Raw genomic sequence first — 48,049 nt, 5'->3', positions numbered from 1 at the left:
TCCATCGCGGGCCGGGGGATTCCGGCCCCTCTGGGGTTGCCTACCCGGATTCGCGCCTCAGGACTCAGCGCAACGCGTTGCGCTGAGTCCTGAGGCTGTTGCAATGAAAATGAGAATCAAGGCAGCGCCAAGCACGGCCAAGCGTTTTAAAAAATGCCAACTTTTCTGTTTGCACTTTGCGATTCCTCGTGTATACTGACTTTCGCATTTAACGGAGAGTTGTCCGAGTGGCCGAAGGAGCACGATTGGAAATCGTGTAGGCGTCAAAAGCGTCTCCAGGGTTCAAATCCCTGACTCTCCGCCAGTTAATTCCAAAGCAGGCCTTCGAGCCTGCTTTGTTTTTACCCCACGCGGAGGGGTGGCAGAGTGGTTGAATGCGGCGGTCTCGAAAACCGTTTGGCCTGTATAAGGTCACGAGGGTTCGAATCCCTCCTCCTCCGCCATTTTGGTTGAGAAAGCTCCCGAAAACGGGGGCTTTTTTGTTTAGAGTCCCTTACAAGCAAATACGGCGGAGGAGGAGGGATTCGAACCCGCCAGGGCGCGGAGCGTAAAGAAAACGCGCCACTGGCGCGTTTTTAGCGCAGCGCGGTCGGTGCAAGCCGACCGAATAAATTTTGAGCTCCGCTCAAAATTTGGACATCCCTCCTATTCAGCCACATCCCCCATTGCTTTCGATTTCACCTTGAATCTCAAACATGTACGTCACCCTCCAAAACCGACATTTTTCGACATCTTTGAAGGCTGATGTACATGTTTGGTACCCATGACCGTTCCCAGTCCCGACCGTTTACCGAGCAATAGGGTCACCACGCCCGCCAACCATGTACTATGTACGGGCATTGTCTAAACCCGCAACCAAAAGGACCCCATCTTGCCCGTCGTCGCCGCTATGACTGTTACTTCACACGCCTCGGATGCCATGGTCGCTATCCCATTTTGGCTCGAGATGTTCGCCGTTGTCGCGGCATCGATCTCGGGCGTGCTGGTCGCTCGCGAGCACAAGCTCGACCTGGTGGGCGCGGTCGCGCTCGCGGTGGTCTGCGGTCTGGGCGGCGGTCTCTTGCGCGACATGACGCTGCAGGTGGGCAACGTCTACATCCTCAACCAGCCGATGGCGCTCCCGCTTTCCATTGCCACGGCAGCCATCATCTACATTTTCCCGGCAATCGTCGACAAGCCCGAAAAACTCATTCCCCTGCTCGACATCATCTCAGTCGGCATCTATGCAGCAACCGGCGCGGACAAGGCGTTGGTGTACGGATTTGCGCCCGCCGTATGTATCATGATGGGCTTCTTTACCGCCGTGGGCGGCGGCATGCTGCGCGACGGCTTTATGGGCGTGGTCCCGGGCATTTTCCAACGCACCAACTTCTATGCCATCGCGGCCATCGCCGGATCGGCAAGCTATGTAGCCCTCGTCATGAGCGGCCTCATGAGCAATGTTGCCGCGCTGGTCGTATGCGTTGTGGTGACCATGGGGCTGCGCTGGCTATCACTGCGCTTTGACATCAAAAGCCCTACCGAGGAAGACATCGCGCGCTTTTTGCACCGTAAAAAGTAGGTAGCACAGCACAACCCCTCGAAATGCAACCGAGAGATTCTTTTAGAGCGCCCGCGCGTTGGGTACCCTGTTAGATACCTGTCGAGTATCTAACGAAGGATTCACTATGCCTTGCAACCAAGTACCGTCGATCCGGCGCCACAAAGCGCAGGCCCGCATCACCATCCTATTCGCGCTGATTGCGCTCGCGCTCACCGCACTTCCCACGGTGTCGTTCGCCGGCACCGACACCGCGGGAAACGTGCTCGCAACCGAAGTTGACTCAACTCCGTCCGGTATCGAAGGCGACCTGTACTGGGCCGGCCAAAGTCTCAACCTAGACGACGCCTCCATCGGCCGCGATATTATCGCGGCGGGTGAGAGCCTGTCGATTCGCGATTGCACCGTAGGCGGCGCCATTCGTCTGGCGGCACGCACCATCGATATCGCCAAAACCGCAATCGATGGCAGCGTCACGGTGGCCGGCCAGCACGTCGTGCTCAACACCGGCAGCACCGCCAACTGTTTTTACGCGGCGGGCGAAACGGTCGCCCTGCGCGGCTCCGCCAAATCGGCGGCGCTTGCCGGCGACACCGTTACCATCGACGGCACCGTCGATGGCAATGTTGAAGTCTGGGCCGACAAGCTCATCCTGGGTAAAAACGCCCGCATCACCGGCACGGTGAACGCCCACGTCTCACAGGACCCCGAGCGGGCCGAGGGCGCCCAGGTCGGAGCTCTCAAGATCGACCGGACCGAGAACGAGAACACCTCTACGGCCAACGACATTATCGGCGGCATCGTTGCCGCGGCGCTTTCCACCTGCTTTGTCGCCATCCTGCTTGAGCTTGTCTTTCCACGCGCAACCGCCAGCGCTGCCGGCATGCTCCATCAGCGACCCATGCCGCTGTGGGTAAGTGGTCTTCTGGGCACGGTCGCCGTCGCTCCCGCCGTGCTGCTGCTCATCATCTCGATTGCAGGCCTGTCGCTCGCCGCCGCCCTCATGTGCGGCGTCATCGGCATCGCTTTGGTCTCGGCGGCATTTACGGGCACCGCGGTCGCGCGCATGGTCGGACACAACCAAAACCGCTACGCCATGGCCGCCGTGGGCGGTATCGTCGCGGGCGCACTCACGGCACTTCCTCTTATGGGCAACTTTGTCAGCGGTGTAGCCTTCGTCTTCACGCTCGGCTACGCCATCCAGATCATCTGGCGCAACGCCCACCTCAAGCCGCAGCAGCCGGCTAACACGCCAGGACTCCCCACCGCCTAGCCGCCAACCACCACAAAAGGGCCAGGCACCTTTGTGGTGGCGCAAAGCAACCTGATCCCATTGCACCAAAAAGGGCGCCGACCATTGCGGTCGACGCCCTTTCTTATTGGCAGTTATAAGCCCCAGCGCTTATTTGTTGACCTGGCCGGCGCGGACGGCTGCCTTCTTACGGTCGGTGGCGTTGAGCAGACGCTTGCGCAGGCGGATGTTCTTGGGAGTGATCTCCACCAGCTCGTCGTCGGCGATGTACTCCAGCGCCTCCTCCAGAGAGAAGGTGCGAGGCGGCACCAGCTGCACGGAGATGTCGGAGGTCGAGGAACGCTGGTTACCCAGGTTCTTGGTGCGGGCGATGTTGACGACCATGTCGCCGGCCTTGCTGCGCTCGCCCACGATCATGCCCTCGTAGCACTCGGTACCCGGCTCAACAAACAGCTGACCGCGCTCCTGCAGCGTACCCAGGGCGTAGGCAACGGCCTTCTCGGTGGTCATGGAGATCATGGCGCCGTTCTGGCGGTTGCCGATCTCGCCGGCGTAGGGGCCATACTCCAGGAAGGTGTGGTAGAACACGCCCTCGCCGTGGGTGACGTTCATGATGCGGTTCTTAAGACCCATGATGCCGCGGGTCGGGATCTTAAACTCGAGGTGCGTCACGATGCCCGAGGTATCCATGCTCGTCATGATGCCGCCGGAGGTACCGAAGACCTCAACGACCTTGCCCGAGTACTCGTCCGGGCACTCGACAACAGCCTGCTCGACGGGCTCCATCTTGTTGCCGTTCTCGTCCTTCTTAAACAGAACGCGAGGACGGCCAACCTGGAACTCAAAGCCCTCGCGACGCATGGACTCCATCAGAACGGACAGGTGCAGGATGCCGCGACCCGAGACCTCGACGCCGCTCTTGTCCTCGAGCTCCTCGATCTTCATGGTCACGTTGTTCTCGGCCTCGTTGAACAGGCGCTCCTTGAGCTGACGGGCGCCCACGATGTCGCCGTCGCGACCGACGAGCGGGGAGGTCGAAGCCTCAAAGACGATGGACAGGGTCGGCGGGTCAATCTCGATGGGCTCGAGCTCGACGGGATTCTCGGGGTCGGTGTAGACATCGCCGATATCGGTGCGGTCGATGCCCACAACGGCGGCAATGTCGCCGGCGCCGACTTCCTGGCACTCGGTACGGCCCAGGTAGTCGAAGGTAAAGAGTTGCTTGACGGTAGCGGTGGCGCTGGAGCCGTCGTTCTTGACGACCAAGATCTGGTCGCCCTGGTGGATGGTGCCGGAGTACACGCGGCCGATGCCGATACGGCCGACGAAGTTGGAGTGATCGATGGTCACGCACTGCATGGCCAGCGGAGCGGTCTCGTCAACCTCGGGTGCGGGCATGTCGTCGATGATCATATCGAGCAGCGGGTACATGTCCATGTTGCCGTCCTCGGGATCATGACGGGCAAAGCCGTTGACGCCGCTGGCGTAGATGACATGCTCCATGGCAAACTCAAGCTGGTCGTCGGTAGCGCCCAGGTCGGCCATAAGGTCCAGGCAGTCGTTGTAGGCCTTCTCGGGGTTGGCACCCGGACGGTCGATCTTGTTGATGACGATCATGATCTTAAGGCCGGTGTCGATAGCGTGACGCAGCACGAAGCGGGTCTGGGGCATGGGACCCTCAAAAGCGTCGACCAGCAACAGGGCGCCGTCGGCCATACGCAGCACGCGCTCGACCTCGCCGCCGAAGTCGGCGTGGCCCGGGGTGTCGATGACGTTGATCTTAACGTCCTTGTACTCGATAGAGATGTTCTTGGCGAGAATCGTAATGCCGCGCTCGCGCTCCTGGTCGTTAGAGTCCAGGACGCGGTCCTCGACCTGCTGGTTGGCACGGAAGGCGTCCGTGGCACGCAGGAGCTTGTCGACCATCGTCGTCTTGCCGTGGTCGACGTGGGCGATGATGGCGATGTTCCTCAGATTGTCTACGCGCATGTAGTTCCCCTATCTTCTATCCATATACAAACGGCACGCGTATGCGACCCGCCCAGCGATACAACGCTCAGCGGGAATATTGAGCCTTTTACCGAAAACTCGTTTATTTTAGCGATTTTAGATAAGAGGGGTTTCCTCACCTGCAGGTTCAGGGTCGCTCCACATAAAACCATCGCCGGCACCCATGCCCTCATACAGCACGTATGCCGAAAAACCGCTCTCGAGCGTGGTTTCGAAGAAGCTCACGAGCAGGGCGTCGTGATAGCCGCCGTCAATTTCGACACAACCGGTGTAGCCGATGGCGTAACGGGCGATGCGGCCCAGCCCCTCGTCCTTAAGACCCATCTTGTGCTCGGAGATAAAGTTGGTGGCAGCCTCGAGGCACGCCTCTTCGCCATCCTCATCGAGCGCCGCCAGATATCGGTTGGAAGCAGCGTCCTCGATCGCCACAACTACGCCCGGATTCTCGCCGGCGGCAAGGTCGTCCAAGAACGCACCAATCAGGTCACACACCATGGCGTCGAGCTCGGCGGAGACGTTACCGGCGTCCTGCATATCCTGTGCCATCTTTAGACCTTCCCATCGAGTCCGGCGTCGTTACAGTTCTTGTGCCTCGGCAGCAATCTTGGCGGCAGCGTCGCGGGCGCGCATCATATCCATCGCGCGCTTGTCGAGTACCTTGATCTGGTTGGTCAGCATTACTGCATCGACCACGCCCCAGATTACCAAGCCTGTTGAAATCGAAAACCCAAGCGCACCAACTGTACCACGAAGGCGCGAGCAGATTGCCGCGACAAGGACGGAGACGACAACCATCTTGACAAACGAGCCGCGGCGCTCGCGAAGCGTGCGGGCCTGCATCACATAGGCGATGCGTGCCGCCTCGGATGCCTCCAAGCGCATCTGGGCCTCGCGCGCAATGACCGCCGCCTCAGCCGACATACCGCTGGCCATCAGCGAACACTCCGCAACCCTGCCGCCCCGCATTTAGAAATCATCGGGGGAGAGCGTATGGACGAACTTGTCGAACTTCTCGAACTCCTGCTCGTCGTCGACATCCTCGGCGTGGGTGGAAACAGTGCCCAGGCGATTCATGATGTCGTCCTCCACAAACATGGGGGCATTGCTGCGCACGGCAAGGGCAATGGCATCACTGGGGCGGGCGTCGATCTTGCGCTCCTCGCCATCGGCCAGTACGACGATCGTCGCGTAGAACACCGGCGGCTCGGCGCGAACGATCTCGATGCGCTCGAGCTTGGCGCCCAGGGCGTCAACGGTATCGAGCAGCAGGTCATGGGTGATCGGGCGCTCGGCGCGGCCGCTATCGATGCCGCGGCTGATGGCAGCAGCTTCAAACGAACCAGTCTGAATGGAAAGGGAACGCAGCGGCGCGGGCGAGTCCGATTTGCTGCTGCGCTCACGAAGTACGATAAGCGATGGCACGGGACCGGCGGCCATGACGATGGTCTCTATGTCGACGCGAACCATGGAACACCTCCGGTACGTAGCGGTTAACACGCGGCAGCGCGCCGCATTGAATAGCTATACTACCCAATCTTTCGCACAGCACACAAAATCAAAGTAGTTAATTTGGGACGGGTTTTTTGACTACTTTCAGTAGGTAAGAAAAAAGCCCCGAGGCAACGCCCCAGGGCTCTTCACAGTTTTGATGGTGGACCTGACAAGATTCGAACTTGTGACCTCCCGGTTATCAGCCGGACGCTCTAACCAACTGAGCTACAGGTCCATCATGGTGGAGGTTAGGGGGATCGAACCCCTGACCTCAGGCTTGCAAAGCCCGCGCTCTCCCAGCTGAGCTAAACCCCCACGGAGACAGTAATAAACACCCCAGCGGCGACTCGGCTCTCGCTGGGGTGTTTATTGCGAAAGAAAATGGTGGACCTGACAAGATTCGAACTTGTGACCTCCCGGTTATCAGCCGGACGCTCTAACCAACTGAGCTACAGGTCCATCGCGCAAGGGATATATTAGACGAGTCGTTACGCGCGCGTCAACAACTTTTTTGAAAATCTTTGGGGGGCGTGTCTGGCGGGCGGGCGAGATGGGCTAGGTTTGCTGCTCGGGCAGTCCTGCGCAAGACGAAGGCCACATTAAGTGGCCTTCTTTGCGTGCGGAACTCGCGACAAACCTAGCCCATCTCGCCCGCCCACCAGACACAGGTTCCAAGGTTGTCAAAAAAGCGGTCGGCGCGCAGGTGCGCCGACCGCCGATATATGGGGTCTGATGATTTTTACCGGCTAGGGCCTCTTACTCGTCGAGGAGATCCTCTGGCATGTCGTTACCGTCGCCTAGGTCGACTGGGGCCTCTTCGGTGTCGGCTGCGGCCTCGGCGCCTTCGCCTTCGGGCTTTTCCTTGGCTGCCGTCATGCGAGCGACAGCGCATACGCGGTCGTTGTCGTCGACGGTCATCATCTTGACGCCCTGGGTGGCGCGACCGGTTTGGCTGATCTCGTCGGTCTTGACGCGAATGACCGTCGCGCCCTCCGTCACGATGAACAGCTCGTGCTGCGGGCCCACCGTCTTCATGGCCGCGAGGTTGCCCTTGCGCTCGGTCATTTGGATGGTGTAGACGCCCTGGCCGCCGCGATTCTGCTCTGGGTAGTCCGCGACCGGCGTGCGCTTGCCGTAGCCGCGCTCGGTGATGACGAACAGATCGCCGTTGCCGTTAGTGACTTCCATGCCCAGAACGCTCACGCCGTCCTTCATACCGATACCGCGAACGCCGCTGGTATCGCGGCCGGTGGCGCGCACCTGCTCCTCGGAGAACATGATCGCCTTGCCCGCGGTGGTGGCTAGGATAATCTTGTCACCCTCGCGCACGCGGCGCACGTTCAGCAGTGCGTCGTCGTCGCGCAGGTTGATAGCGATCAGGCCATCACGGCGGCTACGATCGTAAGCGCTCATCACGGTCTTCTTGACCATGCCGCTCTTGGTGGCAAACATCAGATACTCGTCGGCAGGGAACTCGCGGCAGCTGATGACGCTCGCGATCTTCTCGCCCTCCTCGAAGGGCAGCAGGTTGACGATCGCGGTACCGCGCGCCTGGCGCGTACCCACCGGCAGCTCGTGCACCTTCAGGCGATAGACCTTGCCCTTGCTCGAGAAGAACAGCACATACTCGTGCGTGGACGCGATGAACATCTCGTCGATAACATCGTCCTCTTTGAGGTTGACGCCCGACACGCCCTTGCCACCGCGTTTCTGGGCACGGTAGGCAGCCACCGGGATACGCTTAACGTAGCCGGTGTGGGTGATGGTCACGACCATATCCTCGTCGGCAATGAGGTCCTCGACGTCCAAGTCCTTCTCAACCTGGCTGATCTCGGTGCGGCGCTTGTCGCCAAACTTCTTGGAGATCTCGCGCATCTCTTCCTTGATGACGCCCAGAATCTTCTCCTCGTGCGCCAGCAGGTCCTCGTAGTAGGCGATGGCGCGGCGCAGGCCGTCCAACTCTTCTTGGATCTTGTCGCGCTCCAGGCCGGTCAGGCGGCGCAGCTTCATCTCGAGGATGGCCGTGGTCTGCTCGGGCGTAAAGCCAAAGCGTTCGATCAGTCGGCTGCTGGCCTCGGAGTCGGTCTGCGAGGAGCGGATGATGCTGATGACCTCGTCGATATGGTCAAGGGCCATCAGGTAGCCCTCGAGGATATGCGCGCGGGCCTGGGCCTTCTTAAGGTCGAAGCGGGTGCGGCGGGTGACGACGTCGACCTGGTGGTCGATGTAGTGCTGCAGCATCTCGCGCAGGCTCAGGCATTTGGGAACGCCGTTGACGAGTGCCAGGTTGTTGGCGCCAAAGGTCGTCTGCAGCGAGGTGTACTTATACAGATTGTTGAGCACGACCTGCGGAATGACGCCCTTCTTGAGCTCGATGACCAGACGGATGCCCTTCTGGTTGGACTCATCGCGCATATCCGAGATGCCCTCGATGCGCTTGTCGTTGACGAGCTGGGCGATCTTCTCCTGCAGGGTGCCCTTGTTGACCATGTAGGGAATCTCGGTAAAGACCAGGCGGCTGCGGCCGGTCTTGGTGGACTCCACGTGTGCCTTGGCACGCACGGTAATGGAGCCGCGGCCGGTCTCGTAGCTCTGCTTAATGCCGGCGCTGCCCATGATGATGGCGCCGGTGGGGAAGTCCGGACCGGGCATGATCTGCATGAGCTCGTCGACGGTGGCGTCGGGGTTGTCGATCAGGTAGCAGGTGGCCTCGATCGCCTCGGTGAGGTTATGCGGAGCGATGTTGGTGGCCATGCCGACGGCGATGCCCTGGCTGCCGTTGACCAGCAGGTTGGGGAAGCGCGCAGGCAGCGCCACGGGCTCGGCGAGCGATTCGTCGTAGTTGGGCTGCCAGTCGACGGTATCCTTCTGCAAGTCACGCAGCAGTTCCATGGCGGGCTTTGCCAAGCGGCTCTCGGTGTAACGCATGGCCGCCGCGCCGTCGCCGTCGATGTTACCGAAGTTACCGTGACCGTCGATGAGCGGCGTGCGCATGGAGAACCACTGCGCCAGGCGGACCATGGCCTCGTAGACCGCGAAATCGCCATGCGGGTGGTACTTACCGATAACTTCGCCGACCGTCCAAGCTGACTTCTTGTGCGGGCGGTTGGGGTAGATGCCGCTCTCGTTCATCGCGTACAGGATGCGGCGGTGCACCGGCTTTAAGCCGTCGCGCACGTCCGGCAGGGCGCGCGCCGTGATGACCGACATCGAATACTCGATGAACGACTGCTTCATCTCGCGGCCAAACTCCGAAATCTGGAGCTGGCCGCCGTTGATATCCTCGCCGGCCGAGGCGCCACGGTCGACTTCGCCAAAGCTCTCCTCGAGCTCGGCGTCGTCTTCTTCCTCATCATCATCGGCATCGGGGTTATAGGCGTCCGGGTCGCCGTCCTCGCCCTGCTCAGCACGGGCAAGCAGGCGCTTCAGATCGTCGGGCATACCGGCATCGCCGGCCTCGTCCATACCCTCGTTATTGTTGATATCGTCTGCCACGTTACCTCCTCATGGTTTGCGTGGTCTAATTAGTTCCCTACCACGGAGACGGCTTTTCCAGGTGCCGCAGATTCGCCCGAAAGAGGAGGGAAACGTACTTGGGTACGCGACCGACGATTGAGGGCGAAGGTGCGGTGGCTGGGAAAGCCGAACAGGTTAGGCATCTAAGAATCGTGCATCATGTGCATGCTTCTCGATGTACTCGCGGCGATAGCCGACCTCGGAACCCATCAGCTCGCGCACGGCGCGGTCCGCCACCACGGCGTCCTCGATCGACACACGCTGCAGGATGCGGGTCTTGGGGTCCATCGTCGTCGAGGCAAGCTGCTTGGGGTCCATCTCGCCCAGGCCCTTGTAGCGCTGGACGGTATAGCCCTTGCGCTTTTTGGTGATCTTGCCGTCCTTGGCCTTGCCGTCCTCGTCGTTATCGTCGGGGTTCAGGCCCAGACTCTGGATGGTGTCGCGCAGGATCTCGTCTTCGGGCTGGCGGCCGTTGGGATACACGTAGTGGATCTTGTTGCGCACCTTAATGCCAAAGATGGGCGGGCAGGCAACATAGACGTAGCCGGCATCGATCAGCGGACGCATGTACTTGTAGAAGAACGTCAGCAGCAGGATGCGGATATGCGCACCGTCGACGTCTGCATCGGTCATGATGATGATCTTGTGGTAGCGCGCCTTGGTGATATCGAAGTCGCCGCCGTCGCCGGCACTCGTCGTGACGCCGCAGCCGATCGCGGTAATCAGCGACTGGATGGTGTCACTCGAGAACGCTCGATGGTCACCAACGCGTTCGACGTTCAAAATCTTGCCGCGCAGGGGCAGAATCGCCTGGATGTCTCGGCGACGGCCGTCCTTGGCCGAACCGCCTGCCGAGTCGCCCTCTACGATGAAGAGCTCGGTCAGCTCGGCATCGCGCACCGAGCAGTCAGCGAGCTTACCGGGCAGGGACGCCGTCTCGAGCAGGCTCTTGCGGCGGGTCGCCTCGCGCGCCTTGCGGGCGGCATTGCGCGCCTTGCAGGCCTGCTGCGCCTTCTTGACGATCTCGCGAGCGGGCTTGGGATGCTCCTCCAAGTAATCGGCGAGGCCGTCGGTCACAATCTTGAGCGTGAGCGCTCGCATATAGGAGCTGCCGAGCTTTGCCTTGGTCTGGCCCTCAAACTGCGGATCGGGCAGCTTGACCGAGATAACGGCCGAAAGGCCCTCGCGCACATCGTCGCCGGTCAGGTTGGCGTCTTTTTCCTTGAGCAGGTTCTGCTTGCGCGCGTAATCGTTGATCACGCGGGTGAGCGCGGTACGGAAGCCCTCAAGGTGCATGCCGCCTTCGGGGGTGTAGATGTCGTTGGCAAACGACATGACGTTCTCGCCGTAGCCGCTATTCCACTGCAGGGAAACCTCGACCTCGCCCATCTTGGCCACAGGCGCGTCCGGGTCCGATTTGCCCTCGATGTAGATGGGCTCCTTAAAGGCCTCGGGGACGTCCTTGCCCTCGTTGAGGAACTTGACGAAGTCGATGATGCCGCCCTCGTAGCAAAACTCCTCCACGTGGGGAGTCGCTTCGCGCTCGTCGGTCAGCACGATTTTGAGGTTCTTATTGAGGAACGCCGTCTCCTGCAGACGGTTATGCAGCGTATCGAAATCGTAGATGCAGGTCTCGAAGATCTCGTCGTCGGGCCAGAAGGTGACGGTGGTGCCCGTCGAATCCGAGGTGCCCACGACCTCCATCTTCTTGACGGTCTTGCCGCGCGAGAACTCCATCTCGTAGGTGTTGCCATCGCGACGAACCTGAACGACCACACGCTTGGACAGTGCGTTGACGACGGAGATGCCCACGCCGTGCAGGCCGCCCGAGACCTTATAGGCCGAGTTATCGAACTTACCGCCGGCGTGCAAGATCGTCATGACGACCTCGAGCGTCGGGATCTTTTTAACAGGGTGCTCGTCGACGGGGATGCCGCGCCCGTTGTCGACGACCGTGATGGAGTTGTCGGCGTGGACCGTCACCTGGATCTCGGTGCAGAAACCGGCCATGGCCTCGTCGACAGAGTTGTCAACGATCTCCCACACCAGGTGATGCAGACCGCTGGCGCTCGTCGAGCCGATATACATGCCCGGGCGCTTACGAACGGCCTCGAGACCTTCGAGAATCTTAATCTCGCCGCCATCGTAATCGTTTTCGTTTGCCACACGTCCTCCTTCAGTCAAGAAAATGTGTACAGCCTTACTAGTTTATCGTAAAAAAATACCCTCGGGAACGAGGGTATTTGGCTCTACAAGGCCACCAGATGCGATTTAAGGCTCTTTTTTGCTTTGCACGCCCTTGGCCCACTCGGCACTGGCTCTCATGGCGTTCTCGAGGGCCTCGCGCAGTTTTTGGTCTTCGATGGGCGCCACTTGGCGCTCAATCTCGGTGCGCTCGGCATCGCTGAGGTCGGCGTGTGGGGCCGGCGGGCGCTCGGTCGTCGCTGGGCGAAGGCGCTCCTTGGCGGCGGGCGGCATGTGACCGGGCGCGGTGGTTTTGAACACCAGGCCGTCCACATGCGCACCGGCGCGCTCCATGCGCGCGCGGATGATCTCGCGCAACAACGTCATTTCCTGCGTCCACGAGGGCGAGTCGAGATATACCAGCAGCTCATTGGACTCGGACAGGTAGCGCAGGCCCGTCACATGCCGCCCCTCGCGCGTGCCCGAGCACACCGCGTTCCACGCGCGATAGACCGCGCGCGACTCCTCGGCGGCCTCCATCTGCGCACGGCGCTCAGGGGTCGCAGCCGCCAGGATGCGCTGGCGCTCTGCGTTCAAAAAGCCACTGAAGGCGACCGTTTCGCTCTCGCGCTCGTAATTAGCACGTCTCACCCATGCTCACCACCTTGGCTCGATCAAGCAGGTCATCGGTAAAGTACCCCAGGTTGGTCGTGGTTATGACCGTCTGGATATCATCGCCGATCAGCCGCAGGAAAGCGCCGCGACGCTCGCCGTCGAGCTCGCTCATCACGTCGTCCAGAAGCAACAGCGGAGCAGTACCCAGAACATCGCGAGCCACGGCCACCTCGGCCACCTTCCAGGACAGTACCAACGTTCGCTGCTGTCCTTGGCTGGCAAATGAACGGGCGGAGCGACCCGCCACGGTAAATTCAATCTCGTCGCGATGCGGCCCCACCAACGTCACGCCGCGGCGAATTTCCTCGCCGGCGTGCTCATCAAGGGCGGCCAGCATGCGCTCGTACGCCCAGCCCTTCAGCTCTTCGCGATCCTCGACCTGGGGCAAATCCCCCAGCGTGGACGCATAGGACACGTTGGCGGCTTCACCGGACGCCACTTGCCCGTAGGCAGTACGCACATGGCCCGCCAGCCGGTCGAGCAGGGCCAACCGGTGCACGAGCAGAGCCGCGCCCGCGCGGGCAATCGAATCGTTCCACGCGCCGAGCATCTCACGGCAGCACCAGGTCTCCTTGAGCAAGGCGTTGCGCTGGGTCACGCAGCGCCCATAGGCGCTCGCAAGATCGGCATAGCGTGCGCTCAGTTGCATGCCAAAGTCATCGAGGGCGGCGCGGCGCACACTGGCGCCCCGCTTAACCATGTCCAGATGGTCGGGGCAAAACAGCACGCTCGGCAGAACCCCGCGCACACCGGCGGCAGAGCATCTCTTGCCGTTGCGGCTAAACGAGCGCTTACCGTCCTCCGCGCTCAATCCCATATCAAGCACGCGGCCGTCGCCCTCGAGCCTCAGCTCGACCCTGCACGAGCCCACGCCGTCATGAACGAGCTCGGCTGCGGTCGGATGCCTAAACGAGGCGCCGCTCGTCAGCAGCTGCAGCGCCTCTATGAGATTGGTCTTTCCCGCCGCGTTGGGTCCTGCAAGTATCGTCACGCCCTCGTCCAGGGCAAGGCGATAGCTATCGAAGCTGCGGTAGTGCGCGACGGAAAGATCGCGGGCGAACATGGTCATGGCGCAACGCTAGATGCGGACCGGCATGACCAGGTACAGGTAGTTGATCTTGTCGTAGGACTTGAAGATGCCCGCCTGCGAGTAGCTCTTGAGCTCCAGCGTGATCTCCTTCTCCTTGGATAGGGCATTGAGGCAGCCGAAGATGTAGTGGTAGTTGAAGGCGATGGTGCCCGACTCGCCCTCGGCCTCGACATCGATCGTCTCCTGCGCAAGGTCCTGGTCATTGGAGATGGAGGACAGGCCCATCTGCCCGTTCTCGACATCGATCTCGAACTTGACGGCGGGGTTGGCGCTCGCGATAACAGCCACGCGCTTGAGGGCGGCGTTAAGGGCGGCGACGTCGATCTTGACGCTCGTCACGCACGAATCGGGGATGAGCTGCTTGTAGTTGGGGTACACGCCCTCGATACGACGCGACACGTAGGTGGTGTTGCCGGCCTCGAAGACGACTTGGGTGTCGGTAGCCCCGATCATGATGGTCGCCTGGCTGGCCATGATGTTCAGCGCGTCGTTAAAGGCGTCAGCCGGAACGTTGAGTTCAAAGGAACCCTCGAGGGTCGAGGTCTCGACCTGCGTATCGCACACGGCCAAACGGAAGGAATCGGTCGCCACCAGGCGAACGGTGTTGTTCTCGACCTTCATGTGCACGCCGCCCAGGATGGGGCGGGCCTTGTCGGTCGAGGTGACGCGCCACACGCGGCCGACCATCTCGGACAAGATATCGGTCGGCAGCTCCACGGCACTCTCGATGGCATAGGCCGGAAACTCGGGGAAGTCATTAGCATCAAGCGTGTTCAGGCGGAACGAGCTCTTCTCGCAACCAATCAGCACCTGGCGCTCGGACAGCTCAAAGGTGACCGGGGCATCGGGGAGGGTCTTGGTGATATTGGAGAGCATCTTACAGGGGATAACCATCTCGCCCTCTTCTTCGACATGCGCCGCGATGCGATGACGGATCGAGATGGTGTAGTTAGAGGTCTGGAATTCCAAGATGCCGTCTTGCGCCTTGACGAGCACGCCCGACAGGATGGGAAGGGTGGATGCCGAAGCGACACCCTTCATAACGACGCCGATGGCTTGTGTGAGCGAGCTCTGGCTGACGGTGAACTTCATCTTTTAATACCTTTCTATAGATATAAATATCTTAATAATAGTAATAGCACTGACGAAACTGTTGATTATTCCCAAAGACGCAGGTCAGACCCAGAAAGAGAATCGACAGCAACCTGTGTGCAACAGGGGTGGTTTTCCACGTTCAAAATCTGCGCAAAACTTTTCATCACCGCGGGTTGGGTTTTAGACACCTTATGCCCGTGGTTTCGACAAGTTTTCAACAGGTGTCTCTATTTCCCTACGAGCGCAGTGTAATTTTATCGCGCAGCGACTTGAGGTCTTCGGTGACGGTGCGGTCTTCCTGGATCATCTTCTGGACCTTTTTGTAGCTCGTGCTGACGGTCGAGTGGTTGCGGTTGCCAAATTCGGCGCCCACCGCCGTGGTCGTCATTTCGCACATCTCGATGGCCAGGTAGATAGCGATATGGCGTGCTTTGGCGATATTGGCGTTGCGACGCGGGCCGATGAGCTCCTCGTGTGTCACGCCGTACTGCTCTTCGATGACGGACTGAACCGTCTGGACGTTGATCTTTTTGGCCGATGTGTCGAAGTACTGGCTGGCGATGGCGTCGATATCGTCAAAGGTGAGCTCTCCGCCCTCGCGCTCGCGGTCGCCCGCCTCGCCGGCGCAGCGCTCGCAAAAGCTCTCGAGTTCGCGGATGTTGGTGCCCGAGACCTCGGCCATGTGTTTAAAGTGCTCGTCGGTCAGGTGCCCGCCGTCGCCCCCATAGGCCGCCAGCAGTGAGTCGTCGCCCGCCTCGGGAGCGGCGACGATGGTGTTCTCGTAATAGCGCTGCAAGATCTTGTATTTCATCTCGTAGCTGGGCTCTGCGACCAGGCAGAGCATTCCGGCGTTGAAGCGGCTGGTCAGACGCTCGTCCATGCTCAGGTCCTTGGGGGCGCGGTCTGCCGCGATGACGACCTTCTTGTTGTTGCGGATGAACTCGTCCATGAGCTGGAAAAAGTAGTCCACACTCGCGCGCTTGCCGATGATGTTTTGGATGTCATCGATGATGAGCACGTCCACGCCGTGGTACGCCTGCATGATGGGGGCGTTGCTCTTCTTTTGACGGTCGAACTCGGTCATCAGGTCGTCCAGATATGCCTGGGAGTTGGCATACTTGACCTTGATCTCGGGCGACTTCTCGGCGAGCTCGTTTTTGATGGCGAGCAGCAGATGGGTCTTGCCCAGCCCCGATTTGCCATAGATGAACAGGGATGTGCATGTGCCGCGCTCGTCCGCGAGGGCGGCAAACTTGAGTGCCGAGCGATAGGCATGGCTGTTCTCGGGGCCGTAGACAAAGTTCTCAAAGGTAAATTTTGAGTTCGCGGCGAGCGGGGCTCCATCCGTATTCTGCTCGGCCGGCACGGTCGGTGCTGGCATGGGTGAAGCGGGGGCCGCAGCTTGCGTGGATTTAGTCGGCGCTCCGCCCTTCATCTGGTTCATCATGCGACGAAAATCGTCGGCCGAGAGCGTGTTCTTGATTGCAATGCCCGAATCCGCGCCCGCCGCTGCGTCGTGAGCGATGGGCATGTGCGTGACGGGTGCGTTCGTTGACGTCGCCGCCGCGCTCGTCAACGGTGCCATTGTTTCACGGGAAACATCGCTGTGCTGGTGCTCGATTGTCGGCACATCGCCTGCGGAGGCCGGCACCGCCGGGGAAGCAGCGGGAGCCGTGGCGGGCGCCGTGGCGGCAGCGGATTCCGTCGCGGCGCCTTGCGGTGCCACGATGTCGAGAGCAATCGGTGCAAAGGCGATTTCTTCCAGATAGGCCTCAATAGTCGGCTGATGCTTTTTGAGCTGCGCGATGGCAAAGCGCGAGGGGGCCTCGATCGTGAGCGTATCTTCGGTCAGGCTTATGGCGCGCGATTGCCCCAGCATGTTGATGAGGCGTGCATCTTGGCCGTCGCGCTGGCAAAAGGCGATGGCATCCCCCAGGATGATGCTTGCTTCCTCGTCCACTGTCTCTCCCGTTCTTTAGCTCTGAGCTCGTACGCGAGCGGCGCCGAGTTCGGTCAGATGGTATTTCTGGCCATGCTTGATGACCAAGCCGGCCTGCGCCAAGTCATTGAGCGTGCGTGACCAAGTGGGGGCCGAGTTTCCAAACGCCCTCGCAAGATCGGTTGCGCCGCACGCTTGATTTTGCGCCAGATAGCCCAGCGCGGCGTTGCCGCGATCGCTTACGAACACGTCCGGTTGTGGCTGTGCATACTGATTTACTGCATTAGGATACATCATTTGAGCTGCTGGTTGTTGAGAACTCTGCGTCGGCGGCATTTGCTGTTGAAAACTTTGAGGCCACTGTTGGTAAGGCTGCGGAGGCGTCTGCTGGGCCCAGGGGTTGTACTGCTGCTGCGGCATCTGCTGGTACGGCTGCTGATATCCCTGCTGGTACTGCTGCGGGAACTGCTGGCCATACCCCAGTGGCGGCATCTGCTGATATGGATATCCCTGTTGGTACGGCTGATAGCCCATTTGCTGGCCACCCGGCGCCCCCGTCGCCTGCTGCATTGCTGCTGCATCCTGATCAGCCAGCGGCATGGCCTCTGGCATGTTTGGCGGCATCGACATAGATGCCGCCTGGGGTTCTTGTGTGGGAAGCATTCCGGGCTGCTGCATCTGTCCCACGGGGGGCTGCATCTGCTGCGTTGCCACGGGCTGCTGCGCAAAAGCTCCCGGCAGGGGATATGTGGGCTGCTCCGTCTCGGGCCGCACGGCAGCGCCGCGTCCGCCGGCACGCTCGATTTCCTGCACGCGTTTAGGGTTCAGGCTTACCGTAACCACGGTGCCGTTGCCCATGTTGTCCTCGATGGATACGGCACCGCCGGCGTTTTCCAAATACTCCTGCACCATGGGAAACCCTGCTCCGGTTCCACGGATATAGCGCTTCATCTTGCTGTTTGCGCTGGTAACGCCAAAGTCGAAAGCACGTTCCTTGTCGTCGATGCCGGGTCCTTGGTCAGCAAAGCGGATGGTGTCTCCGCCGTCCAGAATCGAGATGATGGGCTCGGCAAAGTGTGCGTGGATAAAGTTTTCGACAATCTCGCGGATGACCATGAGCGAGATATGGCCACCTTGTTCTTTCATGCACTGGTAGACGGTGTTGGTCGTCTCTTCCAAATACGTGCGGACATCTTGCGGATCAATGACGATCACCCGCGGTGTCGACAGCATGTCGTCATAGACGGCGATGCGCGCGGCGTACATGGCTTTTGGCGCCTGCGTGGTCGTCTGCTCGCCTTCCGCACGCTCTTCGCGCACGCCGGTGATGTGCTCGTTGTCGGGTGCCGGGTCTCCGGAATCGACCATGGTGTAAAAGTCGTCAGACATGCCGCTCGCAATCTTTCAAAAGGTTTCGAACAAATAGTAGCTCACCGTGCAACGTTTCTCATCTTTCGACAACTTTTCAAAACTTGTTGAAAACTTTGGAAAACGGGTGAAAAGTTCTCAACATTGCCAACATGACCTGTTGAAAACTCGATGAAATATCGTGAAAGGTTGCCATGAGGCGCAAATTTCGGTTGTGCTTATGGGGGAACCGTGTGAACTGCGCAACCTTTTACCTTTGATTTCTTGACATTTGAACATTGATTTCCCTACAATCTTCAAGCTCACGTGTCTATATCTGCGTCCGCGTCCCCGCGGACACTCGAAATGCAGCAGGAGGAACTTAAGATGAAGCGTACGTATCAGCCTAATAAGCGTAAGCGTGCCAAGACCCATGGCTTCCGTGCCCGTATGGCCACTAAGGGTGGTCGTGCCGTGCTCGCCCGTCGTCGCGCCAAGGGCCGCAAGCGTCTCACTGTCTAGCAGCGATACACACATCTCGCATGAAGACTATTAAGTCTCGGCAAGATTTCGAGCATGTGTTCAGTCAGGGGCGTCGTTTCAATCACCCTCTGATTCGAATGACCATATGTGAATCGGTTGGCGAAGGCGACTCCGGAAGGGTCGCCTTCGTTGGTGCTAAGCGACTCGGTTGTGCCGTCGTGCGCAACCGATCTAAGCGTGTGATGCGTGAGGCCGCCCGCAGCTGCGGATTTCCCGTTGCGGGTTATGACATCATCTTGTTTGCAACTCCCAAGACGAGGGTTTCCTCGCCGCAGGAGATGGACAAGGCGTTGCGTTCGCTTATGAAGCGCGCCGGCGTTGCCGGGGAGGAGCGATGAGCAATCACGTTTTGCGACGTGTTGCCATCGCTCCTATTCGCATATATCAACAGGTTATTTCGCCCTTATTGCCTGACGCCTGCATTTATTACCCAACGTGCTCGCAATACGCCATCCAGGCGATTGAGAAGCACGGTGTTTTGAGAGGCTGCTGGCTTGCCGTGAGGCGCATCGCTCGTTGCAATCCCCTGCACGTCGGCGGTTATGACCCTGTGCCCTAGCGGGCACTCGCTATCGGAGGAAAACTTACATGTGGGATTGGATCGTTAACATCCTTTTCGAGCTGCTCAAGCTCATCCAGACCTTTGCGGTCGACTGGGGCCTGTCCATCATCATCCTGGTGGTCATCATCCGTCTGCTGCTGACGCCGCTTATGCTCAAGTCGACCAAGTCGACGGCTCGCATGCAGGTGCTGCAGCCCAAGATGCTCGAGATCCAGGAGCGCTATGCCGACGATCCCCAGCGTCAGGCCGAGGAGATGCAGAAGTTCTACAGCGAGAACAAGTTCAACCCCATGGCTGGCTGTCTGCCGCTGCTGATTCAGATGCCTATCCTGTTCGCCCTGTTTACATTGCTGCGCAACCTGCCGCAGTACTTTAACGACGGCACGTTCTCGTTCTTCAACATCCTGCCCGACCTGACCACCACGCCGAGCGCTTCCTTTGCCGAAGGCTTTATGGTTGCACTGCCTGCGCTGGTTTGCCTGATCCTGTTTGCCGTCCTGACCCTGATTCCGCAGCTCTATATGTCGCGCAACCAGACCGGCCAGCAGGCTCAGAGCATGCGTATGATGGCCGTTGTCATGACGGTCATGATGCTTTGGATGGGCTGGAGCCTTCCCGTTGGTGTTCTGCTGTACTACGACGTCTCGTCTGCTTGGCAGGTTATCCAGCAGATTTTTGTGACGCAGAAGGTCATCGACAAGGCGAAGGCCGATGAGGAGGAGCGTCTTAAGAACGCTCCGCTGCAGGTTGAGGTCACTCGTCGCGAGAAGAAGCCGCGCCCGCACAAGAAGAAGTAGTGGGATATCAATCTTATTTAGGTACCTAACTTTTGGAGTACGTTATGTCTGAAGAGATCATCGAGGATATGCTTGAGGAGGTTGCCCCGCAGGTCGCGGGCGATTATCCCGAGATTGCACAGCGCTACAAGGCTGGTGAAGAGCTGACCGATGAGGAGCTCGACACCATTGCCGATGTTGCGATTTCCATCCTGCGTTCCATCCTTTCGCACTTCGATGCCGCCAACTCTCCTATCGATGAGTATGAGGGCGACGAGGGTGAGCTGATTTTGGATGTAACGGCTCCCGACCTTGCTGTTCTCATTGGCCGTCATGGTCGCACTCTTGATGCTCTTCAGGTTATGTTCTCTTTGCTGGTGAGCCGCAAGCTTGGCTTTAGGTATCCGGTTGTAGTGGACGTCGAGGGATACAAGAGTCGCCGTCAGGATAAGGTCGCCTCCATGGCTCAGTCTGCTGCCGAGCGTGCCATCCGCACTCATAAGAGTGTTTCGCTTCCGCCCATGAATGCCTACGAGCGCCGACTGGTTCACATTGCACTTCGTGGCAACGATGCAGTCGATACTCATTCTGAGGGTTCTGACCCTGATCGCCATGTGGTGATTGTTGCTCGATAATCTACTCGAGCTTATGCTAGGGGGACGTGGTTTCCACGTCCCCTTTTTTTGTCAAAAGTTCTCGATACGCTGATTTTTGTCAGAAAGGAGCTTCTGTTGTTTGTACTTACCGATCAGCAGGCTGACGAGATGTTGAGTCGCCTAACTTCCTATTGCAAAGAATATTCCTTGAGCGTAACTGATATTGAGCTGAGGAAATGTATCCAGCATTTGGATTTGGTTCTAGAAACAAATAAGACAACCAATCTCACCCGTATTCTTAACGTAGAAGATGCTGCCGTACTTCATATCCTCGACTCACTTGTTTTGCTCCCCTATATCAATAAGGCTCCTGAGGGAGCTTTGCTCGATATGGGAACAGGTGCGGGCTTCCCTGGTATTCCATTAACCATAACCACGCTTCGTAAAGCTACTTATATTGACTCTGTTGGCAAGAAGGTTGATGCGGTTAATTCCTTTGTCCATGCTCTTGGATTGAAACATGCTCATGCGGTTCATGATCGTCTTGAAGAATATGCTCGAAGCCATAAGAAGCAGTTCTCCGTTGTAACCGCCCGCGCACTGGCCCCTCTACCGATTCTTGTTGAGTATGCGGCTCCGTACCTGAAGGATGGAGGGCTATTTGTTATCACCAAGGGCAATCCTTCGGATGAGGAGCTTGCTTCCGGCATGTCAGCAGCTAAGATTTGCGGCTTCACTTTGCTTCTGAATGACGCAATTGATTTGCCTGAAGGCTTGGGTCACAGGGAGTTCATTGTTCTTAAGAAGAGTCATTCAGCATCCGTTTCATTGCCTCGTGCAAATGGCATGGCAAAGAAGAATCCGCTTGCCTAGATGTTTCACGTGAAACATAATGGATACTAACAGCTTGCAGTGTTTCACGTGAAACATAGCAGTTGCTATCGATTCGGAATGTTTCACGTGAAACATCCTCCGTTTGACAGCTTTAATACACACCAGGAGGGACCGTGGGATTTCGCGACGTTAAGCGTTCTAAGAGCGCAAAAGACACGCGTATCATTGCAATCATCAATCAAAAAGGCGGCGTCGGTAAGTCAACGACGGCTGTAAACCTTGCAGCAGCACTGGGTGAGCAGGGTCGTAAGACACTGATTGTCGATTTTGATCCGCAGGGAAACAGCACCAGTGGATTCGGAATTGAAAAAGAAGACCTTGATCACTGCATCTATGATGCATTGTTGAATGATGTGCCGGCAGAATCGCTTGTTCTTGATACAAATTGCAAAAAGGTATTCGTAATTCCGGCTACAATTCAGCTTGCAGGCGCGGAAATTGAACTCGTAAGCGCAATTGCTCGTGAAACCCGCCTCAAAGATTTGCTTGAGCCGATTCAGGACGAGTTCGATTTTATTTTCATTGACTGCCCTCCTTCGCTCGGCCTGCTTACTATCAACGCTTTGACCGCAGCAGACAGCGTTTTGATTCCGATCCAGTGCGAGTATTACGCACTCGAGGGCGTTACGAAACTGCTTGAGTCAATGAAGATGGTCAAATCTCGTCTGAACAAGGGCTTAGACACCTACGGTGTGCTTATGACCATGTATGACTCGCGTACTTCTCTATCGAATCAGGTTGTTGAGGAGGTTCAATCGTACTTTGGTGATAAGGCATTTAAGACGTTGATCCCCCGTACGGTTAAAATCTCCGAAGCTCCGTCTTTTGGGGAACCGGTAATTACCTATGCACCTCAAAATAAGGGTGCAAAAGCATATATGAACCTTGCAAAAGAGGTGATCAAGCGTGCCTAGTGTAAAGAAACGTGGCGGATTGGGACGTGGACTCAATGCTTTGGTCTCAGAGGCCGAGTATGAGACCGGTGGTTCGGCTGCATCGGCTTCGAATGCCGCATCTGAAACAAAACTACCTATTGAGGATATCGTTCCCAACCCTAATCAGCCGCGAATTCACTTTAACGAAACTGAACTTCGTGAGTTGAGCGAATCAATCCAAGAACATGGCGTCTTGCAGCCGCTTTTGGTTCGCAAACATGGAAACGGCTATGAGATCATCGCTGGTGAGCGTCGTTACCAAGCGTCAAAGCTTGCTGGTCTTGAGGAGCTGCCTGTCATCATTAAAGATGTTAATGATGAAGAGATGCTGGCTCTTGCTCTGATCGAAAACCTTCAGCGTTCTGATCTGAATCCCGTCGAAGAGGCTAAGGGCTATCGCCAGCTTATCGATGCCAGCGGTATGACCCAGGAGGCATTGTCGAAGGCAGTCAGCAAGTCACGCTCTGCAATTACAAACTCGCTGCGCCTTCTCGATCTCCCTGAAGTTGTTCAGCAGATGATTTTTGAGGGCAAACTTACTGCTGGTCATGCACGTGCGATTCTTGCAGTTCCCTATGAGGACGCTCGAATTCGACTTGCAGAGAAGGTTGTTGCAGAGGGCCTTTCCGTAAGAGCGACAGAAAATCTTGCTCCGTTGTTTTCTGCCGGAGAGACACCTAAGACGCCGAGGCCTGCAACGCCTCAGTCTTTTAAAAAGGCTGCCCGCGTGCTTCGTCAGGTTTTTAATACCAACGTGCGTGTTAAGAGCTCGCGTGGAAAGAATAAGATTGAGATTGAGTTTAAAGACGAGGAAGAGCTCTCTCGTATTCTTGGCGAAATGATTCAGTTTGATCAAGGAGGCCAAGATGAAGAATAGGATTATAACTGCGATTGCATTGGCGACGACTGTCGCGGCTGGTGCCTTTGCTGGCTATAAGATCGCGACAGACGATGAACTTCGAGGTCGTTTGCTTCGTAGTGCGCAAGATATTGTCGATACATCCAAGAAGAAAATGGATGTTATGACAGAAGATGTTGCCATGCGTACGGCTCAGGTAACGAAGAATCCCAAGATTAATCAAGGTTGGGTTAGTAACCAATGGGAAAATGTAGGCTATTAGGTACCTAACAATTACTTAGCATATTTTGAGGGGTCCTTGTCTGATTCACGAGGCAAGGACCCCTTATTTTGGCCGTAAAAAATGGGACAGGTAGCAGCTGATTCAAAATTAAGGTCAATAAATAAAACGGCCCCGGTTGCATCTCCTGTAACCGGGGCCGTTCGATGTTTCACATGAAACGTTTTGGGGTGCGACTCCCCTATGCGTTCTTCTGAACTTTGAAGCGCTGCTTCAGCTGTCCGCAAGCGGCGTCAATATCGTTACCACGGGAGTTACGAATCGTGGTCTCGATGCCACGGGACTCAAGACGACGCTGAAGATCCTCAACCTTATGAATCGGCGACGGCTTGAGCGGGCTGCCCTCGATGTCGTTAAGCTGAATCAGGTTAACGTGGCACAGCGTTCCCTCGCAGAAGTCGCAGAGCGCCTGCATCTCGGGATTCGTATCGTTGACGCCTTCGATCATGGCATACTCATAGGTCGGGCGGCGGCCAGTCTTCTCGGTGTAGAGCTGAAGCGCCTCGTGAAGGCGAAGCAACGTGTACTTCTTAACACCGGGCATAAGCTTATTGCGCGTCGACTGGATGGCGGAATGCAGTGAAACAGCAAGCGTGAACTGCTCGGGGATGTCGGCAAATTTGCGAATACCGGGAATAACGCCACTGGTAGAGACGGTGAGGTGACGAGCACCGATACCAATGCCATCGGGGTCGTTGAGGATTCGCAGCGCCTTGAGAACCTCGTCGTAGTTGGCAAATGGTTCGCCCTGGCCCATGAAGACGACGCTCGTGGCGCGCTCGCCAAAGTCGTTGGATACATGAAGTACCTGGTCGACGATCTCTTGAGCGGTCAGAGAGCGCTTGAGGCCGTTGAGACCGGTAGCGCAAAAGGCGCAGCCCATGCCACAGCCAGCTTGGGTGGAAACGCAGACGGAAAGCTTGTTACGACGGGGCATGCCGACAGTCTCGACGGAAACGCCGTCGTGGTACTCGAGCAGATACTTGCGCGAGCCATCTTTGGAAACCTGCTTGGTTAGTTCAGTCGGCGTGTCAAAGGCAAAAGCCTCTTTAAGCTGCTCGCGGAAAGCCTTAGGAAGGTTTGTCATATCGTTAAACGAACAAACGTTCTTCTCAAAGACCCATTCGATGAGCTGCTTCGCGCGGAAGGCGGGCTGGCCAAGCTCGGCCACGAGCTCGCGAATATCGTTTTGGCTCAAGTCGCGAATGTCCTGAGATTTAGTCCTGGGATTCATGGAAGCCTTTCGATTTTGGGGAAACGTAGAGGGTATCGCTACAATATGGTATCAGCTGCAGAAATTATAGAGGAGGAGTCTGCCCATGCCGGGTAAAAGCCTAGAGAACATGCACGTAGCGGTCTTGGCGGGCGGTCATTCCGCTGAGCGCGAGATCTCGCTCAATTCGGGAAAGAACGTCGTGGTTGCCTTGAAGGAGGCCGGCTACACTTCGGTGGAGCTGCTCGACACGGCTGCCGATGATTTTATGGTAACCATGGCGACCGGCGGCTTTGACGTGGCGTTTATCGCCATGCACGGTGCCGGCGGCGAGGATGGCGCCATGCAAGGCGCCATGGAGACCCTGGGTATCCCCTACACGGCTTCGGGCGTGCTTGCCAGCGCCTGCGGTGCCGACAAGGAGGTCTCTAAGCTCCTGTACGCCAAGGCGGGCATTCCCATTGCCCCCGGCCTTGCGCTCGAGGTGGGCGATGAAGTCGATATCGATCATATCGTCGAGGTTTGTGGCGAGCGCTGCTTTGTGAAGCCGGCCGTCAACGGTTCCAGCTATGGCATTTCCCTGGTCCATGAGCCCTCCGAGCTGCCCGCGGCAATCGCCAAGGCGTTTGAGTACGGCGACAAAGTGCTGGTCGAGAAGTGCATCGAGGGTACCGAGATCACCGTCGGCGTATACGGCGAAGATGACGTGCGCGCTCTGCCGATTGTCGAGATTCGTAAGCCCGAGGACTGCGAGTTCTACGATCTGGACGTGAAGTATGTCGACCCTACGGACATCCATCGCATTCCGGCGCAGATTTCACCCGAGAATTACGCTCGTGCCCAGGAGCTTGCCTGTGCTGCTCACAAGGCCCTCGGTTGCCTGGGTATCTCGCGCAGCGACTTTATCGTGAGTGAGGACGGCCCCGTTATCCTCGAGACCAATACCATTCCCGGCATGACCGATACGTCGCTGTATCCGGACGAGATACGCCACACCGACGACATGACGTTCCCGCAGGTCTGTGACAGCCTGATCCGTATGGGCCTTCGTCGAGCGGGCATTGCATGCTAATCGAGGACGCGGTTTCGTCAGGAACGCCGCAGTTTGTCATCGACTCCTATGCCACGCTTGCCGAACGCGCCAAAACGCAGTCCTTCGGCCTTATCGAGGAAGATGTGATCGTCCTCGATACCGAGACCACAGGTCTTTCGGTGCAGGACAATGAGCTGATCGAGATCTCGGCGGCCCGTCTTTCGGGCCGCGAGGTCGTCGACCGCTTCGATACCTTCGTGCATCCCAAACAGCTGATTCCCGCCGAGATTACCGAGCTCACGAGCATTACAAACGCCGATGTGGCAGATGCCCCGTCGGCCGTCGAGGCCGTGGCCGCTCTCGCCGATTTTGTCGGCGGCTGCCCGGTGATTGCGCATAACGCCACCTTCGACCGTTCGTTTATCGAGTCGGTCAAGGGCGGTGTCAACGTCAGCGACATCTGGATCGATTCGCTGGCGCTGTCGCGCATCGCGCTTCCGCGCCTGGCCTCGCATAAGCTCTCTTTCATGGCCGACCTGTTTGGCTGCGACTCGGTGTCGCACCGCGCCAACGCCGATGTCGACGCCCTGTGTGGCGTATGGCGCGTGTTGCTCGTGGCGCTCACCGACTTGCCCCAGGGCTTAATGGCGCGCTTGGCCGACATGCATCCCGACGTACCCTGGTCCTATCGTCCCATCTTCTCCTTCTTGGCGGGGCAGAACCCCGGTTCCATCTTCTCTCTCAGTGCCGCCCGCGCCGACGTACTCAAGGCCGATCGGGCCGATGATCGCGTTGATGCGGACGAGCTACCGGTCCTTAGGATGCCGAGCCGCGAGGAAATCGAGGCGGACTATGCCCCGGGCGGCCTGGTTAATCGTATGTACCCCACGTACGAGCCGCGCGATGAGCAGATCGCGATGGCGCTCGAGGTCCGCGATGCGCTGGTCACGGGCACTCATCGTGTAATTGAGGCGGGCACAGGCGTCGGCAAATCGATGGCCTATCTGGTGCCTTTTGCCGAGGCAGCGCGCCGTAACAACATCACGGTTGGTATTGCGACCAAATCGAACAATCTTGCCGACCAGCTCATGTACCATGAGCTGCCAAAACTTGCCGAGCAACTGGACGGTGGTCTGTCATTTTGCGCTCTCAAGGGGTATGACCACTATCCGTGCCTGCGCAAGCTTGAGCGCATGAGCCGCGGCCAGGTCGAGATTACCACCAAGCGCGATCCGGCGGACACGCTCACGGCGGTCGCGGTCATTATGGCGTACGTCTGCCAATCAGCCGATGGCGACCTCGACTCGCTTGGCATTCGGTGGCGCAGCGTCAACCGCCCCGACTTTACGACGGCCTCGCGCGAGTGTGCTCGTCGCCTCTGTCCGTTTTTCCCTGATAAATGTTTGGTCCACGGCGCTCGCCGTCGTGCGGCGCACGCCGATGTGGTGGTCACCAACCATTCCCTGCTGTTCCGCAATGTTGCGGCCGAGGGCAGGATTTTGCCTCCGATTCGTCATTGGGTAATCGACGAGGCCCATTCCATCGAGCGCGAGGCGCGCCGTCAGTGGGCGCGCGTGGTGTCGGCGGACGAATCACGCGTTCTGTTTGAGCGCCTGGGTGGCTCGAGCACCGGCGCGCTAAGCCAGGTTTCCCGTGATTTGGCAACCTCCGAGGGCTCTACGCTCTATCTGGGCCTTACTGCCAAGGCGACGTCGACAGTTGCACGCGCGAGCATGGCAATCGCCGACGTGTTCGATGGCGTTCGCGAGCTCGGTCGCCGTGCCCGTGGGGGTTATGATAATGCCAATCTATGGATTGGCCCCGAGTTGCGCGAATCTGACGACTGGCATGATTTCTTACCGTCGGCCTACACTGCCATCGACGCATTGGAACAGGCTGACAAGAGCGTCGACGCGCTGGTGCAAGCCGTCGCCGCCGACAAGCCCGAGGTTGTTGTCGACCTGGGTGATATCTCGCGCCGCCTGCACGAGCTGGCCGAGAACCTCAAACTCATCATTGAGGGCACCGATGAACACTACGTGTATTCGCTGCAGGTCAATCGCAGGTTGCGTGCCGGCGGAGAATCAATGACCGCAGAGCGCATCGACATTGGCGAGGCCTTGGCAACCGAGTGGCTGCCCGAGGTCCACACGGCTATCTTTGCATCGGCGACCATGACGGTTTCCAAGAGCTTTGAGCACTTTAACCACGCCGTCGGCCTCGATCGCATCGGTGCCTCGACATCATCGTCGCTGCACTTGGATTCGAGCTACGACTTCGATTCGAATATGGCTGTAGTCGTTGCGGGCGATATCCCCGATCCGCGCGACCGTGAAGGCTATCTTTCGGCGCTCGAGCGTGTGCTGGTCGACGCTCATCTTGCCATGGGCGGCTCGGTGCTTACGCTGTTCACCAACAGGCGTGACATGGAGGAGCTGTACGCTCGCGTCGAGCCCAAGATGGCTCGTGCGGGTCTGGAACTCAACTGCCAGCAGCGCAACTCGTCTCCTCGTCGTTTGCGCGATCGCTTTATCAACGAACCGACCTCGTCGCTCTTTGCACTTAAGGCCTTTTGGGAAGGGTTTGATGCCAGCGGCGAGACGCTGCGCTGCGTCATCATCCCCAAGCTGCCGTTCTCGAGCCCCACAGACCCGCTCTCATGCGAGCGCAATCTGCGCGAAGACCGCGCTTGGGCGCGCTATTCGCTGCCCGAGGCCGTGCTCGAGGTCAAGCAGGCAGCCGGTCGCCTCATTCGCTCATCGACCGATTGTGGCGTACTCATCTTGGCCGACCCGCGCCTGGTGACGAAGGGCTACGGCAAGAAATTCTTAACGTCGCTGCCCACGAGTTCCTATCAGCGCATCGAGTCGGCACAAATCGGGCACTATCTACAGCTGTGGCGCGCACGCCACGAGCGGTGCCGCTAAAGCGGACAGGCGAGGGATTTTGCCATATCGCACAGACGCTCTGACAGGGTGGGGTCATCCAAGATGCGGATGGCTCCGCCCGCTGCGATTATCTGGCTCAGCAGCCAACGCTCGGAGCCGTAATGCACGGTTAACGTTGCCGTGTCTGCCCCGCTGCGCTCGATTAGGGTGATGCCGGCCCAGTCCAGATGTTCCGCCATATCGAATGGCATCAGGAGCTTTGCGCTGCGCTGCGTCCGGGCAAGGGAATCGTGGAGGGATGCGACGTCCGGTGCGTGAGGCACGACGGAGTCTTCCGTCAAGGCGAGTCCCTCGATTTTATCCATGCGATAGGTGCGCTGCTCATCGACCGCGATGTCCCAGGCAATCAGGTATGTTTGGTCGCCGTTTGCCGTAATGCGCAAGGGGTCGACCAGACGATCGCGTGGCCGTGCATCGTCCATCGAGCGATACGAGATGCGGCAGCGAACGCCGTCCTGAATGGCACAGCTCAGCTGCTGCCAGTGCGACCCGTGGTTGACGGTGTCAAAGACGCGCTGGTTATAGCCAAGCTCTTCGGGTAGAAGGGCATGTCGAATCCGAGCTGCCGCCTGGGGATCGATCCCCAACGATTCAAGTTCGTGGTTGAGCACAGCGCCCTCGGCGGCACTCAGGCGCAGCGGTAGCATACGACCGGCGTCACCGGTGAGGACCACACGCTCGCCGCGGCATTTGCAGATGATGCGCGCGCCCGATTCTCGGTCCGCGAGCGTCGAGACGATCTCGAGAATCTCGTCGAGCGACACCCCCGTGATGTCAAATCGACTGCAAATCTCGGTTCGTGTCATGCCGCTCTCGCCGGCGGCGTAGAGGGCCTCCATGATGTCGATGGCGCGCGAGAGCCTCTGCTCGCTGGTGAGTTTACGCACGGGCATGCTCGTGCACCGTCCTTTCAATGAGGTGGTTCCACGCCTGTTTGAGCGATTTGGGGGCCACGGGCCTCATGCCGTCCATGGCGTGGGCCATGCAAAATGAGGCGCCGGCTTCAAGATCGCGCACGTCAACGGTCCAGGTCCATCCCACATCGGTGTGTACGAGCTCACCTCGCCCACGCGTGAGACCGTTGATCATATCGATCTGCGTCTGAGGGGCGAATGAGAACGTGGCTGCAACGGGCGGTCGGTCGGCAAAATCGAATTCAAAGAACAGGTAGTCGCTGAGGTTGAAGTCCGCGGGGATGACGTAGGCCTTCGAAGGACGCCAAGCGCGTACGATGCGGTCGCAGCGGAATGTCCTGATGTCGTCGGTGACGTTGTCGAGGCCGCAGAAGTAAGCCACGCCCTCGCGCTCGAACATGCCGTAGACGCAGACGGTACGTTCTCTCTGCTCGCCGCGTCCGTTCTGATATAAAAATCGCAGCGCGCATCGCTCGGCAAAGGCGCTCCAAACCGCATCGACGGTGGGAGAGCGGCTGATCGGCGCCTCGTCTACCGTCGTCCTGCCGGTGAGATAGGCAATCTTGGAGCGAATATCGGCAAGCGGTGCGGCAAAAGTGGATGAGCCGGCCGCTAGTGTCTGGTCGATGGCGTTGAGCAGGATATCGGCGTCGTCTGCGGTAATGAGGCCGCCTGCCGCAAACGTGTGCTCGCGGTCGATTGTCCACGAGCTTTCCTCGGTCTCCTGCGCGCCGGTGGGGCGAACCTCCTTGATTAAGATGCCGCGTTCGAGCAGCTTGTCACGATCGCGTCGAAACTTGCGCTTATCCGAGTCGATATTGCCCGAGCCATATCCCAGGTCAGAATCCAAGACGATCTGCTCGGTCGTCAGCGGTTCGGGGGAGCTATTGAGCACAAAGAAAAGATTGAGGATGCGCTGAGCCGTTTTATCGAAACTGGGCTCCGAATTCCCCTTTTTAATTGTCTCGGTCGTGTCGCTTGCCGTCATAGGGTCCTCGCATGAGAAGGTGGTTTGCTGCCATGATTTTAGTCCGATATGGAGATTAGGCTATATCCTTGTCCGCTCGGGGCGTTAAGATGGCCCGAATTCGGTCGTTTGCGCTCGCTCGGGGTATACTTTCGACTATATACGGTTCTAATGTGCATGCATTGGGCCTATTTGTCGGATTATGGATGTGGAGCGCACATGGCGAACACCCAGAACTATATTAACCACCTGCTGCAGAACACCGGCATTACGCCGGCGTGCAGCGAAGAAGAGCGCTTGGCTGCCGAGGATATCGCTCAGATCTTCCGCAACCACGGCTTTGATCCCGAGGTTCAGGAGTTCAATGCCCCGGCGCCCAGTAGGTTGGCATTTGCCGTTACCGGTATTCTTGCGTTTGCCGGTGCCCTGCTGATGGGCATCGGCGGCGGTATCGGCTTGGTCGGCACCTTGCTGGCCATTGTCGGCGCCGTTCTTTACGTGCTCGAGCGCACAGGGCACCCCGTGGTTTCGCGCCTGGGCAAGACAAGCGTGAGCCAAAATGTCATCGCCTATCACAAGGCCTCGGGCCCGCTCGCGTCCCCGCGTAACCGCCCGGTGGTCGTTGTCGCACACTACGACTCTCCCCGTGCTGAGCTGCTCGCCCGCGAGCCCTATGCTTCGTATCGTGCGCTCATCGCCAAGCTGCTGCCTGTTGCCACGGTTGCCCCTGCTGCCGTTGCCATCCTGCGTATCCTGCCGCTCCCCGGCGCGCTCAAGGTTCTGCTGTGGATTGTCGCGATCCTCGCTTCCCTCGTTGCACTTGCCAACGCGGCAAACATCATCTCTAACCGCCACATTCTTCCCTATACGTCCGGCGCGGTGTGCAACAAGTCTTCTGTCGCCGCTATGCTCGGCGTTATGGACAACGTTGCTCCCTTCCAGGGCGAAAACGAGTTTCCCGACGATGTTCCGTTCGATACCTATTTTGGGGAGCAAAAGCGTCGTGCCGAGGAAATGGCGCGTGCAGCGGCGGAGTATGCCGCGGCCCAGCAGCAAAACGACTACGGCAACACCATCGAGTACGAAGAGCCTACCTACGCCGAGGACGAGTTCGGTCAGCCGATTGCTCCCGACACTCAGACCGAGCCCGAACAGGGTGAGGCTTTCGACGAGCAGATCGAGGGCTTTGAGGGTGCGTCTGCCGACGAGACGCTGATTGGCGCCATCGTGCCCGAGGATCAGGATCAGGCTGTCCAGGCTGAAGAGTTCAATGACGAGGTTTCCGCTGCCGAGCCGGTGGAGGAGCCTGTCGCGGCCGAGCCCGAGCCCAAGCTCTATCGCAATGCCGCCGGCAACATCCGCTTTGGTTCGGATGCCATCCGTGCGCTCGGAATGCTTCCCGAGTCCTGCACGCTCGATTACGAGGAGGGCGAGGAGCCGACGTTTGAGCCCGAGCCTGCCCCCGTCGTGACTGCACCTGCGCCCGCTGTCACCGTGGATGATGAGTCTGCCGCGGTTGCCGCTGCCGTTGCCGAGCCCGAGGCAGTGTCCGCGATCGATCCCGCGGCAGGACTGGACGTTTTGGCTCCCGCCGCGCCGGCGCAAGACGTTGCGGACGAGTCTGACGACGATTACGTTGAACAGCCGAGGCGCGTGTCTTACGAGAGCGATACTGATTTCTCGGCCGAGATTCCCGCGGCAACGCCCCATGCCGACATTGCATCCGCGTTCTCGTCGATTGGCGCCAGCGCTTCCAACTTCTTTAAGGGTGCGCTTGCAAAGGGCAAGAAATTTGTCGACGATTTCGAGGAGAAGCGCGCTGCCGCACGCGAGGCTGCCGAGCAGGAGGCTATCGCTCAGCAGCAGGCAGCCGAGGCGGCACGTGAGCACGCGGCGCAAGAGTTCGAGCAGAACGAGGCTATGCAGTCCGCGCCCGTCGACGCCGCCGAAGCTACAACGTCCTTTGAGTCCCAGCAACCGGCGTCCGCGGATGTTGTTGAGGCGACGACGTCTTTCGAGGCCCAGCAGCACGTCGATAGCACCATGTCGTTTGATGCCGCGCAGTTCGATTCCACGATAACGTTTGAAAAGCAAGGCACCGCGATTGCCGAGCCCCTTCCTGTTTCCGATGAACAGGGCGACGCGGCAGACGATGACGAGCCTATTGATGCTGCCGAAATCCAAGATGCCGCCGAGGACGAGTCCGTCGAGGCCAACTCTGACGAAGAGCAATACGCGGCAGCCGAGCAAGATGATTCGACCGAGGCCGAGCAGGAGGAAGTGTCTGTGGTTTCCGAGACTCTCGAAACGGATGAGTCGAGACCTTACTCCACGCAGATTTTCACCATGCCGACCCCGAGTGGTTCCGGTGCCACGGTTGCCAATGTCGCTCCCACCCAGGACGAAACGGTCGATTCCCTTATGGCCCAGATTTCCTCCCAAGCATCGCCGCGTCCGCAGATGAATGTTCCCGATCCGGCGTCGGCACCGTCGCCTGCACCCTCCTCGTCTCCGCTGGCTTCGGTCCCCGATCCGTCGCTGCCGTCTATGAAGCAGGCAAACGTTGCGTCTCGCACGTCGCTGTTCGACCTTCCCGATCCCTCTGCCCAGGTCAACGACCCCTTTGCTACCGCCCAAGGTCCCGAACCCACATCGGCACCCGTTGCGCCTCCCGTGCCCGTTGCGTCGGGCGCGCAGCCGATCGAGACCATTTCGGCTCCCGCCCCGGCGGCACCCAAGTCTCGTAAGCGCGGCCTGGGTGGCCTGTTCGGTCGTAAAAAGAAAAACGAGCAGGACAGCATGAGTGACTGGCTGGGCGTCGAAGACGATTACGATGCCAAGAAGTCCGGTCGCGGTATCGGTTCGTGGGATAACTTCGAGGACGATAACGATGGCTGGAAGGGTGGCGCTACGTCTTCCGATGGCGCTTCTTCCGAAGATATGCTCTCGGCTGTCGCCTCTATGGGCGATGATGAGCTGCTCGGTCACGATATCTGGTTTGTGGCAACGGGCGCCTCGGATTGTGATGGCGCCGGCATGAAGGCCTTCTTGGCTTCGCATCGCGATAAGCTCCGCGGCGTATTCTTCATCAATCTTGAATCCGTCGGCGCCGGTAGGCTTTCGGTTGTGACGGTCGAGGGCGAACAACAACTGCTCAAGGGCGATCGCCGCATCATGAACCTGGTCAGCAAGGTCTGCAAGTCGTTCCATGTCGATTGTGGCGCGCTCGAGATGCCCTATGCCAAGACCGATGCCTATGCCGCGCTCGAGGCGAGCCGCCGAGCCCTCACCATCGCCGGCGTGGACGGCACGCGCCTGGCTTGCGCTCGTACCGAGGACGACCTGCCCCACAATGTCAACCCGACGAACATTGCCACGGTATCCGAGGTTGTGACCGAGGTTATCCGCCGTTCGTAGACGGAGCTCTAAGGAGTCAACGTGTTTTCGTATATTAAGCGCCATTGGCCTGTCTACGTGATTTTGACCTTGATTGCCATTGCGTTAGGATTTGGGGCCGCCTACATCGTGGGTGCGAAGGGCTCGACCCCCGCCTCCGCAATCAGCGAAGAGGTGGAGCAAGAACAGAGCACGGGTGCCGATGGGATTCCTGAGTCCGAGCAGGCAATCGTTGATGGTGGATCTTCGTCTGCAGAGTAGATACGGCGATTTACATGATTGAAAGCGGGCGAGCCAGGGGACTGGCTCGCCCGCTTTTTCATCGCGCTAGCGCTTCTTTGGGATCGACCTAAGGCGAGCGAACCATAGGGCTGCGGCACCCGAGGTCAGGAGCGCGGTGATGCAAGCGGCGATGGGAACTGATCCTGTTGCCGGTAGGTCCTGCGGTAGGGTACAGCGTTGAATGACGCTGTCCTCGTCATGTGACTCAAGTTTATCGCCGCCACCGTTGCGGCAAAGATCGACGCGCGCGCTGTTGGTGAGTGCGGTTTGGGGCGTATAAGCCGACGTTGCCTGCATGTGTACGACTGCGCCCCGAGCGTCTGTGCCAAGGATTGCTTTGGCATCGTCAAGGTCGTCGTGCTCATCTTTGAGATCATCGCGGGTCCAAGAATCCGCATCGCTTCGAGTCGTAAAGTCGGCGGCTACCGCACCGTATTCAATTCGAATGCCCGTTACGACGGTATTGGATGCAAGGTCGAGTTCTTTCGCCTCGAGTGTGGTGGATTCCGTGGTCGAGATATCCGCCTTCCAGAGGTGCCAACCGTCGTAATCGACGAGGCGACAGTCCTCACCCAGGCTCTCTTTTACTTCGTCGGACTCAAGCCAAGGATTTTCGTGCCCATCGTCAAGTGTCGCGTTTGCCGGCTCATCGACGTCTGTCGAGTCCAACGGCGTCGTGCGATACCATACGTTGCACAGGCCGTTGAGGTCGCCGATGGCGACGGGGGTTTCGATTGAGATGAATCTCGCTGTGCCGTCTTTGGCGCACTCAAGATCATCGGTAATCGTAAACTCATCAACCCAAGTAGCGGAATCGTTTCGAGCATCGATGGTATAGGAGAAAAGCCCATCACTATTGGTTTGCGTCGCGGCGCGGTTTTTACCATCGCCGTTAGCCAACAGGCCCTTTTCGATAGGTTGGACAAGTTCCTGACGCTTGTCGACCTGCCCCTTGATCTCGATGGGTGCATCCTTCATCGCGACGGATTGGACTTCTCCCGTATCCTTTATTTCAAACGTTATCTCCTCGGCAAGGTCATAGGTCCGCGGAGACATCATTTCGCGCAACGAGTAGGTGCCAGGTGCAAGATGTTCGACGCGGTGCGGCTTGTCGGATGAGGTCCAGGAGTCTATTTCGGTTTTATCGGGACCATATAAGGTGAGCTGTGCGCCTTCCACTTCCTGCTCACCGCTTGCATCGACCTTGGAGATATCAACCTTGGTGTAATCGTCGGATACGTTAAGCCGTGCTTCTACAACGGGCGTTTTCTGGTCGGCATAAGCGAGGTCTACGATATGGGGCGTCCGGTCGAGTAAGAAGCCGGTCGGCGCTTGAGTCTCGACAACCTCGTAGCGCGCGGTACCAGATCCCAGCGGCAGGTTGTCTGCGCGTGCTTCGCCAGTTTCATCCGTCGCGACGGTCGCGACGGTCTCACCGTCGATCGCGGCAATGCTACCATCGGGGCGCACGATATCACCCGAGGCACGGATCTCAAAGATGGCGCCCGCGAGCCTGCTGCCGTCTACGGCATCGGTTTTAACGATCCTGATGTTTCCGGTCGCGGCGTGGTCATAATACGAGGCGATTGCAACGGGCGTTAGGTTCATGTCGGCGGGTATGTTTACCTCGATCTCCTCGCCGACAAGATAGGGCTCTTTGGCCGAGGTTTCGCGTACATAATAAGTGCCCGGCACGAGCGATTCGGGCAGTGTGACGGTCCCGGTCGCGTCAGTCGTAAAGGTGTCCATTACGTTATGTGCTGGATACCAGCAAGTTTGTGAGACGGGTTCGTGTTTGCTGTCGAGGAGTTGGAAGGTGAATCCGGCTAGTGGAACAGAAGCGCCTGTTTGGGCATCGCGTTTTACAATCTGGAGATGCGTCGACAGCGCGTGGTTGTCCACGATATATTGAAGCTCGGCGCCGTTGGAAATCTGATTGGCCCCGACGGTCCATTCCCCTGCACGTTTAAAACCCTCGGGGACGGTTTCCGGAACCTCGCGAATCGTGTAGCCGGCACGGTCGTATGGGACAGCTCCGTGGACACCGGCGGGTCGCTTGCCTGTGCCGAACCATGCTTCGGGCTGATCTTTGGTGGAGGCAAAGCCATAGATGTTTGTGGTCAGTGTGCCAACAACCTGCTGAGAACTGTTGCTGACAACCTCAAAGACAACACCACCCGCCGGTTGCTCCAGGCCGGATTGGTCGCTATTGCCGTAATCCTTGAATTTGGAAATCTCAAGGTCAAACGCAATGGGGATATCGGAAATGCGAGATTCGATCTCGACTACGCCTGAATCGCCGAGCTGGTCGGCTCCAACGGTATAGGTCCAGCTGTCGTTGGATGGCAGGTAGCCCTTGGGGGCTTTTGATTCGTAGATGGTAAAGGTTCCTAAGGGGACATCGACGAGGGTAGCCCGACCGCTTTCGTCGGTCGTGAGGATCTGCGCCCATCCAGGGGTTGATTGCGACACACACGTGAACTCTGCTCCTGCGAGTGAAGATCCCACCTGGGGGCCGGCATTCGTCGCGGCATCGAGTTTTACGATACGCAGGTTGATGGTGCCGGGCTGTTCATCAATGGCGACCTGTCCACCGTCATTCCCCGTGGTAAAGGCGATGCGATCACGACGGGGGACATAGCCGGCCGGCGCCTTCGTTTCAACTAGGTAGTATGCCGTGTTGGGCAGAAGTGTTGCTTGCGCCCGACCGTTGCTGTCCATCTGGATGGTGCCGACATGCGCGCCGCTGGCGCTCTCAAAAATATCGAATGTTGCCCCGTCAAACTGATAAGTATTGTTTCCGCTGGTAATGGCGGCGTTTGCAGACTGTTTTTTGAAGGAAACAGAGACCGCCGGCAGTACATAGAGCATGTCCTGACGTTTGCTGCCGCCCGATACGGCTCCTAGATAGCGTCGCGCGCGGTGCGGAGCGGCTTTGATGCTTCCTGATTTTGCGCTGTCGTGGAGCCACCGCGCCGCCGCCACGACTTCATTGTCAGTGGTAAAGTGCCCACTCTTGGTTTTGCCCTGAGCGGTCGTGTAAGAGTAAGTACCGTCGACATGGGTAGTGCCGTTGAGCATCCATACGGCAAGCTGGGTTGCGGCGCGGGCGCGATCGGGTGAAAGATGGTAACCGCCAAACGACGTGGCGGTAGGATATCCGTGACAAACGATTGCCGCGAACTCGTCGTCGAGCCACACCCAGCCTTGATCAAAGTTGAGCCATGGGCCGCCCGGCTTGGTGGGGCCGGGGCGCTCCTGGTTCATGCAGTAGGCAATCGAGGCGTCTTGAGCTTCATACTTGCCGATGAAGAAGGGCCCACAATCATCGCTAATAGTGCGGAAGCCGAGCTGATCGTAGCCATCGACGGCAAATGCGGCTCCCGGTGTCAGGCAGCCGAAAAGCAGGAAGAGGAGCAGGAGCAGCGGACCTGTTGCGATTGCGCTGTGGACAGAGTGCGTGGGTGCGTTGGACATGGCTGCTCCTTATCCCTCGTGCGCCGCATGGGGAGGTTGCGACGCGTAGGATGAGGCTACCCCCGAGGTTCATGCGGGTAAGTACCGGAGCCTGACCAAAAGCTTGCCCGATTTCTGACAAATCGAGCTCAAATACAACAATCAGATAAAAATGCAGGTAGAAGATGGTAAGAAAAGAAAGACAAAGGTCCTCATCTCCACAATTGGCGCGGTTTTCAAACGATTCTCCACAGCTAAAACAAGCATCGACACCCTTGTATCGAACAAGACAACCGCGTTATACTATCCCCCACATATGCGGGCATCGCCAAGTGGTAAGGCATCAGCTTCCCAAGCTGACACTCGCGGGTTCGAGTCCCGTTGCCCGCTCCAGCCAGAAGCACAAGCACGGCACCATTACGGTGCCGTGCTTTTTTCAATAAAGCGCCGGGACTCGAACCCGACAGGGTGCGAGCGTAAAGCAAACGCGAAGCGTTTGTAGCGAGCAGGCGAAGGCGCCGACAGGCGCCTGAAGCCGGTGCGGATTTGCGAAGCAAATACGCGGACGTCCCGTTGCCCGCTCCATGGAGCAAGGAAGATTTTGGGAATGGTAGATTCAGCCTGCTTTGCCCCCGCACTTCCTCGGGTCTCGGTATGCCACTGAAGCCGGTGCGGATTTGCGAAGCAAATAACGCGGACGTCCCGTTGCTCGCTCCAATTCCAAAATGTTAGGTTAATGCCTGCTGCCCATACTTGCACCTGCGCACGGTACAATGGATGGGTTACGACCAACGTGCCAATAACCAAAAAGGAGCCGCTATGATCGATCGCTATACCCGCCCGGAGATGGGACACATTTTCTCCCTCGAGAACAAGTACGCCATTTGGCAGGAGATCGAGGTCTTGGCCTGCGAGGCCCAGGCGGAGCTCGGCAAGATCGGTATTTCCAAAGACGAGGCCCAGTGGATCCGCGACCATGCCAACTTTGAGAAGGCGAAGGTCGATGAGATCGAGGAAGTCACGCGCCACGACGTCATTGCCTTCCTGACCAACATGAAGGAGTACATCGATGCCGATGTTCCCGAGGACGACCCCAAGCCCAGCCGCTGGGTTCACTATGGCATGACCAGCTCCGATCTGGGCGACACGGCCCTGTGCTACCAGCTCACCCAGGCCTGCGACCTGATCATCGAGGACGTCAAAAAACTCGGCGAGATCTGCAAGCGTCGCGCCTTTGAGGAGCGCAACACGCTCTGCGCCGGCCGTACTCATGGCATCCATGCCGAGCCGATGACCTTTGGCATGAAGTTTGGCTCTTGGGCCTGGGAGCTCAAGCGCGATCTGGACCGTCTTGAGGATGCCCGCAAGAACGTTGCCTTTGGTGCCATCTCGGGCGCTGTCGGCACGTACAGCTCCATCGAGCCGTTCGTCGAGGAGTACGTCTGCGAGCACCTGGGCCTGGTTCACGACCCGCTGTCCACGCAGGTTATCAGCCGCGACCATCACGCCTATCTCGCCGGCGTTCTTGCCACCACTGCGGCCACCTGCGAGCGCATCGCTACCGAGGTTCGCAATCTGCAGAAGACTGATACGCTCGAGGCCGAGGAGCCGTTCCGTAAGGGCCAAAAGGGCAGCTCAGCCATGCCACACAAGCGCAACCCCATCACCATGGAGAAGGTCTGCGGCCTGTCGCGCGTCGTGAAGGCCAACGCGCAGGTTGCCTTCGACAACGTCGCCCTGTGGCACGAGCGTGACATTTCGCACTCCTCTGCCGAGCGCGTCGCCCAGGCCGATAGCTTCATCGCGCTCGACCACATGTTCCAGTGCCTCATTCGCGTTATCGACGGCCTGCAGCTGTACCCTGCCCGCATGATGGCCAACCTCAATAAGACCCGCGGCCTCATCTTCTCCTCCAAGGTGCTGCTCGCCCTCGTCGACACGGGCATCACCCGCGAGGACGCGTACGCCATTGTGCAGGAGAACGCCATGGCAACCTGGCACGAGGTACAGGATTGTGTCTCCGGCCCTACCTTTAAGGAGCGTCTCGAGGCTGACCCGCGCTGCACCGTCAGCAAGGAAAAGCTCGACGAGATCTTTGATCCGTGGGACTTCCTCACCCGTATCGACACGGTCTTTGATCGTCTGGAGCAGCTGAGCTTCGAGTAGGTTCGGGCATAACGTTAGCTTTTTAGGGCGCTTTGCTGGTAATGTGTGTTGCCGGCGAAGCGCCTCGTTGCATTTAGGGAAAGACGGGGATAATAGTCGTCTCGAATAACATTCTGAGAGGGGATCGCATGATTTCGTTTGATTACAAGCCTCAGGGCGTGTGTGCTCGCAATATTCACCTTGACCTTTCCGATGACGGCAACAAGGTGATGGGCGTTGAGTTTACCGGTGGCTGCGACGGCAATCTCAAGGCAATCTCTAAGCTGGTCGAGGGCGCTCCTGCCGATCGCGTAATCGAGGTTCTCGCCGGTAATACCTGCGGTATGAAAAAGACCTCCTGCGCCGACCAGCTTACGCGCGCTATCGAGGCCGCTCGCGCCGAGATCGCCTAATGGGTATCGCCGATCACATCAAGAACGGAATATCGCGTCGCGGCTTTGTACTCGGTGGGGCTGCCGCGGGCGCTGCCACGGTGCTTGCCGGATGCTCGAAAAAACCGGGTACCAGCGATGATGCTGCCGGCGAGCCGCAGGTTATCAAGGACGATTCCAAAATCATCTCGATTACGGATGAGTACGAGGCAGTCGACATCGATCTTGAGCCGGCGGCGTCGTGGACGCTGCCTCTGGGTACGCTGCTGTACTACTGCGACGGCGATTACGCCGCGGCGATGATGGCGCCCGCATCGGCACTGCACGCCAACACGCTCGGTGTGCTCAACCTGGGCGATGGCTCGCTTACCACATTAATCGAGGATCCTGTCGAGGGCACGGGATATGCATTCTACGATGTCCGCGCCGGCGACGGCGTATTCGCGTGGGTTGAGATGAACTTTGCCAATTCATCGTGGAAGCTCTACGCTCAAAATCTGTCGGGCGCTTCGCTCTCTGGCGATGCGGTTGAGCTCGATCGAGGTGGCAAGGACTATGATCCGCCCCTGTTTACGGCGTTCGGGTCATCAGTCATCTGGTATAAAATGCCTTCGGCAGGCGGCAATAAAACGAGTAGTGATTCGTTTTGCTATCGTCGCTCGCTTGATGAATCCAAGGCCGAGACAATTTGGAAATCGACGGGCCGCTTTGCATCGGCCCCGCGCGCGAGCGACGGCATTTTGACCATCTCGCCGCGTGTCCGCAACGACGAGGGCGTCTACTACGGCATAACGGCAATCGATCTGACCGACGGCAACAACACCAAGCGTGCCCAGCTAGTCCTTCCCTCGTCAGTCTCGCCTTTCGAGGCCGTGTATATGGGCGATACCTTCGTGTTTTCTATCGAGGCGGCCTATAGTGGCGTGGGCAGCCTGGGCAATATGGGCACGTATATCGGTAATGAGGGAGGGCCGTACCTCTTTCTGTCACGCGAGCCGCTCGCATGTGCGGCTGGCAAGAAGAATAAATACCTTGTTAAGGTACAGGCGTCGCATTTCCTGATCGACACCTCTGCCAAGACCTATGGCTCACTGCTGTCGCCCGACCGCGCTTTGGAGTATGGCGATTATCCAGCTACGGCGGGAAAATCGGACTCATTCCTTACGTACGCCACGGTGCGCAACAGCCAGGGTATACCAGAGACGGTCACTGCACGCCTGTTCTCTCTTTAAGCTTAGAGGGGTTAAAAAGGCGCCAACAGGGGAATAAACGCGTTGTAATTGTGAGTACCGCCCGCCGAGCTGCCGCGTCATAGCGGCATCCGGCGGGTTCAGGTGCGTTAAAATGGGCTTGTTCTTAGCTAATTGAGACAGGGGGGCCGTGTTATGGCTTCAGATGCAAAAAAGATTCTGCTGGTCGAGGATGAGAAGGCAATCCGTGACGCCGTCGCTGCCTATCTCGAGCGCGAAGGCTACTGGGTTGTGGGCGTCGGCGACGGCCAGTCCGCGATCGAGGAGTTCGAGAAGCATCAGTTCGACCTGGTCGTGCTCGACCTTATGCTCCCCAAGATTCCCGGCGAGCGCGTTTGCCGCACCATTCGCGATACCTCGGATGTCCCCATCATCATGCTGACGGCTAAGGGCGAGATCGAGGACCGTATTATCGGTCTTGAGCTCGGCGCCGACGACTATCTGATTAAGCCGTTCTCGCCGCGCGAGCTCGTCGCCCGCGTTCGCGCTCTGTTCCGCCGTGCCCATCAGGCCGACGAGCCCGCCGTCGAGGTGCTCGACTTCGGCGATCTGGTCATCGATATCTCGGGCCACAAGATCTTGGTCGAGGGCAAGGAAGTCGATCTGACGGCTTCCGAGTTCAAGCTGCTCACCACGCTCGCCCGCCATCCCGGCCGTGTGTATAACCGCATGGAGCTGGTCGAGAAAGTGCTCGGGTATGACTTTGAGGGCTATGAGCGCACCATCGATAGCCACGTGAAGAATCTTCGCGCCAAGCTGGGCGATGATCCCAAGAAGCCCAAGTGGCTCTACACCGTCCATGGTGTCGGCTATCGCTTCGAGGCTCCGGCCAAGATCGATAAGTCGGACGAGAAATAGGGAAATCACATATGACACCTGCGCGCTTTGAAATCGGACAAAAGCACAAGCAGGAGAGCGAGGCGGGTTCCAAGGCTAGTTGGAACACGCCTCGTTCCGATTCACGGCCAACGATGAGCTATCCCTCGCGCATGGCACTTGCTTTTGCTCTGACATCGCTCATGACAGTATTGGTGCTGGTGGGCGTTGTCTCTGTTGTGTGGGGCACGGTCTTTTCGGATTACACACGCTCCAATATCGTCGAAATCGCAAATTCCGCTGCCGAGAAGTTGGCAACCTCATATGAGGAAAACGGCTCTTGGACCGCGGGGGAACTGCGCACGGTCGCAACGTCGAGTTTGGTTTCCGACGATCTGGGTATGCAGGTCGTCAATAAAAAGGGCGTGATCGTTTATGACGATTCCTGGCCCTCGGCAAGCGCCACCGCCGATGTACGCGAAAACCAGGCTACGACCGACGACACGAGCGGCAAGAGGGCATCGCATAGCCCGGTCTCGTCTGCTCCAACCGACTCCGATAGCGTTGCTAACGTCGAGATTGTAACGTCTTCCGGCGAGCATGTCGGACAGGTAAAGCTGTGGGCCATCGGCTCCGACGCGCTGCTCACCAAGGCGGACTCTGCGTTTAGGGAGAAGACCTTTAACGCCATGGCCCTCGCCGCGGTTGTTGCAATCTGCATTTCGGTCGTTATCGGATCGCTCGTGTCGCGCATGCTCACCAAGCCGATTCATCGCATCACCAGTACCGCAAAGCAAATCCGTGACGGCGACCTGTCGGCTCGCACGGGACTGCGCGGTGATGACGAGATCGATCAGCTGGGAGAGACCTTCGACGAGATGGCCACCTCACTCGAGAAAGATATGAAGCACGAGAAGCGCCTGACTTCAGACGTTGCACACGAGCTGCGCACGCCGCTCATGGCCATGCTTGCAACGGTCGAGGCCATGCAAGACGGTGTGTATCCCACCGACGACGAACACCTGGAGACGGTCGCTTCCGAGACGCGTCGCCTGGCTCGTCTGGTGCAGCAGATGCTCGACCTATCGCGTATGGAAAACAGCACGGCTCCGCTCAATCTAGAACCGGTGGACATGGTTCCGTTCGTGCGATCGATTGTGAACGGCCAGGAGCGTCTGTTTGCCGACCGTGACCTTCGTCTTCGCTTTGCAGATGAAACCCAGGGGCACGACGATGTCGTCGAAGCCGATCCCGACATGATCACGCAATGCGTCATCAACCTCATGAGCAACGCCATGCGCTACACCCCCGAGGGCGGTTGGGTCGTGGTGTCGGTGCTCAGTGACCGCAAGCATGTCAGTATTGCCGTTTCGGATACCGGTATCGGTATTGCCAAGGACGATCTGTCGCGCATCTTCGGGCGGTTTTGGCGCGCCGATGCCAGCCGCGCCCGCGAAGCTGGCGGCCTGGGCGTTGGCCTCGCCGTGACCAAGCAGATCGTCGAGCGTCACCATGGCTACATATCCGTGGAGTCGGAGCTTGGAAAGGGTACGACTTTTACAATTCATCTGCCCCGCGAGCACACGGCGGACGCGGCATCTACTACAATGGAGCACTAGCTTTTCGCTATTCGGTGAAGGAGGGGCCGCGTCCCTGCCGCTCCGAGTTTGCGAAAACATGCGGGAAAGAACCCGCATTTCTGTCGTATTTAGGTAAGGAGTGACTCACGTGACAACGATGGAGCGTCGTCCGGATTCCCGTGGCAAGGTTCGTGATATCTACGATGCCGGCGAAAACCTGCTGATGGTCGCCACCGACCGCATTTCTGCGTTCGACTTCATTCTTCCCGACGAGATTCCGTTTAAGGGAGAGGTGCTCAACCGCATCTCGGCATTCTGGTTCGATAAGTTTGCCGATATCGTTCCCAACCACCTCGTTTCCATCGATCCGGCGGATTTCCCCGAGGAGTTTGCCGAGTATCGTGACTACCTCGCAGGCCGCGCCATGCTGGTCAAGAAGGCCCAGACGATTCCTATCGAGTGCATCGTCCGCGGCTATCTGACCGGTTCGGGCAAGAAGACCTATGACGAGAACGGCACCGTCTGCGGCATTCAGCTGCCCGAGGGTCTGACCGAGGCCTCCAAGCTTCCCGAGCCGCTGTTCACGCCGTCCACGAAGGCCGAGATCGGCGACCACGACGAGAACATTTCGTTCGAGCGTTGCTGCGAGATCGTGGGTGAGGACATCGCCGCGCAGATTCGCGACCTTTCCCTCAAGATCTACAAGGCCGCTGCCGAGTACGCCGCGACCCGTGGCATCATCATTGCCGACACCAAGTTCGAGTTTGGTGTTATTGATGGCAAGGTCACGCTGATCGACGAGTGCCTCACGCCCGACTCCAGCCGTTTCTGGCCTGCTGCCAGCTACGAGGAGGGCAAGATCCAGCCTAGCTACGACAAGCAATTCGTCCGCAATTGGCTCAAGGCCAACTGGGATATGACGGGGGAGACCCCGCACCTGCCCGCCGAGGTCATCGATGGCACGTCCGAGCGCTATCGCGAGGCCTTCCAGATCATCACGGGCTCCCAGTTCACAAGCATGAAGGAGAACGCATAAGTGAGTACCCGTAGCGCCACGAACAAGCGCACGCAATCCCACGAAGTTACCGGGGTTGCGCGCAAGTCTGCCGCATCTGCTAAGCCCGCCCGCCAAGCAGCGAGCTCCGTTCGCGTCGTGCCGGCTTCGTCTAAGGCACGCCGCAAAGAGCTCGAGAAGGGCGAGAACCTCGAGGGCCTCTCTAAAGAGGAGAAGCGCGCCCGCAAGGCTAAGCAGCGCGCCAAGGAGGACCGCATCTATACGGTGTCGAATATCCTCCTCAAGCAGGACGAGGACTACACCAAGCGCCGTCGCATCTGGTGGATTGTGCTCGCCATTGGCATGGTACTCGTCGTGGCAATTTGGGCTTCGCTCTACTTCGCTCCCGGCGGCACGGTGTCCAGTCCCGTCCAGATGGTCGGCATTGTTTTGTCCTATGTCATCATCTTAGGTGACTTTATCTACGACTTCGCTCGTATTCGTCCCTTGCGCAACATGTACCGCGCGCAGGCCGAGGGCATGTCCGAGAACAAGCTCAACGCTCTTATCGAGCGCGCAGCTGCCGAGGAGGACAAGAAGGACTCCAAGAAGAAGTAGCGTTTGCATACATACTTATCGCTAAGATATAAGGCGCGTCGTTTTTGCGGCGCGCCTTTTTACTGTTCTATAGATAGATGGAGTGGCACATGATTCGAGCTGCCCTGACGGTCGAAGAGGCTCTGGAGGGCATGAAGTCCCTGGAGCCCAAGATTAAAAACTATGCGCGTCTCGTTGTCCGCAAAGGTGTAAACGTTAAGCCCGGCCAGGAGGTCGTCGTTCAGTCTCCCGTCGAGTGCGCGTCATTTGCGCGCGTGGTGGTTGCCGAGGCTTATGACGCTGGTGCTGGCCACGTGACGGTCATTTGGGCCGATGATGCTGTGACAAGGCTTACGTACGAGCATGTCGAGAAAAGCTATTTTGAGCAGACACCCGAGTGGAAGCGCATGCAGCTGGATTCCTTGGCCCAGGATGGTGCCTGCTTTGTCTTTATTGAGGGTGCGGATCCTGCGGCCCTCAAGGGCATCGATCCCGCTAAGCCCGCTGCAGCTTCTAAGGCAAGGAACACGCAGTGCAAAGTTTTCCGCCGTGGACTGGACTACAACATCAATCCGTGGTGCATCGCCGGCGCTCCGGTCGTGGCTTGGGCGCGCGAGGTGTTCCCAGGAGACGCCGATGAGGTTGCAATCTATAAGCTGTGGAATGCGATTCTGCACACCGCGCGCGCCGATGGCCAGGACCCAGAGAGCGACTGGGAACTCCATGACGCCGCATTCGAAAAGAACCTGCGTTTCCTGAACGACAATCGTTTCGACTACCTGCATTACACCGCGGCAAATGGAACCGATCTGACGATTGGCATGACGAAAGGTCACGAGTGGGCCGGCGGCAAGGGCAAGACGCCCGAAGGGCATCCCTTCTTCCCCAACATTCCCACCGAGGAAGTCTTCACTTCGCCCGATCGCATGCGCGCCGACGGTATCGTGTACTCGGCCATGCCGCTCATCCACCACGGCAATAAAGTCGACGATTTTTGGATTAAGTTCGAGGGCGGCCGCGTGGTGGACTACGACGCCCGCGTGGGCAAGGCAACGCTCGCAAGTATCATCGAGACTGACGAGGGCGCTGCTCACCTGGGAGAGGTCGCGCTCATTTCCAAGAACACGCCGATCCGCGAAAGTGGTGTTCTGTTCTACGATACGCTCTATGACGAGAACGCTAGCTGCCATCTCGCGCTAGGTGTCGGTTTCCCCGAATGCATCGAGGGTGGGTATGACATGTCCAAGGAGGAGCTCCTGGTGCATGGCGTTAACGTCTCGAGCACGCACGTCGATTTTATGATCGGCACGGACGACATCGATATTACGGGCATTACGCCTGATGGACGTGAAGTTGTGATTTTCCAGAACGGCCAATGGAGTTGGGAATAGTCCCAGACCGTGGTACAATGCCACCCGCGGGCCGTTAGCTCAGCTGGCAGAGCAGGGGACTTTTAATCCCAAGGTCCAGGGTTCGAACCCCTGACGGCCCACCATAGAATAGAAAAGCGACTGGCGGATGCCGGCCGCTTTTTTGTTACCGCGGCACGGGTTCGAACCCGAAAGGGCGCGGAGCTGAGTAAACGCGTGAGCGTTTGCCAGCGCAGCGCGCAAGGCGCGAAAGCGCCGCAGCGGCCGCCTGCGAAGCAGGCTGAACCCCTGACGGCCCACCCAAAGATTGTTGAGACGGTCAACTTCGGTTGGCCGTCTTTTTTGTTGCCGGTGCACGGGTTCGAACCCGTATCTATCTATATATAAGAACGCTTGGCGAACAAAACCCGCCTTTTACCGATGGGTAACAAATAGCTGATGCCTTTGGAGTAAAGTAGCGCTCCAGAGATGACCGATGTCTCAATACTCATAAAACAGCTGGTCATCGCCAATATCAGAAGCCAATGCTTCAGTTTTAACCTCAGTGACGCGACTGAGGGATCTATTCATTTGTGAACAAAATATGGAGTGCGCGATTCCCGCCCACGGGGGCCCTCCGGTCTGGCAATATATCTCCTTGCCGCGCGGCCCGGTGCAACCGGGAACCAGCGCAGGCGTGCACCTTGAGAACCGGATACTGCGAGGATGGACACTAACTTCAGTGTCGCATCCGGGCAGACATCGAACCATTTGAAATGGTCTAACTTGGATTTGTTTTTCGCAAGGCCGCCGAGAGGCGGCCCCGAGAAATTCCTTTTCCTATACTAAAACCATATGAATCGAACGGAACCGATCAGCTAATAGTTGTGAGGACCGGACGGGCTCGAAGCCCAAATATTTTGGACGGAGAGTTCGATCCTGGCTCAGGATGAACGCTGGCGGCGCGCCTAACACATGCAAGTCGAACGGCACCCACCTCCGGGTGGAAGCGAGTGGCGAACGGCTGAGTAACACGTGGAGAACCTGCCCCCTCCCCCGGGATAGCCGCCCGAAAGGACGGGTAATACCGGATACCCCGGGGTGCCGCATGGCACCCCGGCTAAAGCCCCGAC

At 58.4% G+C, this 48,049-nt stretch carries 38 protein-coding genes, 7 tRNA genes and 1 rRNA gene; 28 read left to right on the top strand and 18 right to left on the bottom strand.

All coding sequences use genetic code 11. From position 1 onward, the window contains the following. The first annotated feature begins 213 nt into the window (after nt 1-213). From AAAX31_RS08400 to AAAX31_RS08385, 4 genes are all read left to right on the top strand, one after another. Nucleotides 214-304, top strand: a tRNA-Ser gene (locus tag AAAX31_RS08400). Nucleotides 305-352: 48 nt separating this feature from the next. Further along, nucleotides 353-443 (top strand) — tRNA-Ser (locus tag AAAX31_RS08395). 428 nt (nt 444-871) lie between these two features. Further along, on the top strand, nt 872-1,561 hold the full coding sequence (locus AAAX31_RS08390) for a TRIC cation channel family protein (RefSeq protein WP_233539158.1): 690 nt from the start codon (nt 872-874) through the stop codon (nt 1,559-1,561). 106 nt (nt 1,562-1,667) lie between these two features. Further along, nucleotides 1,668-2,813, top strand: coding sequence for a polymer-forming cytoskeletal protein (locus AAAX31_RS08385; RefSeq protein ID WP_349076868.1), 1,146 nt, complete (start codon nt 1,668-1,670; stop codon nt 2,811-2,813). Between the two features lie 129 nt (nt 2,814-2,942). Here AAAX31_RS08385 and typA read toward each other — a convergent pair whose 3' ends face one another. The 14 genes from typA to AAAX31_RS08315 form a co-directional block, all read right to left on the bottom strand. After that, nucleotides 2,943-4,781: a translational GTPase TypA gene (gene typA, locus AAAX31_RS08380; RefSeq protein WP_117584035.1), complete on the bottom strand. Its 1,839-nt coding sequence runs from the start codon at nt 4,779-4,781 to the stop codon at nt 2,943-2,945. Nucleotides 4,782-4,898: 117 nt separating this feature from the next. Next, a complete protein-coding gene (locus tag AAAX31_RS08375) occupies nt 4,899-5,348 on the bottom strand; it encodes a hypothetical protein (RefSeq protein ID WP_089572580.1) in 450 nt (149 codons plus the stop codon). A gap of 30 nt (nt 5,349-5,378) precedes the next feature. Beyond that, nucleotides 5,379-5,735: a hypothetical protein gene (locus tag AAAX31_RS08370; protein ID WP_349076866.1), complete on the bottom strand. Its 357-nt coding sequence runs from the start codon at nt 5,733-5,735 to the stop codon at nt 5,379-5,381. Nucleotides 5,736-5,768: 33 nt separating this feature from the next. Continuing rightward, nucleotides 5,769-6,269, bottom strand: coding sequence for a bifunctional nuclease family protein (locus AAAX31_RS08365; protein WP_349076864.1), 501 nt, complete (start codon nt 6,267-6,269; stop codon nt 5,769-5,771). A 182-nt stretch (nt 6,270-6,451) separates the two neighbouring features. Next, nucleotides 6,452-6,528, bottom strand: a tRNA-Ile gene (locus AAAX31_RS08360). Nucleotides 6,529-6,532: 4 nt separating this feature from the next. Then, a tRNA-Ala gene (locus tag AAAX31_RS08355) sits at nt 6,533-6,608 on the bottom strand. A gap of 67 nt (nt 6,609-6,675) precedes the next feature. Next, nucleotides 6,676-6,752 (bottom strand) — tRNA-Ile (locus tag AAAX31_RS08350). A gap of 297 nt (nt 6,753-7,049) precedes the next feature. Beyond that, nucleotides 7,050-9,758, bottom strand: a complete 2,709-nt coding sequence (gene gyrA / locus AAAX31_RS08345) for a DNA gyrase subunit A (protein WP_349076871.1) — start codon at nt 9,756-9,758, stop codon at nt 7,050-7,052. A 186-nt stretch (nt 9,759-9,944) separates the two neighbouring features. Next, nucleotides 9,945-11,975 (bottom strand): DNA topoisomerase (ATP-hydrolyzing) subunit B, encoded by a 2,031-nt coding sequence (gene gyrB, locus AAAX31_RS08340; RefSeq protein ID WP_117769723.1) that lies wholly within the window; start codon nt 11,973-11,975, stop codon nt 9,945-9,947. Nucleotides 11,976-12,080: 105 nt separating this feature from the next. Beyond that, complete coding sequence (locus AAAX31_RS08335; RefSeq protein WP_349076863.1) at nt 12,081-12,644, bottom strand: DciA family protein; 564 nt, start codon at nt 12,642-12,644, stop codon at nt 12,081-12,083. Next, nucleotides 12,631-13,737: a DNA replication and repair protein RecF gene (recF, locus tag AAAX31_RS08330; RefSeq protein WP_117848453.1), complete on the bottom strand. Its 1,107-nt coding sequence runs from the start codon at nt 13,735-13,737 to the stop codon at nt 12,631-12,633. The genes AAAX31_RS08335 and recF overlap by 14 nt, the downstream gene beginning before the upstream one ends. Nucleotides 13,738-13,746: 9 nt before the next feature. Beyond that, nucleotides 13,747-14,850 carry a DNA polymerase III subunit beta gene (gene dnaN, locus AAAX31_RS08325; protein ID WP_117848454.1) on the bottom strand — a complete coding sequence of 368 codons (1,104 nt, stop codon included), beginning with the start codon at nt 14,848-14,850 and terminating at the stop codon, nt 13,747-13,749. Between the two features lie 238 nt (nt 14,851-15,088). Beyond that, complete coding sequence (locus AAAX31_RS08320) at nt 15,089-16,813, bottom strand: DnaA/Hda family protein (RefSeq protein ID WP_117848455.1); 1,725 nt, start codon at nt 16,811-16,813, stop codon at nt 15,089-15,091. A 15-nt stretch (nt 16,814-16,828) separates the two neighbouring features. Beyond that, entirely contained in the window at nt 16,829-18,181 is a 1,353-nt protein-coding gene (locus tag AAAX31_RS08315; protein WP_118080023.1) for an ATP-binding protein, read from the bottom strand. 345 nt (nt 18,182-18,526) lie between these two features. Here AAAX31_RS08315 and rpmH point away from each other — a divergent pair, with 345 nt between their 5' ends. The 9 genes from rpmH to AAAX31_RS08270 all read left to right on the top strand — a co-directional run bounded on the left by rpmH (nt 18,527) and on the right by AAAX31_RS08270 (nt 23,566). Next, nucleotides 18,527-18,661: a 50S ribosomal protein L34 gene (gene rpmH / locus AAAX31_RS08310; protein ID WP_019127408.1), complete on the top strand. Its 135-nt coding sequence runs from the start codon at nt 18,527-18,529 to the stop codon at nt 18,659-18,661. Between the two features lie 20 nt (nt 18,662-18,681). Then, nucleotides 18,682-19,020 (top strand): ribonuclease P protein component, encoded by a 339-nt coding sequence (gene rnpA / locus AAAX31_RS08305; RefSeq protein WP_006236191.1) that lies wholly within the window; start codon nt 18,682-18,684, stop codon nt 19,018-19,020. Further along, nucleotides 19,017-19,241: a membrane protein insertion efficiency factor YidD gene (gene yidD / locus AAAX31_RS08300; RefSeq protein WP_082222962.1), complete on the top strand. Its 225-nt coding sequence runs from the start codon at nt 19,017-19,019 to the stop codon at nt 19,239-19,241. The genes rnpA and yidD overlap by 4 nt, the downstream gene beginning before the upstream one ends. Before the next feature lie 29 nt (nt 19,242-19,270). After that, nucleotides 19,271-20,041, top strand: a complete 771-nt coding sequence (locus AAAX31_RS08295; protein ID WP_117848457.1) for a YidC/Oxa1 family membrane protein insertase — start codon at nt 19,271-19,273, stop codon at nt 20,039-20,041. A gap of 44 nt (nt 20,042-20,085) precedes the next feature. Beyond that, nucleotides 20,086-20,655, top strand: coding sequence for a R3H domain-containing nucleic acid-binding protein (locus tag AAAX31_RS08290; protein ID WP_022093802.1), 570 nt, complete (start codon nt 20,086-20,088; stop codon nt 20,653-20,655). Nucleotides 20,656-20,751: 96 nt separating this feature from the next. Further along, complete coding sequence (rsmG, locus tag AAAX31_RS08285) at nt 20,752-21,489, top strand: 16S rRNA (guanine(527)-N(7))-methyltransferase RsmG (RefSeq protein ID WP_233506192.1); 738 nt, start codon at nt 20,752-20,754, stop codon at nt 21,487-21,489. A 134-nt stretch (nt 21,490-21,623) separates the two neighbouring features. Beyond that, nucleotides 21,624-22,424: a ParA family protein gene (locus AAAX31_RS08280; protein ID WP_022093800.1), complete on the top strand. Its 801-nt coding sequence runs from the start codon at nt 21,624-21,626 to the stop codon at nt 22,422-22,424. Further along, entirely contained in the window at nt 22,417-23,322 is a 906-nt protein-coding gene (locus AAAX31_RS08275; protein WP_198019880.1) for a ParB/RepB/Spo0J family partition protein, read from the top strand. The genes AAAX31_RS08280 and AAAX31_RS08275 overlap by 8 nt, the downstream gene beginning before the upstream one ends. Beyond that, a complete protein-coding gene (locus tag AAAX31_RS08270; RefSeq protein ID WP_349076861.1) occupies nt 23,312-23,566 on the top strand; it encodes a hypothetical protein in 255 nt (84 codons plus the stop codon). Before AAAX31_RS08275 ends, AAAX31_RS08270 begins: the two co-directional genes overlap by 11 nt. 199 nt (nt 23,567-23,765) lie before the next feature. On the opposite strand, the gene rlmN is transcribed toward AAAX31_RS08270, so the two are convergent. Continuing rightward, nucleotides 23,766-24,818: a 23S rRNA (adenine(2503)-C(2))-methyltransferase RlmN gene (gene rlmN, locus AAAX31_RS08265; protein WP_118935144.1), complete on the bottom strand. Its 1,053-nt coding sequence runs from the start codon at nt 24,816-24,818 to the stop codon at nt 23,766-23,768. 85 nt (nt 24,819-24,903) lie between these two features. Between rlmN and AAAX31_RS08260 the strand changes: the two genes are divergently transcribed. Then, nucleotides 24,904-25,869: a D-alanine--D-alanine ligase gene (locus tag AAAX31_RS08260; RefSeq protein ID WP_035136496.1), complete on the top strand. Its 966-nt coding sequence runs from the start codon at nt 24,904-24,906 to the stop codon at nt 25,867-25,869. Continuing rightward, nucleotides 25,863-28,757: a helicase C-terminal domain-containing protein gene (locus AAAX31_RS08255; protein ID WP_117848461.1), complete on the top strand. Its 2,895-nt coding sequence runs from the start codon at nt 25,863-25,865 to the stop codon at nt 28,755-28,757. Before AAAX31_RS08260 ends, AAAX31_RS08255 begins: the two co-directional genes overlap by 7 nt. Here the strand turns inward: AAAX31_RS08255 and AAAX31_RS08250 are convergent. Further along, complete coding sequence (locus AAAX31_RS08250) at nt 28,754-29,671, bottom strand: WYL domain-containing protein (RefSeq protein WP_118935140.1); 918 nt, start codon at nt 29,669-29,671, stop codon at nt 28,754-28,756. The genes AAAX31_RS08255 and AAAX31_RS08250 overlap by 4 nt on opposite strands. Next, the gene (locus tag AAAX31_RS08245) at nt 29,658-30,680 is read right to left on the bottom strand and encodes a WYL domain-containing protein (RefSeq protein WP_055287288.1); all 1,023 of its coding nucleotides are present in this window, start codon (nt 30,678-30,680) and stop codon (nt 29,658-29,660) included. The genes AAAX31_RS08250 and AAAX31_RS08245 overlap by 14 nt, the downstream gene beginning before the upstream one ends. 198 nt (nt 30,681-30,878) lie before the next feature. On the opposite strand from AAAX31_RS08245, the gene AAAX31_RS08240 reads away from it, so the two are divergent. Both AAAX31_RS08240 and AAAX31_RS08235 read left to right on the top strand, forming a co-directional pair. Then, entirely contained in the window at nt 30,879-34,076 is a 3,198-nt protein-coding gene (locus AAAX31_RS08240) for a hypothetical protein (protein ID WP_349076858.1), read from the top strand. A 21-nt stretch (nt 34,077-34,097) separates the two neighbouring features. Then, the gene (locus tag AAAX31_RS08235) at nt 34,098-34,316 is read left to right on the top strand and encodes a hypothetical protein (RefSeq protein ID WP_022094153.1); all 219 of its coding nucleotides are present in this window, start codon (nt 34,098-34,100) and stop codon (nt 34,314-34,316) included. A 66-nt stretch (nt 34,317-34,382) separates the two neighbouring features. On the opposite strand, the gene AAAX31_RS08230 is transcribed toward AAAX31_RS08235, so the two are convergent. After that, nucleotides 34,383-37,814 carry a SpaA isopeptide-forming pilin-related protein gene (locus AAAX31_RS08230; protein ID WP_349076856.1) on the bottom strand — a complete coding sequence of 1,144 codons (3,432 nt, stop codon included), beginning with the start codon at nt 37,812-37,814 and terminating at the stop codon, nt 34,383-34,385. 297 nt (nt 37,815-38,111) lie between these two features. On the opposite strand from AAAX31_RS08230, the gene AAAX31_RS08225 reads away from it, so the two are divergent. From AAAX31_RS08225 to AAAX31_RS08175, 11 genes are all read left to right on the top strand, one after another. Beyond that, nucleotides 38,112-38,186: transfer RNA gene (locus tag AAAX31_RS08225), tRNA-Gly, on the top strand. Between the two features lie 426 nt (nt 38,187-38,612). Further along, the gene (gene purB, locus AAAX31_RS08220) at nt 38,613-39,959 is read left to right on the top strand and encodes an adenylosuccinate lyase (protein ID WP_117848465.1); all 1,347 of its coding nucleotides are present in this window, start codon (nt 38,613-38,615) and stop codon (nt 39,957-39,959) included. A 128-nt stretch (nt 39,960-40,087) separates the two neighbouring features. Next, a complete protein-coding gene (locus AAAX31_RS08215) occupies nt 40,088-40,351 on the top strand; it encodes a TIGR03905 family TSCPD domain-containing protein (RefSeq protein WP_117848466.1) in 264 nt (87 codons plus the stop codon). Continuing rightward, nucleotides 40,351-41,562, top strand: a complete 1,212-nt coding sequence (locus AAAX31_RS08210; RefSeq protein ID WP_117848467.1) for a twin-arginine translocation signal domain-containing protein — start codon at nt 40,351-40,353, stop codon at nt 41,560-41,562. Before AAAX31_RS08215 ends, AAAX31_RS08210 begins: the two co-directional genes overlap by 1 nt. A gap of 153 nt (nt 41,563-41,715) precedes the next feature. Further along, the gene (locus AAAX31_RS08205) at nt 41,716-42,438 is read left to right on the top strand and encodes a response regulator transcription factor (protein WP_117848468.1); all 723 of its coding nucleotides are present in this window, start codon (nt 41,716-41,718) and stop codon (nt 42,436-42,438) included. Nucleotides 42,439-42,449: 11 nt separating this feature from the next. Continuing rightward, on the top strand, nt 42,450-44,015 hold the full coding sequence (locus tag AAAX31_RS08200) for an ATP-binding protein (RefSeq protein ID WP_117848469.1): 1,566 nt from the start codon (nt 42,450-42,452) through the stop codon (nt 44,013-44,015). A gap of 118 nt (nt 44,016-44,133) precedes the next feature. Continuing rightward, nucleotides 44,134-45,012: a phosphoribosylaminoimidazolesuccinocarboxamide synthase gene (locus AAAX31_RS08195; protein ID WP_117743382.1), complete on the top strand. Its 879-nt coding sequence runs from the start codon at nt 44,134-44,136 to the stop codon at nt 45,010-45,012. Continuing rightward, on the top strand, nt 45,013-45,588 hold the full coding sequence (locus AAAX31_RS08190) for a hypothetical protein (RefSeq protein ID WP_117848470.1): 576 nt from the start codon (nt 45,013-45,015) through the stop codon (nt 45,586-45,588). An 89-nt stretch (nt 45,589-45,677) separates the two neighbouring features. Beyond that, a complete protein-coding gene (locus AAAX31_RS08185) occupies nt 45,678-46,958 on the top strand; it encodes an aminopeptidase (protein WP_118935136.1) in 1,281 nt (426 codons plus the stop codon). A gap of 28 nt (nt 46,959-46,986) precedes the next feature. Further along, nucleotides 46,987-47,062: transfer RNA gene (locus tag AAAX31_RS08180), tRNA-Lys, on the top strand. Nucleotides 47,063-47,837: 775 nt separating this feature from the next. After that, nucleotides 47,838-48,049 (top strand): 16S ribosomal RNA (locus tag AAAX31_RS08175); the annotation flags it as partial.

The organism is Collinsella sp. CLA-ER-H5 (genome assembly GCF_040092375.1).
Classification (GTDB): Bacteria; Actinomycetota; Coriobacteriia; order Coriobacteriales; family Coriobacteriaceae; genus Collinsella.
This window is presented reverse-complemented; position numbering and strand designations above follow the sequence as displayed.

What these genes read in the sequence shown, in the direction of transcription:
- purB (WP_117848465.1), top strand. Translation starts at nt 38,613, where the DNA reads ATGATCGATCGCTATACCCGCCCGGAGATGGGACACATTTTCTCCCTC.
- AAAX31_RS08200 (WP_117848469.1), top strand. Translation starts at nt 42,450, where the DNA reads ATGACACCTGCGCGCTTTGAAATCGGACAAAAGCACAAGCAGGAGAGC.
- recF (WP_117848453.1), bottom strand. Translation starts at nt 13,737, where the DNA reads ATGACCATGTTCGCCCGCGATCTTTCCGTCGCGCACTACCGCAGCTTC.
- AAAX31_RS08240 (WP_349076858.1), top strand. Translation starts at nt 30,879, where the DNA reads ATGGCGAACACCCAGAACTATATTAACCACCTGCTGCAGAACACCGGC.
- AAAX31_RS08370 (WP_349076866.1), bottom strand. Translation starts at nt 5,735, where the DNA reads ATGGCCAGCGGTATGTCGGCTGAGGCGGCGGTCATTGCGCGCGAGGCC.
- AAAX31_RS08245 (WP_055287288.1), bottom strand. Translation starts at nt 30,680, where the DNA reads ATGACGGCAAGCGACACGACCGAGACAATTAAAAAGGGGAATTCGGAG.
- AAAX31_RS08215 (WP_117848466.1), top strand. Translation starts at nt 40,088, where the DNA reads ATGATTTCGTTTGATTACAAGCCTCAGGGCGTGTGTGCTCGCAATATT.
- AAAX31_RS08230 (WP_349076856.1), bottom strand. Translation starts at nt 37,814, where the DNA reads ATGTCCAACGCACCCACGCACTCTGTCCACAGCGCAATCGCAACAGGT.
- dnaN (WP_117848454.1), bottom strand. Translation starts at nt 14,850, where the DNA reads ATGAAGTTCACCGTCAGCCAGAGCTCGCTCACACAAGCCATCGGCGTC.
- rpmH (WP_019127408.1), top strand. Translation starts at nt 18,527, where the DNA reads ATGAAGCGTACGTATCAGCCTAATAAGCGTAAGCGTGCCAAGACCCAT.
- AAAX31_RS08270 (WP_349076861.1), top strand. Translation starts at nt 23,312, where the DNA reads ATGAAGAATAGGATTATAACTGCGATTGCATTGGCGACGACTGTCGCG.
- AAAX31_RS08365 (WP_349076864.1), bottom strand. Translation starts at nt 6,269, where the DNA reads ATGGTTCGCGTCGACATAGAGACCATCGTCATGGCCGCCGGTCCCGTG.
- typA (WP_117584035.1), bottom strand. Translation starts at nt 4,781, where the DNA reads ATGCGCGTAGACAATCTGAGGAACATCGCCATCATCGCCCACGTCGAC.
- AAAX31_RS08290 (WP_022093802.1), top strand. Translation starts at nt 20,086, where the DNA reads ATGTCTGAAGAGATCATCGAGGATATGCTTGAGGAGGTTGCCCCGCAG.
- AAAX31_RS08315 (WP_118080023.1), bottom strand. Translation starts at nt 18,181, where the DNA reads ATGTCTGACGACTTTTACACCATGGTCGATTCCGGAGACCCGGCACCC.
- AAAX31_RS08260 (WP_035136496.1), top strand. Translation starts at nt 24,904, where the DNA reads ATGCCGGGTAAAAGCCTAGAGAACATGCACGTAGCGGTCTTGGCGGGC.
- AAAX31_RS08210 (WP_117848467.1), top strand. Translation starts at nt 40,351, where the DNA reads ATGGGTATCGCCGATCACATCAAGAACGGAATATCGCGTCGCGGCTTT.
- yidD (WP_082222962.1), top strand. Translation starts at nt 19,017, where the DNA reads ATGAGCAATCACGTTTTGCGACGTGTTGCCATCGCTCCTATTCGCATA.
- gyrA (WP_349076871.1), bottom strand. Translation starts at nt 9,758, where the DNA reads ATGGACGAGGCCGGCGATGCCGGTATGCCCGACGATCTGAAGCGCCTG.
- AAAX31_RS08185 (WP_118935136.1), top strand. Translation starts at nt 45,678, where the DNA reads ATGATTCGAGCTGCCCTGACGGTCGAAGAGGCTCTGGAGGGCATGAAG.
- AAAX31_RS08250 (WP_118935140.1), bottom strand. Translation starts at nt 29,671, where the DNA reads ATGCCCGTGCGTAAACTCACCAGCGAGCAGAGGCTCTCGCGCGCCATC.
- AAAX31_RS08385 (WP_349076868.1), top strand. Translation starts at nt 1,668, where the DNA reads ATGCCTTGCAACCAAGTACCGTCGATCCGGCGCCACAAAGCGCAGGCC.
- rlmN (WP_118935144.1), bottom strand. Translation starts at nt 24,818, where the DNA reads ATGAATCCCAGGACTAAATCTCAGGACATTCGCGACTTGAGCCAAAAC.
- AAAX31_RS08255 (WP_117848461.1), top strand. Translation starts at nt 25,863, where the DNA reads ATGCTAATCGAGGACGCGGTTTCGTCAGGAACGCCGCAGTTTGTCATC.
- AAAX31_RS08295 (WP_117848457.1), top strand. Translation starts at nt 19,271, where the DNA reads ATGTGGGATTGGATCGTTAACATCCTTTTCGAGCTGCTCAAGCTCATC.
- AAAX31_RS08205 (WP_117848468.1), top strand. Translation starts at nt 41,716, where the DNA reads ATGGCTTCAGATGCAAAAAAGATTCTGCTGGTCGAGGATGAGAAGGCA.
- AAAX31_RS08195 (WP_117743382.1), top strand. Translation starts at nt 44,134, where the DNA reads ATGGAGCGTCGTCCGGATTCCCGTGGCAAGGTTCGTGATATCTACGAT.
- AAAX31_RS08375 (WP_089572580.1), bottom strand. Translation starts at nt 5,348, where the DNA reads ATGGCACAGGATATGCAGGACGCCGGTAACGTCTCCGCCGAGCTCGAC.
- rnpA (WP_006236191.1), top strand. Translation starts at nt 18,682, where the DNA reads ATGAAGACTATTAAGTCTCGGCAAGATTTCGAGCATGTGTTCAGTCAG.